At 70.4% G+C, this 57,112-nt stretch carries 53 protein-coding genes (2 of these 53 cut by a window edge); 24 read left to right on the top strand and 29 right to left on the bottom strand.

Features of this window, described 5'->3' with window-relative positions; all coding sequences use genetic code 11:
* A protein-coding gene (locus tag SACCYDRAFT_RS05445; RefSeq protein WP_005454361.1) for an LCP family protein crosses the window boundary here: on the top strand, window positions 1-648 show its 3' portion. Its footprint begins 423 nt before the window's first position; only the last 648 of its 1,071 coding nucleotides appear in the window; the start codon falls outside the window, past its left edge; it ends in the stop codon at window positions 646-648.
* A gap of 98 nt (window positions 649-746) precedes the next feature.
* Here SACCYDRAFT_RS05445 and ftsY read toward each other — a convergent pair whose 3' ends face one another.
* Window positions 747-2,276 (bottom strand): signal recognition particle-docking protein FtsY, encoded by a 1,530-nt coding sequence (gene ftsY / locus SACCYDRAFT_RS05440; protein WP_043536178.1) that lies wholly within the window; start codon window positions 2,274-2,276, stop codon window positions 747-749.
* Between the two features lie 311 nt (window positions 2,277-2,587).
* Between ftsY and SACCYDRAFT_RS05435 the strand changes: the two genes are divergently transcribed.
* The 3 genes from SACCYDRAFT_RS05435 (at window position 2,588) to nhaA (ending at window position 7,242) form a co-directional block, all read left to right on the top strand.
* Window positions 2,588-3,793 (top strand): anhydro-N-acetylmuramic acid kinase, encoded by a 1,206-nt coding sequence (locus SACCYDRAFT_RS05435; RefSeq protein ID WP_043536177.1) that lies wholly within the window; start codon window positions 2,588-2,590, stop codon window positions 3,791-3,793.
* 12 nt (window positions 3,794-3,805) lie between these two features.
* Window positions 3,806-5,314: a sodium:solute symporter gene (locus SACCYDRAFT_RS05430; RefSeq protein ID WP_005454355.1), complete on the top strand. Its 1,509-nt coding sequence runs from the start codon at window positions 3,806-3,808 to the stop codon at window positions 5,312-5,314.
* Between the two features lie 695 nt (window positions 5,315-6,009).
* Window positions 6,010-7,242, top strand: coding sequence for a Na+/H+ antiporter NhaA (nhaA, locus tag SACCYDRAFT_RS05425; protein ID WP_005454353.1), 1,233 nt, complete (start codon window positions 6,010-6,012; stop codon window positions 7,240-7,242).
* Between the two features lie 123 nt (window positions 7,243-7,365).
* Here nhaA and smc read toward each other — a convergent pair whose 3' ends face one another.
* Complete coding sequence (gene smc, locus SACCYDRAFT_RS05420) at window positions 7,366-10,965, bottom strand: chromosome segregation protein SMC (protein WP_005454350.1); 3,600 nt, start codon at window positions 10,963-10,965, stop codon at window positions 7,366-7,368.
* 283 nt (window positions 10,966-11,248) lie between these two features.
* Entirely contained in the window at window positions 11,249-11,554 is a 306-nt protein-coding gene (locus tag SACCYDRAFT_RS05415) for an acylphosphatase (protein ID WP_005454348.1), read from the bottom strand.
* Window positions 11,555-11,681: 127 nt separating this feature from the next.
* Between SACCYDRAFT_RS05415 and SACCYDRAFT_RS05410 the strand changes: the two genes are divergently transcribed.
* From SACCYDRAFT_RS05410 to SACCYDRAFT_RS05400, 3 genes are all read left to right on the top strand, one after another.
* Window positions 11,682-12,440 (top strand): hypothetical protein, encoded by a 759-nt coding sequence (locus tag SACCYDRAFT_RS05410; protein ID WP_005454345.1) that lies wholly within the window; start codon window positions 11,682-11,684, stop codon window positions 12,438-12,440.
* Between the two features lie 188 nt (window positions 12,441-12,628).
* Window positions 12,629-13,921, top strand: coding sequence for an ROK family protein (locus SACCYDRAFT_RS05405; RefSeq protein WP_005454343.1), 1,293 nt, complete (start codon window positions 12,629-12,631; stop codon window positions 13,919-13,921).
* A gap of 119 nt (window positions 13,922-14,040) precedes the next feature.
* Window positions 14,041-14,559, top strand: coding sequence for a general stress protein (locus tag SACCYDRAFT_RS05400; RefSeq protein WP_005454341.1), 519 nt, complete (start codon window positions 14,041-14,043; stop codon window positions 14,557-14,559).
* An 11-nt stretch (window positions 14,560-14,570) separates the two neighbouring features.
* Here SACCYDRAFT_RS05400 and SACCYDRAFT_RS05395 read toward each other — a convergent pair whose 3' ends face one another.
* Both SACCYDRAFT_RS05395 and SACCYDRAFT_RS05390 read right to left on the bottom strand, forming a co-directional pair.
* A complete protein-coding gene (locus tag SACCYDRAFT_RS05395) occupies window positions 14,571-15,707 on the bottom strand; it encodes a DUF1700 domain-containing protein (protein ID WP_005454339.1) in 1,137 nt (378 codons plus the stop codon).
* Entirely contained in the window at window positions 15,704-16,027 is a 324-nt protein-coding gene (locus tag SACCYDRAFT_RS05390) for a PadR family transcriptional regulator (RefSeq protein WP_005454337.1), read from the bottom strand. The genes SACCYDRAFT_RS05395 and SACCYDRAFT_RS05390 overlap by 4 nt, the downstream gene beginning before the upstream one ends.
* Before the next feature lie 77 nt (window positions 16,028-16,104).
* On the opposite strand from SACCYDRAFT_RS05390, the gene SACCYDRAFT_RS05385 reads away from it, so the two are divergent.
* A complete protein-coding gene (locus SACCYDRAFT_RS05385; protein WP_198284973.1) occupies window positions 16,105-16,692 on the top strand; it encodes a GNAT family N-acetyltransferase in 588 nt (195 codons plus the stop codon).
* Here the strand turns inward: SACCYDRAFT_RS05385 and mutM are convergent.
* The 7 genes from mutM to rsmD form a co-directional block, all read right to left on the bottom strand.
* Window positions 16,646-17,512 (bottom strand): bifunctional DNA-formamidopyrimidine glycosylase/DNA-(apurinic or apyrimidinic site) lyase, encoded by an 867-nt coding sequence (gene mutM / locus SACCYDRAFT_RS05380; RefSeq protein ID WP_005454333.1) that lies wholly within the window; start codon window positions 17,510-17,512, stop codon window positions 16,646-16,648. The two genes, SACCYDRAFT_RS05385 and mutM, sit on opposite strands and share 47 nt — an antisense overlap.
* Window positions 17,513-17,518: 6 nt before the next feature.
* Complete coding sequence (gene rnc / locus SACCYDRAFT_RS05375) at window positions 17,519-18,271, bottom strand: ribonuclease III (protein WP_005454332.1); 753 nt, start codon at window positions 18,269-18,271, stop codon at window positions 17,519-17,521.
* Window positions 18,272-18,282: 11 nt separating this feature from the next.
* Window positions 18,283-18,465 carry a 50S ribosomal protein L32 gene (gene rpmF, locus SACCYDRAFT_RS05370; protein WP_005454330.1) on the bottom strand — a complete coding sequence of 61 codons (183 nt, stop codon included), beginning with the start codon at window positions 18,463-18,465 and terminating at the stop codon, window positions 18,283-18,285.
* A 79-nt stretch (window positions 18,466-18,544) separates the two neighbouring features.
* On the bottom strand, window positions 18,545-19,156 hold the full coding sequence (locus SACCYDRAFT_RS05365; protein WP_005454327.1) for a YceD family protein: 612 nt from the start codon (window positions 19,154-19,156) through the stop codon (window positions 18,545-18,547).
* 128 nt (window positions 19,157-19,284) lie between these two features.
* Window positions 19,285-19,974 carry a DivIVA domain-containing protein gene (locus tag SACCYDRAFT_RS05360; protein ID WP_005454325.1) on the bottom strand — a complete coding sequence of 230 codons (690 nt, stop codon included), beginning with the start codon at window positions 19,972-19,974 and terminating at the stop codon, window positions 19,285-19,287.
* A 219-nt stretch (window positions 19,975-20,193) separates the two neighbouring features.
* On the bottom strand, window positions 20,194-20,676 hold the full coding sequence (gene coaD / locus SACCYDRAFT_RS05355; protein WP_005454323.1) for a pantetheine-phosphate adenylyltransferase: 483 nt from the start codon (window positions 20,674-20,676) through the stop codon (window positions 20,194-20,196).
* Between the two features lie 62 nt (window positions 20,677-20,738).
* Window positions 20,739-21,296, bottom strand: coding sequence for a 16S rRNA (guanine(966)-N(2))-methyltransferase RsmD (rsmD, locus tag SACCYDRAFT_RS05350; RefSeq protein WP_005454321.1), 558 nt, complete (start codon window positions 21,294-21,296; stop codon window positions 20,739-20,741).
* A gap of 110 nt (window positions 21,297-21,406) precedes the next feature.
* Between rsmD and SACCYDRAFT_RS05345 the strand changes: the two genes are divergently transcribed.
* The gene (locus SACCYDRAFT_RS05345) at window positions 21,407-23,518 is read left to right on the top strand and encodes a HelD family protein (RefSeq protein ID WP_005454315.1); all 2,112 of its coding nucleotides are present in this window, start codon (window positions 21,407-21,409) and stop codon (window positions 23,516-23,518) included.
* Between the two features lie 163 nt (window positions 23,519-23,681).
* Window positions 23,682-24,392 (top strand): SagB/ThcOx family dehydrogenase, encoded by a 711-nt coding sequence (locus SACCYDRAFT_RS05340; protein ID WP_005454313.1) that lies wholly within the window; start codon window positions 23,682-23,684, stop codon window positions 24,390-24,392.
* 29 nt (window positions 24,393-24,421) lie between these two features.
* Here the strand turns inward: SACCYDRAFT_RS05340 and SACCYDRAFT_RS05335 are convergent, their stop codons facing one another.
* The 3 genes from SACCYDRAFT_RS05335 to SACCYDRAFT_RS05325 form a co-directional block, all read right to left on the bottom strand.
* On the bottom strand, window positions 24,422-25,408 hold the full coding sequence (locus tag SACCYDRAFT_RS05335) for a hypothetical protein (protein WP_005454311.1): 987 nt from the start codon (window positions 25,406-25,408) through the stop codon (window positions 24,422-24,424).
* A gap of 41 nt (window positions 25,409-25,449) precedes the next feature.
* The gene (locus tag SACCYDRAFT_RS05330; protein WP_005454310.1) at window positions 25,450-27,003 is read right to left on the bottom strand and encodes a DUF6801 domain-containing protein; all 1,554 of its coding nucleotides are present in this window, start codon (window positions 27,001-27,003) and stop codon (window positions 25,450-25,452) included.
* A 117-nt stretch (window positions 27,004-27,120) separates the two neighbouring features.
* A complete protein-coding gene (locus tag SACCYDRAFT_RS05325) occupies window positions 27,121-27,741 on the bottom strand; it encodes a hypothetical protein (protein ID WP_005454308.1) in 621 nt (206 codons plus the stop codon).
* A gap of 470 nt (window positions 27,742-28,211) precedes the next feature.
* Here SACCYDRAFT_RS05325 and SACCYDRAFT_RS05320 point away from each other — a divergent pair, with 470 nt between their 5' ends.
* The 10 genes from SACCYDRAFT_RS05320 to SACCYDRAFT_RS05275 are packed head-to-tail and all read left to right on the top strand — an operon-like array spanning window position 28,212 to window position 37,414.
* On the top strand, window positions 28,212-29,015 hold the full coding sequence (locus SACCYDRAFT_RS05320; RefSeq protein WP_005454306.1) for an MlaE family ABC transporter permease: 804 nt from the start codon (window positions 28,212-28,214) through the stop codon (window positions 29,013-29,015).
* A 4-nt stretch (window positions 29,016-29,019) separates the two neighbouring features.
* On the top strand, window positions 29,020-29,865 hold the full coding sequence (locus SACCYDRAFT_RS05315) for an MlaE family ABC transporter permease (RefSeq protein WP_005454304.1): 846 nt from the start codon (window positions 29,020-29,022) through the stop codon (window positions 29,863-29,865).
* Window positions 29,862-31,157 (top strand): MCE family protein, encoded by a 1,296-nt coding sequence (locus tag SACCYDRAFT_RS05310; protein ID WP_005454303.1) that lies wholly within the window; start codon window positions 29,862-29,864, stop codon window positions 31,155-31,157. The genes SACCYDRAFT_RS05315 and SACCYDRAFT_RS05310 overlap by 4 nt, the downstream gene beginning before the upstream one ends.
* Complete coding sequence (locus SACCYDRAFT_RS05305) at window positions 31,154-32,164, top strand: MCE family protein (protein WP_005454302.1); 1,011 nt, start codon at window positions 31,154-31,156, stop codon at window positions 32,162-32,164. The genes SACCYDRAFT_RS05310 and SACCYDRAFT_RS05305 overlap by 4 nt, the downstream gene beginning before the upstream one ends.
* Window positions 32,161-33,141: an MCE family protein gene (locus tag SACCYDRAFT_RS05300; protein WP_005454301.1), complete on the top strand. Its 981-nt coding sequence runs from the start codon at window positions 32,161-32,163 to the stop codon at window positions 33,139-33,141. Before SACCYDRAFT_RS05305 ends, SACCYDRAFT_RS05300 begins: the two co-directional genes overlap by 4 nt.
* A gap of 5 nt (window positions 33,142-33,146) precedes the next feature.
* On the top strand, window positions 33,147-34,136 hold the full coding sequence (locus SACCYDRAFT_RS05295) for an MCE family protein (protein ID WP_005454299.1): 990 nt from the start codon (window positions 33,147-33,149) through the stop codon (window positions 34,134-34,136).
* Window positions 34,133-35,197 carry an MCE family protein gene (locus SACCYDRAFT_RS05290; RefSeq protein ID WP_005454297.1) on the top strand — a complete coding sequence of 355 codons (1,065 nt, stop codon included), beginning with the start codon at window positions 34,133-34,135 and terminating at the stop codon, window positions 35,195-35,197. The genes SACCYDRAFT_RS05295 and SACCYDRAFT_RS05290 overlap by 4 nt, the downstream gene beginning before the upstream one ends.
* The gene (locus tag SACCYDRAFT_RS05285; RefSeq protein WP_005454295.1) at window positions 35,197-36,387 is read left to right on the top strand and encodes an MCE family protein; all 1,191 of its coding nucleotides are present in this window, start codon (window positions 35,197-35,199) and stop codon (window positions 36,385-36,387) included. The genes SACCYDRAFT_RS05290 and SACCYDRAFT_RS05285 overlap by 1 nt, the downstream gene beginning before the upstream one ends.
* Window positions 36,369-36,908, top strand: coding sequence for a hypothetical protein (locus tag SACCYDRAFT_RS05280; RefSeq protein ID WP_005454294.1), 540 nt, complete (start codon window positions 36,369-36,371; stop codon window positions 36,906-36,908). The genes SACCYDRAFT_RS05285 and SACCYDRAFT_RS05280 overlap by 19 nt, the downstream gene beginning before the upstream one ends.
* On the top strand, window positions 36,905-37,414 hold the full coding sequence (locus tag SACCYDRAFT_RS05275) for a hypothetical protein (protein WP_005454285.1): 510 nt from the start codon (window positions 36,905-36,907) through the stop codon (window positions 37,412-37,414). Before SACCYDRAFT_RS05280 ends, SACCYDRAFT_RS05275 begins: the two co-directional genes overlap by 4 nt.
* Here SACCYDRAFT_RS05275 and SACCYDRAFT_RS05270 read toward each other — a convergent pair.
* From SACCYDRAFT_RS05270 to SACCYDRAFT_RS05245, 6 genes are all read right to left on the bottom strand, one after another.
* Window positions 37,359-38,588, bottom strand: coding sequence for a hypothetical protein (locus SACCYDRAFT_RS05270; RefSeq protein WP_005454284.1), 1,230 nt, complete (start codon window positions 38,586-38,588; stop codon window positions 37,359-37,361). The two genes, SACCYDRAFT_RS05275 and SACCYDRAFT_RS05270, sit on opposite strands and share 56 nt — an antisense overlap.
* 52 nt (window positions 38,589-38,640) lie before the next feature.
* Window positions 38,641-39,882 carry a PucR family transcriptional regulator gene (locus SACCYDRAFT_RS05265; protein ID WP_005454282.1) on the bottom strand — a complete coding sequence of 414 codons (1,242 nt, stop codon included), beginning with the start codon at window positions 39,880-39,882 and terminating at the stop codon, window positions 38,641-38,643.
* Window positions 39,883-40,045: 163 nt separating this feature from the next.
* Window positions 40,046-40,867 (bottom strand): arginase family protein, encoded by an 822-nt coding sequence (locus SACCYDRAFT_RS05260; RefSeq protein ID WP_043537084.1) that lies wholly within the window; start codon window positions 40,865-40,867, stop codon window positions 40,046-40,048.
* A gap of 83 nt (window positions 40,868-40,950) precedes the next feature.
* Window positions 40,951-44,334, bottom strand: a complete 3,384-nt coding sequence (locus tag SACCYDRAFT_RS05255) for a pyruvate carboxylase (protein WP_005454277.1) — start codon at window positions 44,332-44,334, stop codon at window positions 40,951-40,953.
* Between the two features lie 240 nt (window positions 44,335-44,574).
* Complete coding sequence (gene recG / locus SACCYDRAFT_RS05250) at window positions 44,575-46,734, bottom strand: ATP-dependent DNA helicase RecG (protein ID WP_005454275.1); 2,160 nt, start codon at window positions 46,732-46,734, stop codon at window positions 44,575-44,577.
* A 1-nt stretch (window position 46,735) separates the two neighbouring features.
* Window positions 46,736-48,361, bottom strand: a complete 1,626-nt coding sequence (locus tag SACCYDRAFT_RS05245; protein ID WP_005454273.1) for a DAK2 domain-containing protein — start codon at window positions 48,359-48,361, stop codon at window positions 46,736-46,738.
* Window positions 48,362-48,522: 161 nt separating this feature from the next.
* Here SACCYDRAFT_RS05245 and rpmB point away from each other — a divergent pair, with 161 nt between their 5' ends.
* Complete coding sequence (gene rpmB, locus SACCYDRAFT_RS05240) at window positions 48,523-48,714, top strand: 50S ribosomal protein L28 (protein ID WP_005454271.1); 192 nt, start codon at window positions 48,523-48,525, stop codon at window positions 48,712-48,714.
* Window positions 48,715-48,782: 68 nt separating this feature from the next.
* On the opposite strand, the gene SACCYDRAFT_RS05235 is transcribed toward rpmB, so the two are convergent.
* From SACCYDRAFT_RS05235 to SACCYDRAFT_RS05225, 3 genes are all read right to left on the bottom strand, one after another.
* Window positions 48,783-49,460, bottom strand: a complete 678-nt coding sequence (locus tag SACCYDRAFT_RS05235; protein WP_005454270.1) for a uracil-DNA glycosylase — start codon at window positions 49,458-49,460, stop codon at window positions 48,783-48,785.
* Window positions 49,461-49,541: 81 nt separating this feature from the next.
* The gene (locus SACCYDRAFT_RS05230; RefSeq protein ID WP_005454269.1) at window positions 49,542-50,012 is read right to left on the bottom strand and encodes a GNAT family N-acetyltransferase; all 471 of its coding nucleotides are present in this window, start codon (window positions 50,010-50,012) and stop codon (window positions 49,542-49,544) included.
* A 95-nt stretch (window positions 50,013-50,107) separates the two neighbouring features.
* Entirely contained in the window at window positions 50,108-51,076 is a 969-nt protein-coding gene (locus SACCYDRAFT_RS05225; RefSeq protein WP_005454268.1) for a thiamine-phosphate kinase, read from the bottom strand.
* Between the two features lie 133 nt (window positions 51,077-51,209).
* Between SACCYDRAFT_RS05225 and SACCYDRAFT_RS05220 the strand changes: the two genes are divergently transcribed.
* Together SACCYDRAFT_RS05220 and SACCYDRAFT_RS05215 are read left to right on the top strand one after the other, a co-directional pair.
* Complete coding sequence (locus SACCYDRAFT_RS05220; RefSeq protein WP_043537083.1) at window positions 51,210-51,443, top strand: Lrp/AsnC ligand binding domain-containing protein; 234 nt, start codon at window positions 51,210-51,212, stop codon at window positions 51,441-51,443.
* A 16-nt stretch (window positions 51,444-51,459) separates the two neighbouring features.
* Window positions 51,460-52,026 carry a DUF3515 domain-containing protein gene (locus SACCYDRAFT_RS05215; protein ID WP_005454266.1) on the top strand — a complete coding sequence of 189 codons (567 nt, stop codon included), beginning with the start codon at window positions 51,460-51,462 and terminating at the stop codon, window positions 52,024-52,026.
* 34 nt (window positions 52,027-52,060) lie between these two features.
* Here SACCYDRAFT_RS05215 and SACCYDRAFT_RS05210 read toward each other — a convergent pair whose 3' ends face one another.
* Together SACCYDRAFT_RS05210 and pdxR are read right to left on the bottom strand one after the other, a co-directional pair.
* On the bottom strand, window positions 52,061-53,158 hold the full coding sequence (locus SACCYDRAFT_RS05210) for a D-alanine--D-alanine ligase family protein (protein ID WP_005454265.1): 1,098 nt from the start codon (window positions 53,156-53,158) through the stop codon (window positions 52,061-52,063).
* 10 nt (window positions 53,159-53,168) lie between these two features.
* On the bottom strand, window positions 53,169-54,554 hold the full coding sequence (pdxR, locus tag SACCYDRAFT_RS05205) for a MocR-like pyridoxine biosynthesis transcription factor PdxR (RefSeq protein ID WP_005454264.1): 1,386 nt from the start codon (window positions 54,552-54,554) through the stop codon (window positions 53,169-53,171).
* Between the two features lie 82 nt (window positions 54,555-54,636).
* Here pdxR and SACCYDRAFT_RS05200 point away from each other — a divergent pair, with 82 nt between their 5' ends.
* Window positions 54,637-55,335, top strand: a complete 699-nt coding sequence (locus tag SACCYDRAFT_RS05200; protein ID WP_005454262.1) for a pyridoxamine 5'-phosphate oxidase family protein — start codon at window positions 54,637-54,639, stop codon at window positions 55,333-55,335.
* Here SACCYDRAFT_RS05200 and SACCYDRAFT_RS05195 read toward each other — a convergent pair.
* From SACCYDRAFT_RS05195 to SACCYDRAFT_RS05185, 3 genes are all read right to left on the bottom strand, one after another.
* The gene (locus SACCYDRAFT_RS05195; protein ID WP_005454260.1) at window positions 55,254-55,748 is read right to left on the bottom strand and encodes a cysteine dioxygenase; all 495 of its coding nucleotides are present in this window, start codon (window positions 55,746-55,748) and stop codon (window positions 55,254-55,256) included. The two genes, SACCYDRAFT_RS05200 and SACCYDRAFT_RS05195, sit on opposite strands and share 82 nt — an antisense overlap.
* Window positions 55,749-56,011: 263 nt before the next feature.
* The gene (locus SACCYDRAFT_RS05190; protein WP_005454258.1) at window positions 56,012-57,022 is read right to left on the bottom strand and encodes an NAD(P)H-dependent glycerol-3-phosphate dehydrogenase; all 1,011 of its coding nucleotides are present in this window, start codon (window positions 57,020-57,022) and stop codon (window positions 56,012-56,014) included.
* A gap of 2 nt (window positions 57,023-57,024) precedes the next feature.
* Window positions 57,025-57,112, bottom strand: the 3' portion of a protein-coding gene (locus SACCYDRAFT_RS05185; protein WP_005454255.1) for a lysophospholipid acyltransferase family protein. It continues 620 nt past the right edge of the window; 88 of the gene's 708 nt are visible here — the last part of the coding sequence; its start codon lies beyond the right edge, outside the window; it ends in the stop codon at window positions 57,025-57,027.

The following is a 57,112-nucleotide window of genomic DNA, read 5'->3' as shown; positions in this document are numbered from 1 at the left end:
CGCCAGGCCGCGCTCGACGCGGGACGCAGCGAGCGAGACGCCGACCACCAGGGCGCCACGCTGCTCGTGGACACCGTCGCGCAGCTCACCGGTGAGGCCGCCGACCACTACGTGCTGGTGGACACCGACGCCGTCGGCGCGGTGGCCACGGCGGTCGGTGGTGTCGAGGTATGCGTGCGCGAGGCCCAGCATGACCCGACGTCGGGCGCAGACCTGGAGGCCGGCAGGCAGACGCTGTCCGGCGAGCAGGCGCTCGCGTTCCTGCGGCAACGACGGAACCTTCCCCGAGGCGACCTCGACCGCATGGTCCGCCTTCAGGTCTTCGCCCAGTCACTGTTCGACTCCGTCGGCAACGCGCGCGGGGACGGCTTCTCGAAGGTGGCCGAAGCACTCGCCGGGCACGTCCGGACGGACCCGGAGCTCGACGTGCTGGGCCTGGCCGAGCAGCTCGCCACGTGGGACCGGCCGAAGCTGGCGACCGCGACCATCCCGGTCGGCGGCGCCAAGTCGTCCCCCGGCGACTCCTTCGTGCTCGAGGTCGACGAGGCGAAGGTCCGCGAGTTCGTCGGCCCCTTCCTCGACGGGCAGGCTCCCGAGGACGGTGCCGGAAAGCAACTCCCCGACGCCGGGCCACGCTGCGTGTACTGAGGCGACACGGCGATACGGCGACACTGCGACACTGCGACACGACGAAGGCCACCACCCGCATCCGGTGCGGGCGGTGGCCTCTCGTCGTGCTCTCCCGACTACGCCAGCAGCGCGTCGACGAACGCCTCCGGTTCGAACGGGGCGAGGTCGTCAGGTCCCTCACCGAGGCCGACCAGCTTCACCGGGACACCGAGTTCGCGCTGCACCTGGAAGACGATGCCGCCCTTGGCGGTGCCGTCCAGCTTGGTGAGCACGATGCCGGTGACGTCCACGACCTCGGAGAACACGCGGGCCTGCGCGAGGCCGTTCTGCCCGGTCGTGGCGTCGAGGACCAGGAGGACCTCGTCCACCTTGGCCTGCTTCTCCACCACGCGCTTGACCTTGCCGAGCTCGTCCATCAGGCCGGTCTTGGTGTGCAGCCGTCCCGCGGTGTCGATGAGCACGGCGTCCACGCCGCTGTCGATGCCGCGCTTGACGGCGTCGAAGGCCACCGACGCGGGGTCGGCGCCCTCCTTGCCGCGCACGACCTCGGCACCGACGCGTTCCGACCACGTCTGGAGCTGTTCGGCGGCGGCGGCGCGGAACGTGTCGGCCGCACCCAGCACCACCTTGTGGTCCTGGGCGACCAGCACACGGGCGAGCTTGCCGGTGGTGGTGGTCTTGCCGGTGCCGTTGACGCCCGCGACCAGGACGACGGCGGGCTGCTTCGCACCGTCGACCGTGTGCGGCAGTGCGCGCACCGCGCGGTCGGAGTCGCGGCCGAGGGCGTTCACGAGGACTTCCTGCAGGAGTGCGCGAGCCTGCTCCGAGGTGCGCACGCCCCTGGCGGACAGCTCGGTGCGCAGGGTCTCCACGATCTCGGTGGTGGTCGCCGCGCCGAGGTCGGCGATCAGCAGGGTGTCCTCGACGTCCTGCCACGAGTCCTCGTCGAGGTCACCTGCGCCGAGCAGGCCCAGCAGGCTCTGGCCGAGCGCGGACCGCGACTTGGACAGCCTGCCGCGCAGCCGCTCGATCCGCCCGGCGGCGGGAGCGACCTCTTCCTTCGGCTCGACCGGAGCCTCGGGAACCGGTTCGGGGGCGGGCTCGGGTTCCGCCTCCGGCGGAGTGGGCACGACCTCGGGTTCGACGGTCTCGGGGGCCCGCGTCGCCTCGTCCACGCCCGGCTCGACGGTCTCGGGGACCTCCGGCGCCCGCGTCGCCCCGGCCACGCCGGGCTCGACCGTGGTGTCCACCTCGGGTTCGACGACGGGTTTCTCGGGTTCACGGCGTGGCTCGGGCACGGCCTCGCGAGTCCGCTCGGGCAGGACCACGTCGACGATGTCACGGCGCGGCGCGTCCCTGGGCACGGCGGCGTCCTCGCCCACGCCGGGCTCGCCGTCGGTCTCGGTGCGTTCGGACACCGGATGCGGGGGCGGCTCGGGCGGGGCGGGTTCCCTCTCCCCGCCCGGTGCCAGCGCGATACCACCACCGGCCTGGTAGCCGCCGCCCTTGGGGCGTTCCACTTCCCTGCGGCGCTCGAGACTGATGCGGCGCTTGCGTGCGATCGTCAGCCCGGCCACCAGTGCGACCAGAAGCACGACGGCCGCGATGACGATGATCCACAGCCAGGTGTTCGACACGCTTGCCATCCTCCCACTCGGCGACGTCGCCAGCAGTGCGCCCCCAGGGCCGAACGGCCCAGCGCATCGGCCGTCACCGAGCGCGGTCGCCGACCGAGCCGACGCGGGCGGGCACGGCCTGCCGCTCTCCGGCGTGGGCGTACCCCGCGGCAGCGATGGCCACGCCGGGTCGTCATCCGATCGCGTAAAGATCGTCTTTCTGCGGAACGTCACGAGAGGCGAACAGCGAGTTAGTCAAAACACAACCTCTGCGACATCTTTTTGGACAATCCTTCACCGAACGTCTTGCGTCCGCGGCCACCCTGGACTAGACCACCACCGTGGTAGAAAGCAAGTCCGAGCTCCGAGTCGTGGGGCTCCTCTCCGGAACGTCGGTGGACGGCATCGACGTGGCGGTCGCCTCGTTCCGTGTCGACGGCGACGAACTCACCCTGACCCCGCTCGGTCACCGGGAACTGCCCTACCCGGAGCGACTGCGGCGTGACCTTCTCGCCGCGCTGCCTCCCGGCGGATGCAGCGCCGAACAACTCACCAAGCTGGACACGCGGGTGGGTCAGGCGTTCGCCGACGCCGCCGGACGCGCCGTCACCGAGATCGCGGGCGGCCGCGCCGACCTCGTCGCGTCACTCGGCCAGACCGTGTTCCACTGGGTCGAGCAGGGCCACGTCGAGGGCACGCTGCAAGTCGGCCAGCCCGCCTGGATCGCCGAACGCACCGGACTCCCCGTCGTGGCGGACCTGCGGGTGCGCGACGTCGCGGCGGGAGGGCACGGCGCGCCGCTCGCGAGCACACTGGACGCGCTGTGGCTGCGCGCGGACGCGGAACGTGAGGGCGGACCCGTGGGCGCGCTCAACATCGGCGGCATCGCGAACCTCACCGTGGTGCACCCGGACGGCTCGGTACTCGCCTACGACACGGGGCCGGGCAACGCGCTGCTGGACATCGCGGCCGCCGAGGTGACCGGCGGCGCCCAGCACAGCGACCTCGACGGAGCGCTCGCCTCCCGGGGAAGGGTGAGGCAGGACCTGCTGTCGCGGCTGCTGGCCGATCCGTACTATTCCAGCGAACCCCCGAAGTCGACCGGCAAGGAGTACTTCCACGCCGCCTACCTCCGGCAGGCCACCGAGGGACTGGCTCCGATCGACGGCCCCGACCTGCTCGCCACGCTGACCGAACTGACGGCGGCGACGGTGGCCGCGGAGTGCGAACGTCACGGCGTCCGCACCGTCGTGGCCTCCGGCGGCGGCCTGCGCAATCCCGCCCTCGTGACCGCGCTGCGGAGCCGCGTCACCGTGGTGCCGAGCGACGAGAACGGTCTGCCGTCCGACGCCAAGGAGGCGTACCTCACCGCGCTGCTCGGCTGGCTGACCTGGAACGGAATCCCCGCCAACGTGCCGAGCGCGACGGGCTCGGCAGGACCTCGCCTGCTCGGCACGATCACGCCGGGGGCAGGTCCGTTGACGCTCCCCGAACCGCACCCGCAAGCCCTGACCCGCCTGCGGGTCACCACCCCCGACACACCGTAGGAGACAACAGCCATGCGCGCACTGGACCTCGCGATCATCGCGATATTCCTGGTCGGGTCGCCACTGCTGGGCGTTCTGCTCGGCGGCAAGCAGAAGTCCTCGACCGACTACTTCGTGGGCAGCCGGCAGGTGCCGTGGTGGGCGGTGACGTTCTCCGTCGTCGCCACGGAGACGTCGACGCTGACGGTGATCAGCGTGCCGACCGTGGCCTACCTGGGCAACGTCACGTACCTGCAGCTCGCGATCGGTTACCTCATCGGTCGCATCCTGGTGGCCTTCGTGCTGCTGCCGCGCTACTACGCGGGTGACCTCGTGAGCGCCTACGGTTTCCTCGGCAAGCGGTTCGGCAAGGGTATGCAGGGCACCGCGTCGGTGACGTTCCTGGTCACGCGGCTGCTCGCCGACGGTGTGCGGCTGTTCGCGACCGCGATCCCGGTCAAGATGGTGCTCGCCGCGCTGGGCCTCGACGTCTCCTACTGGGTGATCATCGCGGCGATCGCCGTGGTCGCCGTCGTCTACACCTACCTGGGCGGCATCAAGGCGGTCATCTGGGTCGACGTGGTCCAGATGGGCATCTACTGCATCGGCGCGGTCGCCGCGGTGTTCATCCTCGCCGGTCGACTCCCCGACGGCTGGTTCGGCTCGCTCTCCGACGAGGGCAAGCTCCAGTTCTTCGATTTCTCGTCCAACGTCATCACCAACCAGTACGCGTTCGTCACCGCCGTCGTGGGTGGCGCGCTGTTCGCGATGGCGTCGCACGGCTCCGACCAGCTGATGGTGCAGCGCCTGCTGGCCTGCAAGAACGTGCGCGACAGCCAGAAGGCCGTGATCGCCAGCGGTGTGGTGGTGTTCTTCCAGTTCGCGCTGTTCCTGCTGGTGGGCGCGATGCTGTGGTCGTTCTACGACGGCGCCGACCCGGCCTCGATGGGCCTGCAGACCAACGACGAGCTGTTCCCGAAGTTCATCGTCGAGCAACTGCCCGCGGGGCTGTCGGGCCTGCTGATCGCGGGCATCCTGGCCGCCGCGATGAGCACCATCTCGTCGTCGCTGAACTCGCTGTCGACCTCCACGGTGAGCGACATCTACCAGCGGGTGACGAAGAAGGAACTGCCGGACTCGGTGGTGCTCAAGCAGGCGAAGCTGTGGACACTGATCTGGGCGGGCGTTTTCGTGATCTTCGCGTCGATGTTCACGAGCACCGACCAGCCGGTGGTCGAGGTCGGTCTGAGCATCGCCAGCTACACCTACGGCGCTCTGCTGGGTGCCTTCGCGCTCGGCATCCTCGTCAAGAGGGCACGTCAGGCCGACGCGATCATCGCGTTCGTGGCCACGATCGTGGTGGCTGCCGTGTTCATCCTCGGCGTGACGTTCACCGTCGACGGCGAGGAGGCCGGCCTGGCCTTCCCGTGGTACGTGCCGCTCGGCGTCGTCGTGACCCTCGTGGTCGGTGGCCTGCTGTCGCTGCGCCACCCCGCGGCCGCCGGACCCGACGAGCTCGACCGGGTCAAGGAAACGGCCTGATGTGATCGGGTGAGCAACGGCCGGGCATCTGAACGGGATGCCCGGCCGTTCTCGTTCTCAGCCGCTCGGTCGGACGAGGCGTCGACGCTCGACCACAGCCTGCTCCACGGACGACGGCGGGTTCAGCCTCACTGAAAGCTGGGGAACGGGATCCGGCTCCGCGATCCGGCGGGGACAGCGCTGGGACTTGCCCGGGACGGAGCGGTGCGAAGGAGTCTTGTGCGCGGTTTCGCTGATGGTAGTTTGGGCGCGTGTTCGCCTCAGCCGTCAGCTCGATGTCCGCGCGGAGCGCGGACGCCCGGGTGCGATTGGGCGGCACACGGAGCCACTCGATGAGTGGTGTCGCGCGGCCCGCGCACCGCGCTGGCCGAAAACCTTCGTCACACAGGCAGAACTGTTGGCTCCTCCTTGGATGGAGGGTGACGCCGGAAGGCGTGATGCGCCATCCCGGAACCAACGGGTGGCTGAGCTCCTGGGGCACGAACGCTCATGGGGAACTGGCAGGCTGCCCTCCGTTACCACGGGAGTGATTCGGCGGTAGGCGCTGCCTCGTCCGTCGTGCGGTGGCGACTCGTCCTGTCGCCGCCGCGTTTCGTCCGTCCCGTTCTTGGCTGCTCTCCCGGCTCTGCTTCCCGTTCCGCTTCCGGCTGCCCGGAAGCCGAGCCGGGGATTCGTGACGCGAAGGTTGATCTGTCATGTTGTTGTCTCGGTTCGGTGCCGCTCTGCGGCGTGACACGGTGGGTGGCTTCCTCCTCATCGGTGCGGCCGTGGTGGCTTTGACCTGGGCGAACTCGCCGTGGGGAGAGCTCTACGAGCGTGTTCGGGAATTCCGTTTCGGCCCGGAGTCGCTCCACCTGAACCTGCCGGTCGAAGCGTGGGCTGCCGACGGCTTGCTGGCGCTGTTCTTCTTCATCGTCGGCAACGAGCTCAAGCAGGAGTTCGTGCACGGTGAGCTGCGTCGCCCGAGGCGGGCGCTGTTGCCGATCGTCGCGGCCGTCTGCGGTGCCCTCCTCCCAGCGGGCATCTTCGCGGCGATCAACCTGGGACAGGGTCCGGCCGCGCAGGGGTGGGGCATTCCCATGGCCACCGACATCGCGTTCGCCATCGCGGTACTGGCCGTGGTGGGGCGGTTCCTGCCACCGGCGCTGCGGACGTTCCTGCTGACCTTGGCCATCGTCGACGACCTGGTGGCGATCAGCGTGATCGCGGTGTTCTACACCGACAGCTTGTCGTTCGGGCCGATGCTGGCCGCAGCCGCGTTGCTGGGTGTGTTCGGCTATCTCCAGCGTGGCCGCGGGCCGGCGGCGGTGTTGCGCCGCTGGCGGGTGGCGAGCTGGACCGTCTACGCGACACTGGCCGTCGTGATCTGGGCGTTGGTGCACGCCAGCGGGATCCACGCCACCATCGCCGGGGTGGCGATGGGACTGCTCATGCGGACCCGTCCTCACAACGGAGAGGAGAGCTCGCCCAGCCACCGCGCCGAACATGTGTTGCGGCCGTGGGCGATGGGGCTGGCCTTGCCGGTGTTCGCACTGTTCTCCGCTGGCGTCGTCTTCGGTGACTGGTCCAGCATGCTCACCGACACCGTGGCCCTCGGAGTGACCGCGGGCCTGGTGGTGGGCAAGCTCGTCGGTATCGCCGGTGGTGCGTGGTTGACCACGAAGCTCACCCGGGCGGAGCTGGACCCGAGCCTGAGTTGGACCGACATCGTGGGTATCTCCCAGCTCGCCGGGATCGGTTTCACCGTTTCACTGCTGATCAGCGAGCTGTCGTACACCGGCCATCCGGGAATGCTCGAACACGCCAAGAGCGCGGTGTTGCTCGCCTCCCTGTTCGCGACCGTGCTCGGTGCCGTCGTGCTCGGTGTCCGCAGTGCGCACTACCGCACCCACGGCATCGGGGAACACGCTCGGCAGGTGGCCAACTGATCGGTGGCGGTGTCGGCCTCGCCGACCGGACTTCCCGGCACGCGTCCCGCGGCATCGCGCTCCTGCCGGTTCCCTGCCGCGCCGGATCGCTCGGAGCGTCGAGGAATCGGCGTAGACCGCCCGCTACGCCGGCTGCTCCACAGCGTCGGGTGAGCGCAGTCGCTGCGAGATCACCTTGGTGATGCCGTCGCCCTGCATGCTCACGCCGTAGAGCGCGTCCGCGATCTCCATCGTGGGCTTCTGGTGCGTGATGATGATCAGCTGCGAACTCTCCCGCAGCTGCTCCAGCAGACCGATGAGCCTGCGCATGTTGGTGTCGTCGAGCGCGGCCTCGACCTCGTCCATGACGTAGAACGGCGAGGGCCGCGCGCGGAAGATCGCCACGAGCATCGCCACCGCCACCAGCGACTTCTCCCCGCCGGACAGCAGGGACAGCCGCTTGACCTTCTTGCCCGGCGGGCGTGCCTCCACGTCGACGCCCGTGGTGAGCATGTCACCCGGCTCGGTGAGCACCATGCGCCCCTCACCCCCGGGGAACAGCACGGAGAACACGGTCTCGAACTCGCGCGCCACGTCGTGGTACGCCTCGGTGAAGACCTCCAGGATCTTGTCGTCGACCTCCTTGACGACGGTGAGCAGGTCCTTGCGGGTCTCCTTGAGGTCTTCGAGCTGGGTGGACAGGAACTTGTAGCGCTCCTCCAGCGCGGCGAACTCCTCCAGCGCCAGCGGGTTGACCTTGCCGAGCTGGGCGAGGTCGCGCTCGGCGCGCTTGGCGCGACGTGCCTGCGTGGCGCGGTCGTAGGGGATCGGCTGGGGCTCCATCACCGTCTCGCCGCGTTCCTTCGCGGCCTCGTACTCGGCCACCTCGCCGGGGCCGGGGGGCACGGGCACGTCCGGCCCGTACTCGGCCACGAGGTCGTCGAGCGCGATCCCGAACTCCTCCGTGATCCTGGTTTCGAGCTGTTCGAGGCGCAGCCGCTGTTCGGCCCGCAGCACCTCGTCCCGGTGCACCGCGTCCGTGAGCTTCTCCAGCTCCACCGTCAGCTCCCGCACCCGGTTGCGCACCTGGTTCAACGCCTGCTCGGTGTGCTCGCGGCGGGCCTGGACGGCGTCGCGTTCGGCGGCGGCTCGCTGCAACGACGTCTCGATGCGGTCGAGCGCGGTCTCGCCGCCGGCCACGACGGCCGCCGCGATCGCCGCGCCCCGCTCCCGCGCGATGCGCGCCTTCTCGGCTCGCTCCCGCGCCTGACGCTCGGCTTCGGCCGCGCGCCTCAGCGAGTCGGCCTTCCCCGCGATGCTCCGGGCGCGTTCCTCGGCGGTACGCAGAGCGAGGCGGGAGTCCATCTCCTCCTGCCGCACCTCGGACAGCGCTTCGGCGGCCTCGTCGCGTTCGCTCGTGTCGATGTCGGTATCCACCGGCTGCTCGGCGACCGCCGCGAGCCGTTCCTCCAGCTCCGCCAACTGCGCGAGGACGTCCTCGCGAGTGCGCTCCACCTTCTCGCGCTGGGCACTGAGGCGTTCGACCTCCGCCTGCGCGGAGCGGGCGGCCTTCTCCAGACTCGACAGGCGTTCCGTGGAGCGGGCCCTGCGCACCTTGGCCTCGTTCAGCCCCTCCTTGGCCTGTTCGAGTTCGGCGCGGCGGTCCTGCTGCTCGGCTCGGGCCCCTTCGAGTTCCGCGGCCGTGCGTTCCAGCGCGCGCTCGGCCGCGGCGAGGCGGTCCTGCGCCTCGTCGACCGCGGCCTGCACCTCGATGACGCTCTCGTCGCGGGCGGAGCCACCCGTCGCCCAGTGCGCGCCGAGCACGTCGCCGTCCCCGGTGACGGCCGTGACGTCCGGGTGTGCCGCCACGAGCGTGCGGGCGTCCTCCAGCGACGGCACCACCGCGACCCGGCGCAGCGCGTGTTCGACGGCGGGGCGCAGTGCCTCGGGCGCGGCGACCACCTCGCGAGCCCACCGTGCGCCCTCGGGCAGTCCGGGCCAGCCCTCGGGGTCGTCGTCTGTCGCCGAACCACCCACCAGCAGCCCCGCCCGCCCGGCGTCGTTGTCCTTGAGGTAACGCAGCGCGGCGATCGCGTTGTCACCCTGCGCCACGGCCACGGCGTCGGCCACGGGACCGAGCGCGGCGGCGAGCGCCACCTCGTACCCGGCGTCGACCGTGAGCAGCGCGGCCACGGAGCCCAGCAGCCCCGGAAGGTCGTCGGCGGCCCCGAGCAGCGCTCCCGCACCGTCCTTGCGGGTCAGCCCCATCGACAGCGCGTCGACCCGTGCCTTCTCCGACGCGATGTCGCGCTCGGCGGCGCGTTCCGCCTTGACGAGTTCCTCGACTCGGGCCTTCGCGGCCTTGTGAGCCTCGATCGCGTGCTCGTGGCGGGTCCGCAGGGCCTCGTCGTCGGAGTCCTCGACACCGCCCTCGGCGCGGGCCTCCTCCGCGCTCTCCGCGGCGGCCTCGGCGCGGGCCACGGCGTCGGAGATGCCGCTGCTGAGGCGGTCGATCTCCTCGGCGGTGGCGTTGCTCTTGCTGCGCAGCGCCTCCACCTGACCCGACAGTTTGGCGATTCCCTCACGGCGGTCGGCGATGGCCCTCACGGCGGCCAGGTGGGCGCGTTCGGCCGCCTGCACGACCTGTTCGAGGTGCTCGCGGCGTTCCACCACCTCGGCGAGCACGGAGCGGGCCTGCGACACCGCCTCGGTGAGTTCGGCCTCCCGCTCGGCCACGCGCTCGGCCTCGGCGAGCAGTTCCTCCGGGTCCCGGCCCGTGCCACCGGTGTCCACGTCGGCGGACAGGTGCCGCCTGCGCTCGGCCGCCAGGCGCACGGTGCCGCGCAGCCGCTCGGCCAGCGCCGACAGCCGGTACCAGGTGTCCTGCGCGGCGTTCAGCTTCGGCGCGTCCTCGGCGAGTGTCTCCTCCAGCTCGGCCTGCTCCGACATGACGAACTCCAGCGTCCGCTCCACCTCGGCACGGCGGGCGCGGGCGGCCTTCTCGTCTGCCTCGTCCTTCTCGATCTCGCGGCGCTGTGTCACCAGGTCGTCGGCGTAGAGCCGCAGCTTCGCGTCGCGCAGTTCCGCCTGCACCGCCTGTGCCCGGCGGGCGATCTCGGCCTGCTTGCCGAGTGGCTTGAGCTGGCGGCGCAGCTCCGCGGTGAGGTCGTTCAGGCGGTCGAGATTCGCCTGCATCGCGGTGAGCTTGCGCAGCGCCTTCTCCTTGCGCTTGCGGTGCTTGAGCACACCGGCGGCCTCCTCGATGAAGGCCCGGCGCTCCTCCGGCTTGGCCTGGAGGATCTCCGAGAGCTGCCCCTGCCCCACGATGACGTGCATCTCCCGGCCGATACCGGAGTCGGACAGCAGTTCCTGGATGTCGAGCAGGCGGCACGTGCTGCCGTTGATCTCGTACTCGCTCGCGCCGTCGCGGAACATGCGGCGCGTGATCGACACCTCGGTGTACTCGATGGGCAGCGCACCGTCGGCGTTGTCGATGGTCAGCGTCACCTCGGCACGGCCGAGCGGGGCACGTCCCGCGGTGCCGGCGAAGATGACGTCCTCCATCTTTCCGCCGCGCAGGTCCTTGGCCCCCTGTGTGCCCATCACCCACCGCAGCGCGTCCAGCACGTTCGACTTACCGGAACCGTTGGGGCCGACGACGCACGTGATTCCGGGTTCGAACCGCAGGGTGGTCGCCGACGCGAAGGACTTGAAGCCCTTGAGCGTCAAGCTTTTCAGGTGCACGCGGCGTAGACCTTTCCCGTACCGACTGCTCTCGTCCGGCGTCCGCGGGCAGTGTTCGCACTGTCCGATCGGACGATGCTACCGGCGAGCCGGTCACGCCCGTGGTAGGCGGGCGTCGGCGTGGCAGGAGAGAGAAGACGTAGGGGTTCCGCGCGGACCGGCGACGGACCGGCGACGGACCGGCGACGGACCACGGTGCCTGACACCGTTCGGTCACCGCGGACCACTCGGCTTGGTCGCGACCCGACCGTCCTGCCCGCCTGGACGACAGAACCGAGCCGGGTCAGCGCTCGACGAAGCCCGTCAGTCCCCCGCGCGGCTCCGACCACAGCTCCGCCACGTGCTCCACACGACCGGGTGATTCTCCGGAGCGGAGAACCGCCAGCAGTCGTTCGCACGCGTCGCGGGGTCCCTCGGCGACGACCTCCACCCGGCCGTCCGAGAGGTTCGTCGCGCGGCCCACGAGCCCGAGCTCCAGCGCCCGGCTCCTGGTCCACCAGCGGAATCCGACTCCCTGGACCATGCCGTGCACCCACGCCGTCAGGCGGGCGGTCCCGGTCTCGTCAGCCACGTCAGCCACGTTCCCCATCGTGCCGCAACGTGTCCCCGCGTGACCGTCCGACTCGCACGGGTGAGTGCGTTCGCGACCGGATTCGCCCCGGTGATACTGTGCCGCGCGAACACTCGGGGGCTCGAAGCATCTCCGAAGGAGTCGCATGACCACCTCGCCAGGGCAGCCACCACGCGACCAGGTCGCGCCGCCCCGCGAGTTCGCGGGACGGCTGCACCGCACCGGTTACCTCGCCCTCGCCGCCAGCGGCCTCGCGCTGTGCACGGCGTTCGCGGCGGTCGCGCAGGTCATCCAGCCCGAGACCTCCGAGCTCACGCCGACCACGCAGACCGGCCGCTCCACCGGCGGCGGCGGGCCGACGGAACTCGTGCCGGGCCAGGCCGTGCCCGCCGAGGCCACGGTCGTGATCGACGGCGTGGCGGTCACCGGTGAGATGCCCACCTCGTCCGGCTCACCGACGACGATCATCACCACCGACGAGAACGGCAACCGGCGCACAACCGTCCACACGCCCTCGCAACACGAGCCGACACGCAACTCGCCCGGCAACGGCGGTGACAACGACGACGGCACCGGCGGTGGTGGCGACGACGGCGAGCAGCCGAATCCGGAGCCGACAGACAACAAGCCCGGCCCTCAACCAGGCGATCCTCCCGACGACGGCGACGACACCCCACCCCCTGACGACGGTAGTGGCCCCACAGACCCCGGTGACGATGACGGCAGCACGAACCCGGGAGACGGCGACACTGGGGACAGCAGCAGTCCTCCTACTAGTTCGGAGAACGGGGCTGGCGGTGGCTCGTCCACGTCGGCCGCCCCGACGACGTTCACCACCACGACGAGCCGAGCAGACCTCACGTCGTCCCCGGCGCTGTCCGGGACGACCACGACCGCTCACTGATCACTCACTGAAATCGAGCGCGTAATCCGGACGGCCTAGTCCGGCTCACTGTTCTGGCCCCCATCGCTGCTATGGCGAACACGAGTGCCATCCTTAGGCTTTCGATCTACCCTCTAATGTCTGAAACAAACAGAAGTCTTGCAGTTTCAGATATATGATGGAGGGACTTAGACATAAGGGGGTCCGTGGTGGATGAGCCCAGTCCCGAGCTGCTGGAGAGCTACACACGCCTGCTCGACCTCGTGCGAAGCGGCGCCGCCGACACGCGACCCGCGCTGAGTCAGCGGACCGGGCTCGGCCGGACGGCCATCACCCAGCGCACCACCACGCTCCTCGACGCGGGACTGCTGGAGGAGGGCGACCTCAACCCCTCCACGGGCGGCCGCCAGGCGCGAACGCTGCGTTTCCGCAAGGACGCCGGTCGTATCCTCACCGCCGAACTCGGCGCCACCGGCTTCACCGCGGGTGTCACCGACCTCATGGGCACGGTGCTCACCATGAGGCACCGGGACTGCGACATCGCGCAGGGCCCCGACCCCGTGCTGACGGAGGTCGAGAACACCCTCGACGCCCTGCTGGCCGACGTGGGCGGAACTCCCTCGGACGTGTGGGGAGTCGGTCTCGGCCTGCCGGGGCCGGTGGAGTTCGCCACCGCCCGCCCGTCGGAGCCGCCCATCATGCCCGGCTGGAACAACTACCCGGTGCGGGAACGCCTCGCCTCCCACTACCACGCCCCCGTGTGGGTGGACAACGAGGTCAACCTGTTGTGTCTCGGCGAGCTGCGCGCCCCCGGACTGCTCGACGATCTCGGCGACCTGCTCTACGTCAAGATCGGCACGGGAATCGGCGCGGGAATCAGTCACGGAGGCCACCTCCACCGCGGCGCGCAGGGTTGCGCGGGCGACATCGGCCACGCCGCCGTGTCCGACGACAGCTCCGTGGTGTGCCGGTGCGGCAAGACCGGGTGCCTCGAAGCCGTCGCCGGTGGCGCGGCGCTGGCCAGGGACGGCGAGCGGCTGGCCCGCTCCGGCGACAGTCCGGCCCTCGCCGCCATCCTCGACGTCAAGGGCACGATCACGGCGGCCGACGTCACCGCGGCGGCCGGCGCGGGTGACCATCACGCCGTGCAGCTTCTGGTCAGCGCGGGCAGGCGTATCGGAGCCATGCTCGCCACGATGGTCAACTTCTACAACCCGTCCACGATCCTGCTCGGCGGCAAGATCGCGGGGGCGGGCGACCTGTTCCTCGCCACGATCCGCGAGACGATCTACCGCCGCTCGCTGCCGCTGTCCACACGGGAACTCCGCATCGAGAAGGCCCGGCTCGGCGAGGAAGGCGGCCTCGTCGGCGCCGCCTACATGGTGCTCGACGAGCTGTTCTCCGTGCGCCACTTCGGCAAGTGGTTGCACGCGGGATCGCCCAGCGGCATCACCGGCATACACGGCACCAACGGCGTCCGGTCCGGGTTGGCCCCCGCGTGACAGCTCTCACCCTGAGAGCGGGCTGTGAATTGGGACTGTTCGGGCACTTGTTCGGCATCCCGTAGCGTTGAGTCTGGTGTAGAGCACAACAGGTGTCTCCCCCAGAGGTGAAGCGAGCAATGACCCACGCGTTCTCCCAGACGGCGTTCTCTCCGGCGCCTCAGGCGTCGCAGCTGCCGACCATGCCCACGGGCTGGCCGATCGGTTCCTACGCCACCTACGCGGAAGCGCAGCGCGCCGTTGACCACCTCGCCGGCAAGAACTTCCCCGTGCAGGACGTCACCATCGTGGGCGTCGACCCGCTGCTGGTCGAACGCGTCGCCGCGCGGCTGACCTGGGGCAAGGTCCTGGGCAGCGGTGCGCTGTCCGGCGCCTGGTTCGGTCTGTTCGTCGGGCTGCTGCTCAGCCTCTTCACCCCCGGCGCCGGACTCCCGGCCATCCTGATCGGCCTGATCTCCGGTGTCGGTTTCGGCATGGCGTTCGCCGCGGCGAGCTACGCCGCCACACGCGGCCGTCGCGGGTTCGTCTCGCACAGCCAACTGGTGGCAGGCCGCTACGACGTGCTGTGCCAGCCCCGCAACGCCGAGAGCGGGCGCAACCTGCTGGCCCAGCTCGCGATGTCACGCCAGAGCTGGTAGCTCGGCCCGAGTCATTTGCCGTTCGGTACGGCCACTGTGAACGGCACCTCGTCGACCTCCTCGCAGAACGGCCGGTAGGCGTTGTAGCCGTTCACCGTGCCGTAGTCGTCCATACCACCCTGCTCGACATGCGGACGCGGGAAACGGTTGTCCGTACCCGTTGGGATCCTCTCCCCCGTGTGTTCTTCGCAGCCGTAGCGCGGAATCCGGATCGGGCTGCCCTGCTCGGTGTAGAAGTAGAGGTCGGTGAGCGGTTTGCCCTCCGCGTCGAAGACGTAGATGTTGTCGACCTGCTCCGATCCGTAGAACAGCAGCGGCTCCCCATCGGCAGCGGGGTAGGGGTAGGGAGCGGGGTAGGCCGTGTCCGACGACCGCGCCGACCCGATCACGTAGTCGGCAAGGCCGGCACCCGCTCCCACCACGAACGCCGACAGAGTCAGCGCCACCGACACCAGCCGGTGGTCCCGAACGGACTTGGGCCCCACCCACACGCCGAGCCCCGCCAGCAGGAGCAACGTCACCAGGCCCACCACGCCGCCGCTGTCCGGGGCGACCGCCAGAGCGACCCCCAACACCACCAGGAGCGCGGCTGACACGCCCCACCACACGGGGTTCAGTGCCCTCAACCAGCCCACCGCCCGCCTGGACATCTCCCCACTGCGGTCCACCGACGCCAGCCTGCGCACCTCGGGCAGCCCCCGCAGCACGGAGGTGCCGTACGTCGCGAAGTACCCACCCGACAGACCCACCAACGGCAGTGTCAGGAGCAGCAGGAACAAGGCATCCTCGTTCAACCCGGACGCCAGTACAGCACCCGCGATCCCGGCACCGAGACAGCCGAGCAGCATACTCCAGAACGCCAGCCGCGCTACCGCCGTGCGGGGCTGCGTCACCCGGCCGCCCTCCCGCTCCGGAGGCGGCGGATACTCCCCTGCCGAACGCACCTCGGCCGCGTAGCTCTCCGGCGTACCCAGTTCCCGGGTCATCGCCTCCACTGTGGCGTCCTCGCCCAACCCATTCACGATCTCGGCCAGGTGGGGACGCACGTCGTCGACGATCTCGTCGATCTCCGCCTCGGGCAGGTCCGACAGCGCCGTCCGCACCCGAGCCAGGTAGGCCCGTACGACGGGGTGAGTGTGTGTACTCATAGATCCTCTCCCAACAGGCGCTCCATCGTGGCCGCGAAACCGCGCCAGGTCTTCGCCGAGTCCGCGAGCCGCGCGCGACCCAGCTCGTTGAGTCCGTAGTACTTGCGGTGAGGGCCTTCCTCGCTGGCCACCACGTACGTGGTGAGCAGCCCGGCCTTGTACAGGCGCCGCAACGTGCCGTACACCGAGGCGTCACCGACCTCGTCCAGCCCCGCCTGGCGCAGACGTCTCAGCACGTCGTAGCCGTAACCGTCGTCGTGCCGCAGCACTGCCAGAACCGCGAGGTCGAGCACGCCCTTCAGCAGTTGACTCGTTTCCACCGGCCCTCCTTTATTGCGCCGTGGACACTACCACGCATTGCACAGTAGTGTGCGCAGGATTGCTCTAGTGTTCGCCGGTGGAACCAATCGAGTTGCGGCGGTTCGAACGCGCGCAGGCCGAGGACCTCGCGGACTTCCTGTCCGGCGAGACATGGCCCTACCACAGCGTGCCCCGCATCGCGGCCGCCGACGTGCTGCGGCAGGCCGCCGACGGCTACTACGACAACTCCTCGGCCCGCACCTTCTGGATCACCGTCGGCGGACACCGGGTCGGGATCGCCCGGCTGTTCGACCTCGACGACGGCACGCCGCTGTTCGACCTGCGGATCACCGGAACGGCCCGGCACCGGGGCATCGGCACGCGAGCACTGCACGCCCTCACGGCGTACCTGTTCACGGAGCTACCCACGATCACCCGCGTCGAGGCGACGACCAGACGGGACAACGTGACCATGCGACGCGTTCTCGCCGCTGTGGATACGTCAAGGAAGCCCACTACCGGAAGGCCTGGCCCGACGGCGAGGGCACACCGCACGACGCCGTCGGCTACGCGATCCTCCGCGACGACTGGGCGACGGGCACGGTCACCCCGGTCGACTTCGACGACGAAGGCGGTCCCTAACGGCGTCGCGTTCGCGGCTTCGGCTGGCAGCTCGGACAACTGAACGACGAGCGGTTCGCGAACGCCTCACGCACGATCGGCGAGCCGCATCGACGACAGGGTTCGCCCTCACGTCCGTAGGCGTCGAGAGATCGGGAGAAGTAACCCGACTCACCGTTGACGTTGACGTAGAGCGCGTCGAAGGACGTGCCGCCCACCAGCAGCGCCTCGGCCATCACGTCGGCCGCGGCGGTGAGCACGTCACGCGCCTGCGTCGCGGTGAGGCGGTCCGTCGGACGTGACCAGTGCAGCCCCACCCGCCACAACGCCTCGTCGGCGTAGATGTTGCCGACCCCTGACACCAGGGTCTGGTCGAGCAGCGCGCGTTTGACCTCGGTGCGCCGAGCCCGCAGAGCACGGGAGGCGGCGACGACGTCGAACAGCGGGTCCATCGGGTCGCGCGCGATGTGAGCCACGGCCGACGGCACCACCGTGCCGTCGACCTCCACCAGCTCCGACAGCGACAGGCCACCGAACGTACGTTGGTCGACGAACCGCAGCTCCGGTCCGTCGTCGGCGAACCGGACCCGCACCCGCAGGTGCTTCTCGTCCACCACACCACGCGGCTGCACCAGCATCTGCCCGCTCATACCCAGGTGGGCCAGCACGGCAGCACCGTCGGCGAGGTCGAACCACAGGTACTTGCCCCGCCGCCGCGCGGCCGTGATCTTGGCGCCGGTGAGCCGGCCGACGAAGTCGGCCTCACCGAGCACGTGACGCCGGATCGCCCTCGGGTGCAGGACCTCCACCGAGGTCACCGTGCGCCCGACCACGTGGGTCTCCAGGCCTGATCTGACGACCTCGACCTCGGGCAACTCGGGCACCTGTCGCTACTCCGCCCGCTCCTCGGCCTGCTTCTCGGCCGTCAGCTCCGCGTCGAGGGCACGCCAGGCCGCCTCGGCGGCCTTCTGCTCGGCTTCCTTCTTCGTGGTGCCGTCACCGTGTCCCAGGTCACGGCCCGCCACGAGAACCACCGCGCTGAACTCCTTGCGGTGGTCGGGGCCGGTGTCCGCGACCTTGTACTCGGGCACCCCGAGACCGGCCGACGCGGTGAGCTCCTGAAGGCTGGTCTTCCAGTCCAGGCCCGCTCCCCGGCGCGGCGCCTCGTCGAGCAACCTGCCGAACAGTCGGTGCACCAGCGACCGCGCGGTCTCGATGCCGTGCGCGAGATACACGGCACCGATGACGGCCTCGAGCCCGTCGGCGAGAATGCTGGCCTTGTCCCTGCCGCCGGTGAGTTCCTCCCCCTTACCGAGCAGCAGGTGGGCGCCGAGCCCGCCCTCACCGAGACTCCTCGCCACCCCGGCCAGCGCGTGCATGTTCACGACACTGGCCCGCAACTTCGCCAACTGCCCCTCGGGCAGGTCCGGGTGCTGCCGGTACAGATGGTCGGTGACCACCAGGCCGAGCACCGCGTCGCCGAGGAACTCCAGCCGTTCGTTCGGCGGGAGTCCCCCGTTCTCGTAGGCGTACGAGCGGTGGGTCAGGGCAAGGGTCAGCAACTCACTGTCGAATTCGACACCGAGCGCGTCGAGAAGGGATGCGGGATCGGCTGCCGGTCCGCTTGGCGACTTACCCCCCATTCCGAACGACCTTAAGCCGGCTCGACGACCTGACGCCCGGCGTACTGGCCACAGTGCGGGCAGGCGACGTGCTGCGGCTTCAGCTGCCGGCAGGCGCGGTTCTGGCAGGCCACCAGCTGCACCGGGCTCGCCTTCCACTGCGAGCGGCGCGAGCGAGTGTTGGAACGCGACATCTTCCGCTTGGGGACGGCCACGGCTGGGTCTCCTCACACAGGTCTGCTCGCGGTGTGCGAGCGGTCTTCGCAAACTACGCCGGACAGGTGTCCGGCAGGCTTACCGGTCGGAGCCGTCAGCCGTGTCGCCACCCGGAGTGTCCTCCAGGCGCTGCACCAGCGCGGCCCACCGAGGGTCTATGGTCTCATGCCCGTGACCGGGCTCGAGATCGGCCCACTTCACACCGCAGACCGAGCACAGTCCCTCGCAGTCCTCGCTGCACAGCGGCGCGAGCGGCAGGGCGAGGACGACGGCGTCCCGGACCATCGGCTCCAGGTCGATCCAGTCGTCGACGATGCGGCTGACCTCGTCTTCCTCGGTGGTCTCTTCGGTGGTCGACTCCGGGTAGGCGAACAGCTCGGTGACACTCACCTCGACGTCGCCGGACACCGGGTCGAGACAGCGCGAGCACTGGCCCTCGGTTCGCGCGGACGCGGTGCCGCTCACGAGCACGCCCTCGACCACGGACTCCAGGAGCAGGTCCACGGTCACCGTCGAACCCGAAGGCACCTCGACGACGTCGGGGACGCCCAGCGCCGTCTCGACCGGCAGCTCACGCCGCAGCGGCAGGCTCGAACCGGGTCGGCGACTCAGCTCATGGGTGTCGAACAGCCACGGGTTGCGCGCGTCGGCACGCTGGAGGCTGGGACTTTGCTGGCTTTCTTCAGGCATCGAAGCTTTCTCGCGCGATCGCGGTGGATGGTCTGGGAGGCCGAGCCGGGACGCGCGTCGGGGCTCACCCGGACCTCGCGCGCACTCGGTCGACCGACCTCACCCACCAGCGTACGCGAGTGAGGACCTCACTGTGCCTGGTAGTCGTAGACGGGAGTACGCGACGCGGGCGACAGCGGTCCACGCAGGTGGTTGCGGCCCGAGTCCACCGTCCGCAGCGTGGTGGCGAGCAGGTCGGAGAACTCGGCGAGCTTGTTGTCCACGTACGCGTCGCAGTCGGCGCGCTGGCGATCGGCTTCCTCGTGCGCCTCGTCCACGATGCGGGCGGCCTCGTTGTGCGCGGCCTGCACGACCTCGGTCTGCGACACGAGTCTGGCCTGCTCACGCTTGCCGTCGTCGACCGCGCGTTCGTAGGCGTCGCGGCCTGCCTGCACCATACGGTCGGCCTCGGTACGGGCGCGCTCGGTGACGTCGGCGTACTCCGCCTCACCGGCGGCGATGGTGCGGTCGGCTTCGGCGCGCGCCTCGGCGATGATGCGTTCGGCCTCGGCACGGGCCTCGGCCAGCAGGCGTTCGGCCTCGTCGTTGGCCGAGCCGATCGTCTCCTCGGCCTGGGCGCGCGCTGTGTGAACGATCTCGTCACGACGGTCGAGCACGTCCTGCGCGTCGTCGACCTCGGCGGGCAGCGCGTCGCGGATGTCGTCGAGCAGTTCGAGCACGTCGCCGCGCGGGACGACGCAACTCACCGTCATCGGGACCCCTCGAGCCTCCTCCACGATCGTGACGAGCTCGTCGAGCGCCTCGAAAACCCGGTACACGGCAACTCCCTCGCGGCATCGGTTCCACGCGACTCCCATCAGTCTGCCGCGTCCGGTGCCCGATCGGCGGTAACCGCCGCGCCAGGCGTGTCCCGCCGACTACCGAAGGTGCCGCCCCACCCGCAACCGTGTCCGCAGTTTCCGTACGCGTGGGCGTACCGGAAGTGCGAGCACACGTGCACAGGCCGCGGACACGAGACGCACCGGCTCGGGCCAGGGTTACGGCTGTTGGGCGAGCTTCGCCATGAGTCGCTCGTGGACGGCCGGGGGCACCATCTCGCTGACGTCGCCGCCGTAGGTGGCGACCTCCTTGACCAGCGAGCTCGACAGGAAGCTGTACGCCGGGTTGTTCGACATCAACAGCGTCTCCACCCCCGACAACTCGCGGTTCATCTGCGCCATCTGCAGCTCGTAGTCGAAGTCACTCACCGAGCGCAGACCCTTGGCGACGGCGACGATGCCGTGGTCGCGGCAGTAGTCGACCAGCAGACCGTGCCACGAGTCCACCCGCACGTTGGGCAGGTCGCGCGTGACCTCGCGCAACATGTCGAGCCGCTCGTCGATGGTGAACAGACCCTGCTTCTTCTTGTTGATGAGCACGGCCACGACCACCTCGTCGAACAGCGCGGCGGCGCGTTCGATGATGTCGAGGTGCCCGTTGGTCGCTGGGTCGTAGGAACCGGGACAGACCGCTCGCCGCATGGCGCGGACGCTACCAACTGCGACGGCGCACCGCGCAAGATGTGACGAACAGCTCGCCCCGCTCACTCCGGCACGTATTCGGCGCGGAAGAGCCCGTTGTCGCCGTAGGTACGGGTGCGCAGCACGCGCAACGCCTCCGGCCACCGCGGTGGCCCGTCGTGCACCCGGCGTTCGACCACCACGAGCGCGTTCGCGGCGAGCCAGCCGTTGTCGACCAGGCGGGTCAACACCACTCCGAGCGTCTCCGCGTCCACCGCGTACGGCGGGTCGGCGAGCACCAGGTCGAACGGCTCACCCGTGGGCTCGGACACCACGGCCTCGACCCTGCCCTGCCTCACCACACCACCGAGGCCGACGTTGGCGATGTTGCCGCGCAGGATGTCGGCAGCGGTGCGGTCGGCCTCCACGAACACGGCCTCCCGGGCGCCGCGTGACAGCGCCTCCAACCCCAACGCCCCCGACCCCGAGTACAGGTCCAGCACCCGCACACCGTCGAGCTCGTCGGCGGCCTCCAGCGCGCTGAACAACGCCTCCCGCACCAGCTCCGTCGTCGGTCTCGTTCCCTTCGGCGGAACCCGCAGCGTGCGCCCGCCTGCTCGCCCGGCCACGATCCTTGTCACCGCACCATGCTCGCACCCCGTCCGCGAGGCGGGACGCGGTCATGCCGCGAAAGCGATCGCGTAAAGTCGTTCTTCCCCCTTTCCGAGGCGACCAGCTGCGAGGAGCGCGAGTGTCGGAGTCCCGGGTCAGACGGGCCGAGATCGCCATCGAACAGACTCACGTGGACCGGGTGTACGCCCGGCTCGCGGAGTTGCGCGCGCAGGCCGAGGCCATGCGCGCCCGTGGCTACGAACTCGGTCGCGGAGCCCAACGCGAAGCCGTGTTCGAGCAGGCGTCGATGCTGTACGAGCGCGACATGATGGTGTTCCACGCCAACCAGACGCTCCAGACGCTGGACGCCGAGTACGAGGGCCTGGTCTTCGGACGACTGGACCACACCGACTCGGAGACCGTCCACGTGGGCAGGCTCGGGATCCGCGACGCGGAGTTCAACAACCTCGTCACCGACTGGCGCGCTCCGGCGGCCGCCGCGTTCTACCAGGCGACGGCCGAGGAACCGATGAACGTGGTGCGCCGCAGGGTGATCCGGTGTTCGGGGCAGTCGGTGCTCGACGTCGACGACGACGTCCTGATGCCGGAGGCGGTGCCCGACGGCATGAACGTGGTCGGCCAGGGCGCGCTGATGGCGGCGCTCGGCCGGTCGCGGGGCGAGGTGATGCGCGACATCGTCGCCACCATCCAGAAGGAGCAGGACGAAGTCATCCGCGCGCCGTGGCGCGGGGTGACCGAGATCACCGGTGGTCCCGGCACCGGCAAGACCGCGGTGGCGCTGCACCGGGCGGCGTACCTGCTGTACCGGTACCGGCGTCAGCTCGGGGGCTCGGGAGTGCTCGTGGTGGGACCGTCCGGGGTCTTCACCAACTACATCTCCCGGGTACTGCCGTCGATGGGTGAGACCAACGTCGAACTGCGGTCGCTCGGGCAGGTGCTGGACGGCCTCGACGCCACCCGTCACGACCCGGCGCCGCTGGCGGCCGTCAAGGGCTCGTTGCGGATGCGCAAGGTGCTCGGCAAGGCGCTGCGCGAGACCCCGCCCGACGCGCCCACCGAGATGAGGATCGTCTACCGGGGCGAGGTCATCAGGCTGGACGCGAAGGAACTCGACAAGGTCAGGCGGAAGGTGCACGGCAGCGGAGCGCCGCCGAACCGGTCGCGGGTCCGGGCAGCCGAGGCACTGCTGGAGGCGTTGGCGGACAAGGCCGAGTCCTACGCCCGCGCCGACGGTCGCGAGTTCGACCGCGCGCAACTGATCACCGACCTCGGTGAGCGGATCGACTTCCACCGCTTCCTCGTGGTGTGGTGGCCGGTGCTGTACCCGGCCCAGGTGCTGCGCTGGCTCGGTGACGAACGCCGTCTCTCGCGCGCCGCCCGCAACGTGCTCAACTCGGAGGAGGTCTCGCTGCTGGCCGCCTCGTTGCGCGATCGCGATCGCGAGTGGACGGTGGCGGACATCGCGTTGCTCGACGAACTGCGGGTACTGCTCGGACCGCCTCCCAAGCGGCGGCGCAGGCGGGACGCCGAGCCGGAACAGCCTCGCGAGGGGCAGCGCAGGCCGGACCACTACGACGAGTACTCCCACATCGTCGTGGACGAGGCGCAGGACCTCTCCCCCATGCAGTGGCGGATGGTCGGTCGTCGCGGTAAGTACGCGAGCTGGACCGTGGTGGGCGACCCCGTGCAGAGCTCCTGGCCCGACCCCGAGGAGGCGGCGAAGGCTCGTGACCAGGCGTTCGGCGCGCGCACGGCCCGGAGGCGGTACACGTTGCGCACGAACTACCGGAACTCGTCCGAGATCTTCGACCTCGCCGCCCGTGTGGTGTCGGGTCACGCGGAGCCGGACGAGTTGCCGCGCGCGGTGCGTGCCACGGGCATCACGCCGGAGGTTCGCCACATCGACCCCGGCACTCTGGAGACGGCCACGCAGGTGGCGGCCAAGGAACTCCTCGACGCCGTCGAGGGCACGGTCGGCGTGATCTGCGCGATGGACCGCGTGGCCGAGGTTCGCCGCTGGGTCGCGGGCCACGGCGACGACCGGCTCAAGGTGGTGGGCAGCCTCGACTCGAAGGGGCTCGAGTACGACGCCGTCGTGCTGGTGGAGCCCACCGAACTGGTCGACGAGTCGTTGACGGGCAGACGCGTGTTGTACGTGGCGTTGACGCGAGCCACCCAGCAGCTCACGGTGCTGGCTTCCGACGACGGCTGGCTCAGTCCCTCGAGGTGACGCCCGCCACGCCCCGAAGTGCGGACACGCGTGCACAGACCGCGGACCCGGTGTCGGGTCGGCACGGATCACAGTTCGGTGTGGCCGAGAAAACGCACCAATACGCTCGAACGGGTTACGATGCCGCCGTGGTCGGTGACGAGGGGAAGCGACGGGAGCCGTCGTGAGTGGTCGGGAAACCACCGAACGCGCGCTGGCGGTGCACCGCCTGCTGAACGCACAGTTGCCTGTGCCGGCGGAGCCGTTGCCGCTGGCGAGCCACATCCCGTTGCCGGACGTGCACCCGCCCAAGGCCGGGCTGGTGGCGACGCTCGCGAGACGGCACTCGTCGTACGAGTTCTCCAGCGCTCACCTCGAACTGCCGGCGCTGAGCGCGCTGCTGCGGTTCTCGATGGGCGTGCAACGCTTCGTGCCCGCCTACGGCGTGGACCAGTACCCCCTGAGCATGGCGCCGAGCGCGGGCGGGCTGGACATCCTGCGCGCGTACGCGGTGGTACGCCGCGTCGAGGGCCTTGACCAGGGCGTGTACCGCTACGAGCCCGTGTCGCACGCGCTCGTGCAGCTCACCGACACCGATCCGGGCCCGGATCTCGAACACGCGTACCTCCAGGAGGAGTTCGCGTGGCAGCCCGCCGTCAGCGTGGCGATCACCGCGCGGCTCGACGTCGCGTTCGACAAGTACCCACTGCGGCACTACCGGACCCTGCACGTCGACTCGGGCGTGGCCGTGCAGAACCTGTACCTGGTGGCCACGGCACTGGGACTCGCCGGGTGCGCCGTGGCCGGTTTCGACGACGCCGCCGTCGGCACCCTGCTGGGACTTCCGGAGAACGAGATCCCGACGATGCTGTTCGCCACGGGCCGCCCCGCCTGAGCCTCCCGGCTCGGCGGGGCGGGCGAGGCTCACCGGCTGGCGGCGTGCCAGTACTCGGACAGCAGGCGGCCCTGGTCGGGAGCGAACGCCGCCGGGGTGTAGAAACCGCCGGTCGTGGTCACGGCGTCGTCGAGCGACAGGCTGTTGGCTCCTTCGGGTGAGGGAAGACCGAGCTGGGCGTTGACGGCCCAGTCGAGCGTGCCGAGGAACCCGCACCCGTTGGCTTCGGGCACCGCGAAGGAGTCGTCGACCTGGTCGGCTCCGGACAGTTCGATGTTGCTCATCGGCCCACCGGCCTGGGTGGTGCCGTCCGGGGCGTAACGCGTGAGCGTGAGCGCCGGCTGTGAGGCGTTGCGGGGACGCAACAGGATCGGGTCCGTCTCCGAACCGATGTAGCAGCGGCTGCCGAGCAGGGGGTTGTCGAGGCGGATCTTCACGGGCAGTGTCACGATCGGCTGCCCGACGCCGAGTCCTGCCGTCAGGTTGAAGTCCGTGGGCACCCCGGCCGGTTCGACCGTGGCGACCACCCGGTTGAGCCTGCTGTCGGCCGCCTTCTCGCACAGGGAGGTGAGCACGGGAATGTCGCTGGGGCACACGAGGTTCAACAGTCCGCCCGGGACCGTCACGGGCTCGGCCCGGATACCCGCTCCCTCCGGCGACACGGACGCATAACTCACGCCGTCGCCGAGGAGCCCGAACTGCAGGTTCGTCCCGGCCGTGGGCACGGTCTTCTCACCGATGGTCATCGTCCCGGACTCCGACGACGACGCCAGGCACAGCGCGGCCAGCTCGGCGCCGTCGGCGGCGAGCATCGACGGGTCGTCCACCGGGCAACGGTCGAACGCCGCCCAGTGTCCGGCCGGAGTGGACTCACCACCGGCCTCGTCCGCCACCGCCGGGGTGGTCACGGCGAAGCTCGCGGTGACGACCGCGGCGACGGTGGCGGTGGCACTGGCGAGCCACCCGCCCCGTCTGCCGCCGCGCGGTCTTCCTCCGAACGTCCTCACACGACTCATCGCGTGTTCCTCCTTCACTTTCGGGTTGGGCGGACGCCGGGTCAGCGCTGCAGTTCGGGAGGAACTGGCGGGCAGTACCGTTCGGTCCTGATGTCACAGATCTGCCCCTGCGTCATCTTCACGTAGTTGTCCTTGCCGGAGATCAGTCCGGTGAGCAGTGGATCGAGGTCGCCGTCGACCCCGCAGCCCGAGAAGGGCGGGATGTCGGTGTAGCCGTCCAGGAAGCCCCCTGTGGCGGGGGTGTAGTCGCCGGGGTAGTCGGCCGTCAGGGCGACCGTGATCGGCTCTTGTGTCCGGCAGTTCTCCCCGACGTCCAGCGCGACGCCGTTCACTGTGACGTCGTAGACCCGCACGGACAGCGTCGCGCGCGCGATCACCGACCCGTCGTAGGGCGCGACGACCTGAGCCCGTACCTCGATCTCCATGTCACCGATCTGGGTCAGCTCGACCGTGGCCTCGTTGGGCATGAAGTCGAAGGCGTGGAAGGAGTTCCGGGTCGGCGGGAGCTTCTTCTCACCGTTGTGCCGCAGCTCGGCGCGCGCGGTCTGGCAGAACCAGAACCATTCGGAACCGTCGTTGCACGGGCCGATGATCGGCAGCGCGAGGTTGACGATGCCCGGGTCGATCCGCAAGGCGGCGCCCATGCGGTCGACGTTCGTGTACCCGCCCAGGTAGGCACACCACGCGTTGTTCAACTCCGCGAAGTCGACGCAGTCCTCCGGGATGTCCGCGGCCTGCGCGCTCGTACCGACTCGCCCGCCGTCGAGGGGAGCGTCGGGGTGATACTCGGGCTCCTCCGCGTCGGTGCCCGGCTCGGTGGTGCCGTCACCCGACACGGTGAGCGTGGTGATCGTCGTGTTCTGGCCGGGGGCGGGGGCGCAGTCGAACGCGCGGGCGGGCGGTGCCTGTTGCCTTCCCGCGGCGGCCGCTCCTCCGCCTGCGTCCGGTGTGGGCGCCGGACCGCTGTCCGGTGTCGGTTCCTCGCCACCGCCGGGTTCCTCGCCGCCGGGGTCGGGTTCCGTGCCGCCGGGGTCGGGTTCCGAGCCGTCCGAGCCGTCACCGGGGTCGGAAGCGGGTGGTCGCCAACCGAGCAGGAGATTGAACCGGTCGGCCGACACCCTGTACTCGCCGGGGCCGTCGGTGGTGAGCTGCCGTACCCGCCCGCTCCCGGTGAGCGTCAGTGAGCCTTCGGCAGGCAGCGGGGTCGCCGGGACGGCCAGGTCGGGCAACAGGACGGACTCGTCCACCTCGTCCCCGGCTTCCCGCACGAGCACCGTCGCCGACACGACACCGCTCACCTCGGCGGCACCGTCGGCGACGAGTTCGGCGACCACCTGTTCCCCCAACGTCGCCCGGACGGTCACGCCGATCCGATCCCCCGACGCGGCGTCGGGTATCGAGAGTTCGACACGGGCACGCAGGTCGCGCTGTCCCGACTCGGTGTCGCAGTGGTACAGCAACTCCGCCGACCGCCGCTGCGACGGTGTGTCCCCGGTGGACTGCCCTCCCGAGGCTGCCGGCGCCCCGAGTGCTCCCGCCAGCACCACCATGCCGAGCGCGGCGAGGCGTCCTCCCCTGCTCCCTTTCCGTCCCATGTCCTCTCTTCTCACTCTGGGCCTACCCGCACGAGGCGGGTGACGTGGTGGGCCGGTCCGGACGGCAAAACCCCGTGTCCGGACCGGCCGTTCATCCCCGAACGCCGGATGCGGGCGTCACTGGAGCGTGACGTCCTGGCCCGGGGTGACCACGTACGCGCCCTCGAACGTGACCTCGTTGCCCTGGTTGATCAGGCCGAAGCAGTTCGCGAGCGGGTCGACGGACGTCACCGTCAGTATGTGCGCGGAACCCGTGATCGGTTGCGGGGCCAGCGTGTCGGTGGCGTTGTCGTACGTTCCCGGTGCGGCGCCCTCGACCGTCGCGTCACAGCCGGGGCCGGTCAGGTTCGCCACGATGCCGCCGATGTAGCCGGTCGTGACACCGTCCGCGTAGGACTCACCGTTGATCGACCACGGCAGGTTCCGAGGAACGACCTCGAACGTGAGCCCGAGCGGGCCGGAGCAGCTCTGCCACGAGATGTCGGCGATCGTCCCGAGCTGTGCGGGCGATCCGCTCGCGCTTCCGGCGAGGGTGCCGGAGGCGTCGGAGCCCGCGCAGTCGAGTGTCACACCGTTGGCCGTGTTGGTCAGCACCGTCGTCCCGGACGAAGCGGTGTAGTCACCACCCGGGTCGATGATCCACTCCTGCGGCTGGGCCGAGGCTGACATGGCGGTGAGACCGAGGGCGAGCGTCGCCGCGGCGCTGGTAGCGACGATGCTCATAACGCGCCTACGCATAGCGATTCCTTTCCCAGGTGGACAGGTGGACTTGCGGAGCAAGCGACGCGGAGACGATCGATCCTGACCCGCGAAAACATCGGCCGACGATGCTTGCCGGTAGGGGCCGGAAGGCGAACCTACCAGCCAGTACGTTAGCCGCTGACCGGGAAGCGAACAAGAAACATCAACGTTTCCCGCCCACTCCTCGCCCTTTCGGCGCAACGGTTGTCACGGCCGACAGAAAATCCCTTCTTCGCTTTGTTCTCACAAGTCAATCAACGGAATCACCGACGGCCGGATGCGCGAACACTCACCACCGGACGAAAACCTTCGGGAAAACTGTCACCGACGCTCGAAAACTGGCGCGTAACCAGCCGAACCACCCGGCGTTATTGTCAGCGAACGCCCAGCGAGGAGGCGTATCGACAACTGAAACAGCAGTTTTCCGAATAAGTGGAACTCGGTTTTCACTGACCGAAGGAGCGCGAGTGGCCCTCGACGTCGACAGCGAAGTCGGTCGTTCGTTTCCCGGTGCGGCCGCACTACGCCAGACCGGCAGGCTGTACGCGTTGGCACTCGAGGTTCTGCGCTGCATTCCACGCAGGCCCTTTCAGTTCCGGGAGTTCGTGCAGCAGTTCTGGTTCATCGCCAGTGTTTCGATCCTGCCGACGGCTCTCGTGGCGATTCCGTTCGGCGGGGTGATCGCGCTGCACGTCGGGTCGCTGACCACCCAGATCGGCGCGCAGTCGTTCACCGGTGCGGCCAGTGTGCTCGCCATCATCCAGCAGGCCAGCCCCATCGTCACGGCACTGCTCATCGCGGGCGCGGGTGGCTCCGCGATGTGCGCGGACCTGGGCTCGCGCACCATTCGCGAGGAGATCGACGCCATGGAGGTGCTGGGCGTCTCCCCCGTGCAGCGGCTCGTGGTCCCGCGCGTACTCGCCGCGATGGGCGTGGCCGTCTTCCTCAACGGCATGGTGAGCGTCGTCGGGGTGTGCGGCGGTTACTTCTTCAACGTCGTCATGCAGGACGGCACCCCCGGCGCCTACCTCGCGAGCTTCTCCGCGCTCGCCCAGCTCCCCGACCTCTGGATCAGCGAGGTCAAGGCACTCGTCTTCGGCTTCGTCGCCGGTGTCGTGGCCGCGTACCGGGGCCTCAACCCGGCCCCCGGCCCGAAGGGAGTCGGGGACGCGGTGAACCAGTCCGTGGTCATCACGTTCCTGCTGTTGTTCTGCGCGAACTTCGTACTGACCACCGTGTACCTCCAGCTCGTACCCCCGAAGGGGATGTGAGGCCGTGACCACCGCACCTGTCAGACAACGCGCCGCGGCGAGCCTCGACCGGCGACTGTCGTTTCTGGACACACTCGGCGAGTCGGTGCTGTTCAGCCTGCGCGCGCTGGCGTGGATTCCGCGCGCGCTGCGGCGCTACCCGCGCGAGATCGTACGGCTGCTCGCTGAGGTGAGCTTCGGCAGCGGCGCTCTCGCGGTGATCGGCGGCACGGTCGGCGTGATGGTCGGGATGACGATGTTCACCGGCGTGGTCGTCGGGCTGCAGGGCTACACGGCCCTGAACCAGGTGGGCACGGCGGCGTTCGCGGGCTTCGTCTCCGCGTACTTCAACACGCGCGAGATCGCCCCGCTCGTGGCGGGCCTGGCGCTGTCGGCCACGGTGGGGTGCGGGTTCACCGCCCAGCTCGGCGCCATGCGGATCTCCGAGGAGGTCGACGCGCTGGAGGTCATGGGCGTACCGAGCGTGCCCTACCTCGTGACGACGCGCATCATCGCCGGGTTCTGCGCCATCATCCCGCTCTACGCGGTGGGACTGCTGACGTCGTACGTCGCGTCGCGCCAGATCACCGTGTGGTTCTACGGCCAGTCCGAGGGCACCTACGACCACTACTTCACGCTGTTCCTGCCGCCGGAGGACGTTCTCTGGTCGTTCGGGAAGGTGCTGTTGTTCAGCGTGGTGGTGGTGCTCACTCACTGCTACTACGGTTTCCACGCGCGAGGCGGACCCGCGGGTGTGGGTGTCGCCGTCGGGCGCGCGGTGCGCACCGCGATCGTCGCGGTGGCCTTGATCGACTTCTTCGCCAGCCTCGCCATCTGGGGCGCGACGACGACCGTACGGGTGGCGGGATGAAGAACACTCGACTGCGCAAGCTCGGCGTACGCCTGACCGGACTGGCTTTCTGTCTCGTTCTCGTGCTGCTGGTGGACCTGTCGGTGCGTATCTACGACAAGGAGTTCACCGAGTCGGTGTCGGTCACGTTGCGCACCGACCGCGTGGGCAACCAGTTGCGGGAGAACTCCGACGTCAAGGCGAGGGGCGTCCTCGTCGGTGAGGTGCGCTCGATCGAGGCCGCCCCCGACGGGGCCGAGATCGAGCTCGCGCTCGACCCCGAGACCGTCTCCCGGCTGCCGAAGGACGTGACAGCGCTGCTCGTCCCGAAGACCCTGTTCGGCGAACGGTACGTGCAGCTCTCCATTCCGGACGGATCGACGGCGGCCCCGCTGGCCGACGGCGACGTGATCGACCAGGACAGGTCGGAGAACGCGATCGAGCTGGAGCGGGCGTTCGACGAGCTGTTGCCCGTGTTGAAGTCCGTGCAACCGCAGAAGCTCGCCAGCACGCTCAGCGCGGTGGCCACGGCACTGGACGGCCGCGGTGAGCTGGTGGGGGACACGTTGGTGCAGGCGGCGAACTACCTGGAGGAGTTCAACCCGAACCTTCCGGGACTCCACGACAACATCCGCGACCTCGGCGAGGTGGCCCAGCTCTACGGCGACATCTCGCCCGACCTGCTCGACGCGCTCACCGACACCGCCGTGACGCTCGGCACCGTGGACGAGCAGGGCCGGCAGCTGCGGGAGCTCTACGGCCAGGTGACCACGACGTCGGCCGACGTCACCGCGTTCCTGCGCGCCAACGCCGACAACCTCATCCGGCTCTCGGCGGAGAGCCGGGCGCCGCTGGAGGCGGCGGCGCGCTACTCCCCGAGCTTCGCGTGCACACTGCGCGCGCTCGACGAGTTGAAGCCCGCGATGGACGCCGTTCTCGGCGAGGGCACGGACCAGCCGGGCCTTCGCCTGCACGGCAGCGTGGTCAGCGAGCCGCGAGGCGCCTACCGACCGGGCGCCGACGACCCGGCCTACACCGTCGACTCGGGCCCGCGCTGCTATCCCAGTGGAGTCGCACCGCGTGAGGGCATGTCACCGGCGCCTCCGGGGGACGGCGCGGCCGCGCTGGTGCCGGACAGCGGAAGTGAGAAGGCCGACGGGACCGGGCTCGGACTGCCGAACTCCCCGCAGGAGCGCCAGCTGCTGTCCACCCTGCTCGCCGGAGAACTCGGCGTCGACCTCGACGAGGTGCCCGACTGGAGCAGTGTCCTCGTCGGACCCGTCTACCGGGGCACGGAGGTGACCCTGAAGTGAGAAAGCTCGTCGGTCCACTGCTCAAGGGCCTCACGTTCGTTCTCGTCACCACGGTGGCGACGGCGCTGCTCGCTCTGTCCATCTCGAACGTGGGCGTGGACGAACGCACCACCTACAGCGCGAGGTTCACCGACGTCACCTCGCTCAACCCCGGCGACGACGTCCGGATCGCGGGCGTGCGCGTCGGGCAGGTGGACGAGTTGGAGATCATCGACCGGCACCTCGCCCGCGTGCGCTTCTCGGTCGACGCCGGTCGCAGGCTTCCCGCCGACACCACGGCGATCATCCGCTACCGCAACATGCTCGGACAGCGCTACGTCGCACTGGAACGGGGCGAGCAGGCGAGCACCGACTACCTGGAGCCGGGAGCGGAGATCCCGCTGGAGCGCACCCGGCCCGCACTGGACCTCACCGAGCTGTTCCACGGTTTCCAGCCGCTGTTCTCCGCGCTGGACCCCGAGGAGGTCAACCAGCTCTCCGGCGAGATCGTCCAGGTGTTGCAGGGCGAGAGCGGCACGGTGGAGAGCCTGCTCGCCCACACGGGGTCGCTCACCGCCACGCTCGCCGACCGCGACCGGGTGATCGGCGAGGTGATCACGAACCTGAACTCGGTGCTCGACACGATCAACAATGAGGGCGACGCGCTGACCACGCTGGTGTCGACACTGCAGGAGCTGGTGACCGGCCTGGCCTCCGACCGCGAGTCCATCGGCGAGTCCATCGAGGGCATGGCGGCGCTCACCACGGCCACGGCGGGGTTGTTCGAGACGTCACGGCAGCCGCTCAAGGAGAGCATCGCCGGGCTGCGCGAGGTGTCGGACACGCTCGTGTCCGGCTCGGACGAGCTGGAACGGTTCCTCGTCACCACGCCGGAGAAGTTCACCGAGATCGGCCGCACCGCGTCCTACGGCTCGTTCCTCAACTTCTATCTCTGCGACGCGGTGTTGCTGACCGACCCGCCGACCGGGATCAACGACGGAGTCCTCCCCGCGAGGTGCGACCGATGAAGTCCTTCCGCGAACGCAACCCGCTGACGCTCGGCATCGTGGGCACGGTGGTGCTGGCCGGCGTCACCGTGGCGACGTTCAACTACGAGCACCTGCCGCTGGTCGGAGGCGGCACCACCTACCAGGCCGAGTTCGCCGAGGCCGCCGGGCTCGTGCCCTCCAACGAGGTCCGCGTGGCCGGGATCAAGGTCGGCGAGGTCACCGGTGTGGAACTCGCCGAGGACCGCGTTCTCGTCTCGTTCCGCGTGTCCGACGCCTGGGTCGGCAACCGCACGACGGCGGAAATCAAGATCAAGACGTTGCTGGGGCAGAAGTACCTCGCCCTGCACCCGACGGGCGACGCCGTGCTGGACCCCGACGAGCCCATCCCGCTGGGACGCACCACAACGCCGTACGACGTCACGACCGCGTTCGAGCAACTCGCGACGACGGCGGGCGCCATCGACACCGAACAGCTCGCCGAGAGCTTCCGCACGCTGTCCGACACCTTCGACGGCGCCGAGGAGCACGTGCGCAGCGCACTCGACGGGCTCACCGCGTTGTCCAAGACGATCGCGTCACGCGATGCCGAGCTCGCCGAACTCCTGGAGAACGCTCACGCCGTGGCCGACACGCTCGCCGACTCCAGCGACGAGTTCGACCGGCTCGTCTCCGACGGCAACCTGCTGCTCACCGAGCTCGACCAGCGGCGCGACGCCATCCACCAGCTCCTCACCGGTGCGCGCGACCTCGCCGAGCAGATCTCCGGGCTCGTCGCCGACAACACCGAGCAGCTCGCTCCCACCCTGGACGCGTTGAACGAGGTGACCGACATCCTCCAACGGCACCGCGACGACCTCGACCGGACCCTCGAACTCGCCGGGCCGTACTTCCGTGTCGTCAACAACGCCGTCGGCAGCGGCCGCTGGCTCGACGTCTACCTGTGCGGCCTCGTGCCGGAGAACCGCGCTTCCTGCCAACCCCCGGATCGGAGGTGACCGGCGTGTCGAGGTGGAACCGCCTTCGCGCCACCCGGATCGCCACGGTGCTCGCCGTGGCCGCCGTCGTGACGGTCGGAGCACTGTGGTGGGTGTTCGGCGACCACGGCGACAAGACCGTGACGGCCTACTTCGACCGCGCGGTCGGCGTTTACCCCGGATCGGACGTGAAGGTGCTCGGCGTGCGTGTCGGCGAGGTCGTGTCGGTGACCCCCGAACCGACACGCGTGCGGCTGACGATGACCGTGGCCCCCGACGCCCCCGTCGCTCCGGACACGCGCGCGCTCATCGTCTCGCCGAGCGTCGTCGCCGACCGGTACGTGCAACTCCCCGACCTCGCCCACGGCGGCCCCCGACTCGCCGACGACACCGTGATCCCCCGCTCCCGCACCGCCGCCCCCGTGGAACTCGACGAGCTGTACGCCAGCCTCAACGACCTCGCCACCGCACTCGGGCCCGACGGGGCCAACGCCGACGGAGCCCTGTCCGACCTCCTCGACACGGGCGCGGGAGTGCTCGACGGCAACGGGGAGTCGTTCTCCCAGACCGTGCGCAACTTCGGTGACCTGGCCCGCACACTCGCCGACTCCGACGACGACCTCTTCGCCACCATCGACTCGCTGTCGGTGTTCACCGCGATGCTCGCGGGCAACGACACCCGGGTCCGCGAGGCCACCGAACAGCTCGCGAGTGTGACCGAGACCCTCGCCGCCGACAAGGAGGAACTCTCGGCGGCGCTGGCGTCACTCGGCGACGCGCTCGCGGACCTGCAGGAGTTCGTCGCCGACAACCGCGAGGCGCTCAAGTCGAGTGTGGACGACCTCGCCGACCTCACCCAGCTCATGGTCGACCGCCGCGCCTCGCTGGCCGAGGCACTCGACGTCGCCCCGGCCGCCGCCGAGAACGCCTACAACGCCTTCGATCCGCGAAGCGACACGCTGCAGGGCCGGATCAACCCGCTGGAGTACCTGGGGCAGCCGGGAGGTTCCCGGTGACGAGACGAACCGCGTTCACCGCCGTGGTTGTCACCTCCTGCCTGCTGGCGGCCGGTTGCGGGGCCCCGGACTTCGACGGTGTCCACGATCTCCCTCTGCCCGGTGGCGCCGACGTCGGCGAGGACCCCTACCGCGTCACGGCACGCTTCGACGACGTGCTCGACCTCGTGCCGCACGCCGCCGTGAAGGTCAACGACGTGGCCGTCGGCAGGGTCGAGTCCATCGAACTGGCCGACACCGACGACTGGCAGGCGGAAGTCGTCCTGCTCGTCAACGGCGACGTGGACCTGCCCGCCGACACGCTGGCCAACATCCGCCAGTCGAGCCTGCTCGGCGAGAAGTTCGTGGAGCTCGAAGCCCCGCGACACAGCAGTGCCGAGCCCCGCGCACCACTCGCCGACGGCGCACTCATCCCCGTGTCCCGCACCAACCGGCACGTGGAGGTCGAGGAGGTCTTCGGAGCGCTGTCGCTGCTGCTCAACGGCGGTGGCATCGCACAGCTCCGCACGATCAACCACGAACTCAACGAGGTGATGACCGGCAACGAGACCGAGATCAAGGAGTTCCTCTCCCACATCGACCACCTGGTGTCCGACCTGGACGCCCACCGCGGCGAGATCACGGACGCGCTCGACGGCCTCAACCGGCTCTCGGCCACGCTCTCCGATCGCCAGGACGCCATCCGGGGTGCGCTCAACGACCTCACGCCCGGCCTGGCGGAACTGCGCGACCAGCGGGAGCTGCTCGTGACGATGCTCGACTCGCTGGACGAGCTGTCCGACGTCGCGGTCGACGTCGTCCACAAGACCAAAGACGACCTCGTGGCCGACCTCGAAGCGCTCGCCCCCACGCTCGAAGGGCTCGCCGACGCGGGCCGGTCGCTGCCCCGATCACTCGAGATCCTCGCGACGTTCCCCTTCACCGACGCCGTGCTCGACGGCGTCGAGGGCGACTACCTGAACTCCTTCGTGCACGTCGTACCAGCGGACGGCTACACCGCACCGATACCCCTGCTGCCGTTGCCGACCACCGACACCCCCACCGACGGAGGTGACCGCTGATGCTCACCCGACGGGTCAGGACCCAGCTCGTCGCGTTCGTGGCGGTGGCGCTCACCGCCGTCGCGTTCGTCGGCGCGAACTACGCGGGCCTCGGCAGGCTCTTCGGCGCGGGCGGGGTCGTCGTGCGCCTGCAACTCGCCGACGGAGGCGGGCTGTTCAACGGCAGCGAGGTCACCTACCGGGGTGTCGCCGTCGGCGAGGTCGGCGCCCTGCGACTCACCGACGACGGCATGGAGGCCGACCTGGTGCTCGACGACGGCGCACCACCGATTCCCGCGAACTCCCGTGCCGTCGTCGCCAACCGGTCGGCCGTCGGCGAACAGTACGTGGACCTCCAACCCCGTACGGACCAGGGGCCGTACCTCACCGACGGGTCGGTACTCCCCCGCGCCTCCACCACGCTGCCGCTCAGCGTGGACACCCTGCTCGGCAACCTCACCACGCTCACCGAGTCGGTGCCCACCGACTCCCTGCGCACGGTGGTGGACGAGCTCTACACCGCCTTCCACGGCACGGGCGACGATCTGCAGTTGCTGCTCGACTCCTCGCGCGAGTTCACCCACACCGCCACCGAGCACCTGCCGCAGACCTCCGCGCTCATCCAGGACGGAGCGACGGTGCTACGCACCCAGGCCGAGTCGGCCGACGCCTGGCGGTCGTTCGCCGACAACGCCGAGAAGTTCGCGGCCGAACTCGCCGGTGCCGACGGTGACCTGCGCGAACTCATCGCCCAGACGCCCACCGCCGCCACGGAACTCAGCGCCCTGCTGCGCGACACCGACCCCGGACTCTCGGTGCTCGTGGCCAACCTGCTGACCACCTCACGCCTGTTCTCCGCCAGGGTGGACGGGCTGGAACACCTGTTCGTGATGCTGCCGAAGGCCACCGCCGCCACCTCCGCCGCTCTCGACGGCGACGAGTTCTCGGTGGCGCTGACGTTCTTCGATCCGCTGCCGTGCCTCCAGGGCTACGAGGGCACCGAGTACCGCCCCGGCGACGACACCGGCGACGCGCCGTTCAACACCGACGCCGCGTGCACCCTGCCCCCCGGCACCGAACCCGCGCGTACCTCGCAGCACGTGCCCGAGGGCGGGGTGCCGTCGGTGGCGCTTCCCGGCGTCCTCGGCGAAGCCCTCGACGACGACACCCGCGAATCCCTGGAGGACCTGCTGTGGCTCGACGAGGAGTGAGCCGGGACGCGAAGCTCACCGCGCTCGCGGCGACAGCGGTGGTCGCCGCGGCCGTGTTCGCCGTCTGGGCGGCGCTGTCCTGGGTCTCGGCGCTCACCGACGACGGGCTGAGCGCGGCCGAGGTCCGCGACGAAGCACTGCGGCAGGGGCGCGAGCGTGTCGCGGAACTGACCACGATGGACCATGCCGACGCCGAAGCGGGCGTGCGCCGGTGGTTGTCGGCCACGACTGGTGCGTTGCGGGCCGAGCTGGAGCGGACCGACCCCGCGACGCTCACGGCCGCCGAGCAGGCGGGCACCGTCACCACGGGAACGGTGCTGCACGCGGCGTTGAGCGAGTTCGACACCGGCCCCGGTGAGCAGGGCCGCGCCACCCTGCTCGCCTCGGTGGAGATCACCAGTGTCCGGGACGGGGCCGAACCGAGGTACACGCGCAACCGCTACCGCGCGCAGCTCCGGCACACCGGCGAGGGGTGGAAGGTCGAGGCGTTCGAGACGATTCCCGTCGGGGGTGCGGAGTGAACCGTCGAATCGCGACACTGCTGGTGGTCGCGGCTCTGCTCGCCGGGATCGGCGCCGCCTGCACCGTGCTGGCGGACTCGCTGCGGACGTCGGAGACGGCGCGCAACCTCGCCCACGTCGACACCGACGCCACACTCGAAGTCCGGTCGGCGGTCGTACGGGCGGTGAACAAGGTGCTCACCTACCGGTTCGACGACGTGGAGAGCACCCGGCGGGCCGCCGAGGACCTGTTGCGGGGGCCCGCACGGGAGCAGTACCGGCAGTTGTTCACCCAGGTCAGCGACAGGGCGCCGGAGCAGCGGCTCACCGTGACGACGCGGGTGGTGGACTCCGCCGTGCTGTTCCTGACGCCCGACCGCGCGGAGGTACTGGTGTTCGCCGACCAGGTCTCCGTCCGCGGCGGTGACGAACCGACCGCCGAACCGACGTCCGCGGCGGCCCAACTGCTCGTCACCGCCACCAGGCACGGCGACCGCTGGCTCCTGACGAACCTGTCCCAGGCCTGACCGCCGCCAACACCGTGTCCGCAGCCTGCGTACGCGTGTCCGCACTTCCCCTACGGGTGTTCGCGTGGAGAGCACCTCGTTCCTTGGCGGGCAGGTTCCACAGGTGGATCGCGGTCCGGTCCTCCGAGAGCGTGTACCAGGCGCCCGCCCCTGCCGGTCGGGGAGATCCCGAGACGGGGAAGGGATAGCCGATCCGACCGCGCACAGCCATCGTGCGCGTGTCGACAAGCCAGTGACGAGGGTCCTCCGCGGAGTACTCGGTGCCGACCACAGCGGTGTCGTCGTAGGGGAACGCCGCCTCGTAGTCCCAGCACACGCGGTCGCCGACATCGCCCGCCGAACGCGGCACGGCGTCCTCGGCGTCCTCGGCGTCCAGCCGCCGTAGTTCCGTACCGTCCTCCGCCCGATGTAGGTAAAGAGACCACTGACCCGGGTCCGTGGTCACGAAGTACTCCCCGGACGGGCTCACGTCGAGAAGGACCTCCTCGTCGAGTCGCCGGACCGTCAGCTTCTCCCCGTCCCAGCATCCCCACAACACGGGAGAGTTCTCCTCACCCGCGAGGACGGTCAGCCCCATGTACGCGGGGTCGGGGGAGGAGAAGTGGAGGGAGCCCGATCCCACGGTCATCGTCCCGGTCCGGGCCAGCACCGTGCCGTCGACGGGGTCGACGACCAACCACTCCTCCTCGGTCTGCTCCCCCGCGATGGTGCGGACGTGGGCCCACAGGAGCTCGCCGTTCGAGGAGAAGGCCGCCGAGCCGCTGTCCGCGTGGCCGTGGCTGTAGTCGTCGACGTACTCGGAGAACGAGAGGTGGGCCTCGGTGCACACAGCGGCGGACCAACAACCGTGCCGGATCTCCCACCGCACGGATCCGGTCGGCTCCACGGCACGCAACGCGTGCACACCGGCGAACACGGCGACATCACCCGCGGGAGAGACCGTCACCGAGCCGTACCCGCGAGGCCAGGGTGCGGGAAAGCAGACATCCCTTCCCTCCCCATCGAGGTCGCGGACGACCAGCTCGGTGTCCCCACGCTGCGTCAACAACCTGCTGCCCGGCCGGTGCAGCACCTGCGGAGCGTCCGCCGAGGCGGAGTCGAGCGGAGCGACGACGGTGGCTACGAGGCGGGCGGTGAACCGGGCCGAAGCCACATGGACAGCGTCGTTGGGCACAGTGCGGCATCCTCGCACTCGTGTCCGCAGCCTGTGCACGCGTGTCCGCAGCCTACGTACGCGTGTTCGCACCTCCCGCACGCTGGCCACCGTTCTGCCAGGGCGCCGACGGCAGTGTGCGCAGCGCCAGCTCCAGCTCGAACCGCGCGTCCGGGTCGCGCAACCGGTCGCCGAACACCGCCTCCAGCTGTCGCATCCGGTACCGCACGGTCTGCGGGTGCACCGACAACCGCTCTGCCATGTCCAGCACGTGCCCCTGTGCGTCCAGCCAGGCCCGCAACGTCTCCAGCATCCGCTCCCGCTGCCGCGCCGTGAGACCGTCGAGCGACGCGAGCAGTCTCCCGCGCAGTTGCTGCGCCAACGCCTCGTCCGAGTGCAGCAGAACCACCGGAAGGGACTCCTGCGCCCACACGACCCTGCGCGGCGGCAGCACTCCCTCGTCGACCAGGACGAGCGCCTTGCGCGCCCATCTCAGGGAATCGGCCACCGCGTCCAGCGGCACGCACGGTCCGACCGCGAACCGGCAGCGCGGCAACGCCTGTTCCAACGCGGCGAGCCGTTCCCGCGTGACGGCACCGGGCACGAGCAGCCGTGGCTCGACTCCCGTGAGTTCGGCGAGCACGTCCGCGTCGAGGGGCGGGCGCTGAGCTCCCCTGAGCGGGAACAGCGGCCGCACGGCCACCGGCGTGGCCGTCTTCGGCGTCGTCCACCCGACGAGCTGGGCGAGCTCCTCGACGGCTTCGGGCGGCACGGCGGGGCGTTCCAGGATCAACTGGAGCAGGCGCCGGCGCCACGTGTCGAGTGCGTCGGCCGAGCACGCCTTCGCCTCCAGGAACCCGTCGAGCGCCACCGAGGCCAACTCGTCCATGAACCCGAGCATCGCGTCGGCCAACTGCGACATCACCGTCGACGAGAACCCGCTGTCACGCCCGACCTTCATGATCCGCCGCCACGCCACGCGCGCCCCCACGCGGTAGGCGGCCTGGAGGGTGTCGAGACTCCGCCCCTCGCGCATCTCGTTCTGGCCCAGCCTGCGGTGCACCTCGTGGGCGTGCTGCTTGGACACACTGGGGTCGGCGATCTGCGCCACGAACAGCGACACCGCGTGCCGGACCCCCGCCTTGATGCTCTTGCCGTAGGGGCCGTCGAGCGGGCGGCGGTATTCGGGGATCAACGCACGGATCTCGGCGACGATCTCGTCGGCGACGCTCTCCAACTCGGGCCGCATGATCTGCGCGAGCTGCCCCGAGAACACCGTCGAGTCGACGGCCTCGTCCGCTGGTCGTCCCGTCACACCGACAAGCTCCTTCCCACAGCGTTGAGGGATGCCACTCGCCACGCCCCGGTCCGGCAATGATCGGAAAAAGGTATCACCGGAACCGGGAGGCGGGGCGGGCCTTCGCGCCGATCTGACGAAATCTCGCGGCACCGTTGTGCGGGAGTGACAACTCTCGTTCTCAGCTCGTCAGCCGGCGGTACAGCGCCTCCACCACCGGGACCAGCACCGAGGCCTCCGTCCGGTCGGCGGCCGTGCATTCGGCGAGCGCCGCCCCGACGACGTCGAACTCGGCGAGCGCGTCGAGGCACGCGACGAGACGGTCGACGGTGAGGCCGCCGGGCTCCCCGTAGTGCGCACCCGGGAACTCGCGGGGATCGAGCACGTCGACGTCGACGTGCACGTACAGCGCCTCCACGTCGGCCTCGCGCACCGCGGCCACGACGTCGGCCGGGTCGGCGGGTGGCGGCACGTGACGGAGCAGTCCGGCCCGCACGGCCTGGAGCTCGGCCGGGTCGAACGACCGTGTCCCCACCAGTACCGCCCGCCCCGGCTCCACGGCCGGATTCGCCACGAACTCGTCGTCGCCCTCGCCCAGCAGGGCTCGCAACACCATGCCGTTGAACGCGCCGGACGGCGAGGTTCCGGGGGTGTTGGCGTCGGCGTGCGCGTCGAACCACACCACACCGAGCTTCGGTCCGTACCGGTAGCGGGCCACGCCGATCGGCACGAGGTCGCTCGCGCAGTCACCGCCGACCGTCAGCACCGGCCCCTCGGGATTCTCCAGCGCCGCGAGCTGCGCACCACGGTTGTCGAGCAGCGCGGCACGGTTGCGGACACCGCGCTCGGTCGACGATCCCGCCTTCCCGGCCGGGATCCTCAACACCGGCGTACCCAGGGCCTCCTCGGTGAGTGAGGCGAGGGCCTCGCATCCGGCGGGGAGCCGGGACTGCGCGCCGTCCCAACCCGACCCCTGCCACTGTGCCACAGCATGAACACGCATGGCGGTCACGCTAGTGCGCGAACCACGGGAGAGGCCACCGGCACTCGCGCGCTCCACGACGCCGGTGGCCTCCTCCACGTCCGCTACTCCAGCACCACCAACAGGTCGCCACCCTCCACCTGCTGCACCGAGTTGATGGCCAGGCGCGCCACCCGGCCACCTTCGGAGGCGGTGATGGCGGCCTCCATCTTCATCGCCTCGATCGTCGCCACCGTGTCGCCCGCCTGGACGGTGTCGCCCTCGGACACCGTCGCCGTCACCACTCCGGCGAACGGCGCCGCGACGTGCTTCGGGTTGTCCTTGTCGGCCTTCTCCTTCGCGGGCAGGTCACTGGCCACCGACCGGTCGCGTACCTGGATGGGCCGCAACTGCCCGTTCAACGACGCCATGACGACACGGATACCGCGCTCGTCGGCCTCACCGATGGCCTCCAGTTCGATGAGCAGCCGCACCCCGGGTTCGAGGTCCACGGCGTACTCCTCCCCGGGACGCAGCCCGTAGAAGAAGTCCTTGCTCGGCAGCACGCTCGTGTCGCCGTACGCGTGCCGATGGGTCTCGAACTCCTTCGTCGGCCCCGGGAACAGCAGGCGGTTCAACGTGGCCCTGCGGTCGTCCTCCAGTGCCCGCCGGTCGTCGGCGGACAGCTCCACGGTGGGCCTGGCCTCCGCCCTGCCCCGCAACGCCTTGCTGCGGAACGGCTCCGGCCAACCGCCGGGCGGGTCACCCAACTCGCCACGCAGGAAGCCGATGACGGAGTCGGGGATGTCGTACCTGCCTGGTTCGGCCTCGAAGTCCTCCGGCGACACTCCCGCGCCCACGAGGTGCAGGGCGAGGTCACCCACCACCTTGGACGACGGCGTGACCTTCACGAGGTGACCGAGGATGCGGTCGGCCGCCGCGTACATCGACTCGATCTCCTCGAACCGGTCGCCCAGGCCGAGCGCGACGGCCTGCGTGCGCAGGTTCGAAAGCTGCCCACCGGGGATCTCGTGGTGGTACACACGGCCGGTCGGGGAGGCCAGCCCGGCCTCGAACGGGGCGTAGATCTTGCGCACGGTCTCCCAGTACGGCTCCAGGTCGCCCACCGCACCCAGGTCGAGCCCCGTCGGCCGGTCGGAGTGGTCGGTGGCGGCCACGATGGCCGACAGCGACGGCTGCGACGTGGTGCCCGCCATCGACGCCACGGCGCCGTCCACGGCGTCCGCGCCCGCGTTGACGGCGGCGAGGTAGGTCGCGAGCTGCCCACCCGCCGTGTCGTGCGTGTGGATGTGCACCGGCAGGTCGAACTCCTTGCGCAGCGCGCTCACGAGCCTCGCCGCGGCGGGTGCCCGCAGCAACCCGGCCATGTCCTTGATGGCGAGGACGTGCGCGCCCGCGCCCACGATCTGCTCGGCGAGTTTGAGGTAGTAGTCGAGCGTGTAGATCTTCTCGTCGGGGTTCGACAGGTCGGAGGTGTAGCAGAGCGCCACCTCCGCCACCGCCGTTCCCGTGGCGCGCACCGCCTCGATCGCGGGCCGCATCTGCTCGACGTCGTTGAGCGCGTCGAAGATGCGGAAGATGTCGATGCCGGTGGCGGTGGCCTCCTCCACGAACGCCTCGGTGACCTCCGTGGGGTATGGCGTGTACCCCACGGTGTTGCGGCCCCGCAGCAACATCTGGAGGCAGAGGTTCGGCATGGCCTCCCGCAGCGCGGCCAGCCGCTCCCACGGGTCCTCGGCGAGGAACCGCAGCGCCACGTCGTAGGTCGCGCCGCCCCAGCACTCCACCGACAGCAGTTGCGGCATGGTCCTCGCCACCACCGGGGCTACCGCGAGCAGGTCCTTGGTGCGCACGCGCGTGGCGAGCAGCGACTGGTGGGCGTCGCGGAAGGTCGTGTCGGTGACGCCGAGGTGCGGCGACGAGCGCAACCACCTGGCGAAGCCCTCGGGACCGAGTTCGGTGAGCTTCTGCTTCGACCCGGCGGGCGGCTCCCCGTCCGGAAGGGACGGCAGCTTCTTCATCGGGTCGATCAGGCGGGGCCGCTCGCCGTGGGGCTTGTTGACGGTCACGTCGGCGAGGTAGGTGAGCAGCCTCGTGCCGCGGTCGGCCGAGTGCCGTGCCGTCAGCAGATGCGGGCGCTGTTCGATGAACGCCGTGGTGACCCGGCCCTCCCGGAAGTCGGGATCGTCGAGGACGGCCTGGAGGAACGGGATGTTCGTCGCCACGCCCCGGATGCGGAACTCCGCCACCGCGCGCCGCGCCTTGTCGACGGCCGTGGTGAACGTGCGGCCACGGCAGGTGAGCTTCACGAGCATGGAGTCGAAGTGCGCGCTGATCTCCGTGCCCGCGAACGTGGTGCCGCCGTCGAGACGGATGCCCGACCCGCCCGGCGACCGGTAGGCGCTGATCATGCCCGTGTCCGGGCGGAACCCGTTGGCGGGGTCCTCGGTGGTGATCCGGCACTGCAGCGCCGCGCCCCGCAGGTACACCGTGTCCTGCGACAGTCCGAGGTCGGCCAGCGTCTCCCCCGCGGCGATGCGCATCTGCGCCTGCACCAGGTCCACGTCGGTGACCTCCTCGGTCACCGTGTGCTCCACCTGGATCCGCGGGTTCATCTCGATGAAGACGTGGTTGCCGTCGCGGTCCACGAGGAACTCCACCGTGCCCGCGTTGCGGTAGCCGATCTGGCGGGCGAAGCGCACGGCGTCGGAGCAGATGCGTTCCCGGAGTTCGGGAGCGAGGTTCGGAGCCGGGGCCAGCTCGATCACCTTCTGGTGCCTGCGCTGCACCGAGCAGTCCCGCTCGTACAGGTGGATGACGCCGTTCTCGTCGCCGGTGCCGTCGCTGAGGATCTGCACCTCGATGTGGCGAGGCTGCACCACCGCCTTCTCCACGAACACGGTGGGATCGCCGAAGGCCGACTCGGCCTCACGGGCCGCGGCCTCGATCGACTCCCGCAGCGAGGCGCGGTCCCGCACCAGTCGCATGCCGCGACCACCACCGCCCGCCACGGCCTTGACGAACACGGGGAAGCCCAGCTCCTCGGCCGCCTCCACCAGGGTGTCCACATCGGAAGAAGGCTCCGACGAGCCGAGCACGGGCACGCCGGCCTCACGGGCGGCGGCCACCGCGCGCGCCTTGTTGCCGGTCAGTTCCAGCACCTCGGCGCTCGGGCCGATGAACGTGATTCCCGCGTCGGCGCACGCGCGGGCGAGGTCGGGGTTCTCCGAGAGGAAACCGTATCCGGGGTAGATCGCGTCGGCCCCCGCCCGCTGCGCGGCCGCCACGATCTCGTCGACCGACAGGTAGGCCCTCACCGGATGACCGGGTTCCCCGATCTCGTACGCCTCGTCGGCCTTCAGCCGATGGACTGAGTTTCGATCCTCGTGGGGGAACACCGCGACCGTTCCCGCACCCAGTTCATACGCTGCGCGGAACGCTCGGATCGCGATCTCACCACGGTTGGCGACGAGTACCTTGCGGAACATGCCCGTTCCTTCCTCGTTTGGAGCGGTCGCGAGCACGTTACCTCGATTGCCGTGCTCAAAGGGAGATCAGCGGCCCGTGACGGGCCTCATGCGCCCGGTATCGGACACGGGAGGTGGGTACCCCCGAACATCGTGTCCGCACCTCACGCACGCGTGTCCGTACTTCATGCGGCAACCGGCGCACGTTCCACGTCATGGGATGCGAACACGCGTGCACAACCTGCGGACACGGCGTTCGGGTCAGGTCTTCTCCAGGTACTCCGCGCGTTCGTCGTCGATCGTGTCGGCCGCGAGCGTGGCGAGACCCGGATGGTCGGCGAGTTCCGGGTCGGCCGACACCACCCGCTGAGCCACGCTGCGGGACTGCGCGATGACGTCCTCGTCACGCAGCAGGGACAGCAGCTTGAGCCCCGAGCGCTTGCCCGACTGCGCGGCGCCGAGGATGTCACCCTCCCTGCGCAGCTCCAGGTCCAGCTTCGACAGCTCGAACCCGTCCGTGGTCGACTCGACGGCGGCGAGCCGCGCGCGGGCGGACGTCCCGTCGAGCGCCTCGGTGACCAGCAGGCACAGCCCCGGCACGGACCCCCGGCCGACCCGGCCCCGGAGTTGGTGGAGCTGGCTGACCCCGAACCGGTCGGCGTCCATGATGACCATCAACGTGGCGTTGGGAACGTTGACACCGACCTCGATCACGGTGGTGGCGACGAGTACGTCGAGCTCACCGGCGGCGAAGGCCCGCATCACCGCGTCCTTCTCGTCACCCGGCAGCCGCCCGTGAAGGACGCCGACACGCAGACCCGCCAGCGGGCCGTTCTCCAGCTCCGGCGCGAGGTCGAGCACGGCGATGGGTGGACGTTCGGTCTTGTCCGACGGCGGTTCGTCGCCGATGCGGGGACACACGACGTAGGCCTGGTGTCCCTTGCCGACCTCCTCGCGCAGCCGCTGCCACGCCCTGTCGAGCCACGCGGGTTTCTCGGCGGCGGGCACCACGGTGGTCGAGATCGGCGAGCGGCCGGACGGAAGCTGCCGCAGCGACGACGTCTCCAGGTCGCCGTACACGGTCATGGCGACCGTCCTCGGGATGGGAGTCGCGGTCATCACCAGCACGTGCGGGCTGATGTCCTCGCCCGCCCGCGATCGCAACGCGTCGCGCTGTTCGACGCCGAACCGGTGTTGCTCGTCGATCACCACGAAGGCCAGGTCGGCGAACGACACGTGCTCGCCGAGCAACGCGTGCGTGCCCACCACGATGCCCGCCGCGCCGCTCGCCGCGTCGAGCAGGGCCTGTTTGCGCTGCCGCGCGGGCAGCGATCCCGTGAGCAACGTGACGCGCGTGGCGCACTCGGAGCCGCCGAGTTCACCCGCCTGCGCGAGGTCGCCCAGCAACTCCCGCAACGACCGCGCGTGCTGGGCGGCGAGCACCTCGGTGGGGGCGAGCAGGGCCGCCTGCCTTCCCGCGTCGACGACCTGCAACATCGCCCGCAGCGCGACGATGGTCTTGCCGCTGCCGACCTCGCCCTGCAACAGGCGGTTCATGGGGTGCTCGCCCGCGAGGTCGGCGCTGACGGCCTCCCCGACCTCGCGCTGTCCCTCGGTGAGCCGGAACGGCAACCGCTCGTCGAACGCCTCGGCGATGCCGCCCGGCTTCGGTGGGCACGCGGGCGCGGCCCTGCCCCCGGTGGACTGCCGCCGCCGTGCCAACACGAGCTGCACCGCCAACGCCTCGTCCCACTTGAGTCGTGTGCGAGCGCCGTGCAGGTCGGCGTCGCTGTGAGGCCGGTGGATGGCGTGCAGTGCCTCGAACAGCGTGACGAGGCCGTGTTCGCGGCGAAGCCACTCCGGCAGCGGGTCGGGTTCGCGGTCGAGCATCTCCAACGTCTGGTGCACGGCCTTGGAGATCCGCCACGACGGCAGCCCCTGCGCCGCGGGGTACACCGGGATGATCCGCGAGAGGAAGTCGTCCACCGTCGACAGCCCGTCGTCCGAGTCGGACTCGATCAGCTCGTACTCGGGGTTGGCGAGCTGCAGCGAGCGGCGGAACGCGGTGACCTTGCCCGCGAACAACCCCGTCCTGCCGGGTCGCAGCTCACGTTCCCGCCACGTCTGGTTGCCGAAGAACGCGCACGACAGCCTGCGCAGGCCGTCGGTGATGGTCACCTCCAGGATGGAACCCTTGCGAGTGCGCATGGGTTTCTTCGTGGTGCTCTCGACACGCGCGAGCACGGTGACGTGTTCGCCGATCTCCAGGCCCGCGATGTCGGTGAGCTCGCCACGCTGGGCGTAGCGACGCGGATAGTGCCGCAGCAGGTCTCCGACGGTGTGCAGGTCGAGCGCGGATGCCAGTGCATCCGCCGTCCGTGCGCCCACGACGTCCGTGAGCCGGTCCGCCAACACCGCCATGTCACTCCACACCCATCAGCAGCACCGCATCGGTCTGCCCACCGGGATAGCACACCAGTTCGACGTCGGGCCGCTCGGCGCGCAGGTGTTCGGCCAACACGTCCGCGACGCCGTCGGGCGCGCCGTCACCCACCAGGACGGTGACCAGCTCCCCGCCCACCGCGAGCATGCGGTCGAGCACGCCGGTCGCGGCGCGTTCGACCCGCCGTCCGGCGTCGCCGGACTCGATGAGCACCACCTCGCCGTCGATGAACCCCACGACGTCGCCCGCGGCGACCCTGCCGACCCACGTGATGGCGTCCTCGGCGGCCACCACCACCTCGCCCCGGCGGGTGGCCGCCGCGGCCTCGGCCATGGCGACGACGTCGGCGCCCGCCCTGCGTCCGGGGTCGTGGACGGCGAGTGCCGCCAGCACCTGCACCGGCGAGGCACACGGCACCACCACCACGTCCCGGTCCTCCAGCATGGGGTGCCCGGTGATGCGCTCGGCGGCCGCGGTCAGCCGCACACCGCCCGCCAGCACGGTGACGTGGGTGGCCGCCGTACCGGTCACGAGCGTGAGGAGGTCCTCGGTGGTCGGCTCGCCGTCCGCGTCGACCACGAGCACCGGGGTGCCCTCACCCCCGACGAGGTCGGCCAACGCCTCGCCCCGCACCACGGCCACCACCGCCCGGTCGGCCGCCGCGACCGCGGGTTCGGCAGGCCCGGGCGTCAGCAGCGGTTCCACGCGCACGCGGTGGGGCCTGCCGTGGTCGAGTCCGGCCTCCAGCGCCGCTCCGATGTCGGCGCAGTGCACGTGGATCGCGTACTCACGCTCGCCCGCCTCCGCCACCGTGACGCTGTCGCCGAGCGCCGACAGGGCCCTGCGCAGCGCGGGCAGCCCGCCGGCCGTGTCCGTACCGTTCCCGCCGCCGTCGGGAACGGTGAGCAGGTACATCACCTCCCACGCGCGCGGTGACGGCTCCTCGCCGGCGCGTGCGTGGGGTGTGGTGCGGGCGGGCACCGGCGTCCGCACGCCCGTGAGCGTCTCCACGAGAGCGTCGAGCACGGCCACCAGCCCGCGCCCACCCGCGTCCACCACTCCGGCCACCGCGAGCGCGGCCAACTGGTTCGGAGTGTTCGCAAGAGCCTCGGCCGCAGTCTTGGCGGCCAGCACGGCCACCCCGGAGGCGGTGTCCCCGTCGCGGTCGTCGAGTGCCGTGGAAACGGCGTGCAGCACGCTCAGCATCGTGCCCGCCACGGGGCGCGCCACGGCGCTCGTCGCGGCGGAGTCGGCCGAACGCAGCGCGGCGGCGAGGGCGGCGCCGTCGAGCGCATCGGACCCGGCCGCCGAGGACGCCATACCGCGCAGTACCTGCGACAGGATGATGCCGGAGTTCCCCTTCGCCGCCCGCACCGCCGCGTCGGCCGCGGTGGTCAGTGCCGCTCCCGCGTCCGGAACGTCCCTCCCCGACAGAGCGTCCCTCGCGGCGGTGATCGTGTGCAGCAGGTTCGAGCCCGTGTCGGAGTCGGCCACCGGGTAGACGTTGATGCCGTCGATCTCGGCCCGCAACGCGCGCAGGTCACGCACGCAGACGTCGACCCACTGCCGTACCGCGTCCGCGTCCAGAACGTCCGAGGGCCGCATCCGCGTCATCCTCCGTAGCCGGTGTCGAGGCTGGTGCCGAGGCATGCCAGAAGCGAGGGTAACGACCCCGATGAGCCGGGGACGGACGCACCGGTTACCCTGTTCGAGTTGCCCGGTACCGCCGGGTGGTTCGTTTACCGATCTTTCGAGGAGTGTTCGACGTGGCTGCCGTGTGCGACGTCTGTGGCAAGGGGCCGGGCTTCGGCAAGTCGGTCTCACACTCTCACCGGCGCACCAACCGCCGGTGGAACCCGAACATCCAGACCGTGCACGCCAGGGTCGGGCTTTCCCAGAAGAAGCGCCTGAACGTGTGCACCTCCTGCATCAAGGCGGGCAAGGTCGTTCGGGCCTGAAGCCAGCTTTCCCGGACGAACGGCTCGGTGACCGGAAGGTCGCCGAGCCGTTCGTCGTCTCGGCGGGCTTACGGCAACTTCCAGTCGATGGGCTTCGCACCCTGCTGTTCGAGCAGCGCGTTGGCGCGGCTGAACGGCCGCGAACCGAAGAACCCGTTGCGGGCGGACAGCGGGCTGGGGTGCACCGACTCCACACACGGCACCGGTCCGAGCAACGGCTTGAGCTTGCGTGCGTTGCTGCCCCAGAGGATCGCCACGAGCGGCACGTCGCGCTCGGCCAGCGCCACGATCGCCCGCTCGGTGATCTCCTCCCAACCCTTGCCCTGGTGGGAGTTCGGCTTGCCGGGGCGCACGGTGAGCGCCCTGTTGAGCAGGAGGACCCCCTGCTCCGTCCACGGTGTCAGGTCGCCGTTGGACGGTTGCGGGTGACCGAGGTCGTCGCAGTACTCGCGATAGATGTTGACGAGGCTCTTCGGCAGCGGTCGGACGTCCGGCGCCACGGCGAAGGACAACCCGATCGCGTGTCCCGGCGTGGGATACGGGTCCTGACCGACGATCAGCACTCGCACCTCGTCGAACGGCTGGCGGAACGCGCGAAGGATGTTGTCGCCGGAGGGCAGGTACGTCCGTCCCGCCGCGACTTCGGCGCGCAGGAACTCCCCCATCTCGGCGATCCGGTCGGCGACCGGCTCCAGCGCCTTCGCCCAACCGGGGTCCATGATCTCGTGCAGTGGTCGTGCGGTCACGACACGGCAGCTTAGTCCAGTGGGGTGACCACGAAGCGTACGGGAAGTGCGAACACGCGTGCGTAGGCCGCGCACACGACGTCAGAGGGGTTTCGCCAGGCAGAGGCTCAGCTCGTCGCCCGCGTAGACACCGAATCCGGGCATGTCCTCGTAGCCGGAGGAACGGTACAGCGAGATGGCCTCGGGCTGCTTGGTTCCCGTCTCCAGCACCATCCGCGTCCGGCCCGCCTCGGCGGCCGAGCGCTCCAGCTCGGCGAGCATCGTCCGGGCCAGACCCCGGCCACGCAGGGTGGGCACCACGTACAACCGCTTCAGCTCCGCGTCACCCGAGGAAAGCGGCGGCTCCGCGACGTCGTGCGCGCGCCACCCGCCACACACGGCGGGCACGCCGTCGACGTAGCCGACGAGAAACAGGCCCACGGGCGGGGCGAACTCCGCGGGATCCACGGGAGTGACGTCCGGATCGCCGTAGCGGGTGACGTACTCCTGCTGGATGGCGTCGATGAGCTTGACCGCGTCGGGGTGGTCGAACGGCACCGTACGGATGTCCACTGGGTTCTCCTCACACACTCGTCCGGCGCCGTTGCCGCTGGGATGGCTCGGGCTCCAGTATGGCGGCCACCTGGCCGGCGACCACTCACGCGACCTCAGGTCCAGTGCTGCCAGCCGGCCTCGCGTTCGTACGGGAGACCGTCCACGGTGACACCGACCTCGGACGTGACGACCGACCCGATCGGGCACCAGCCCTCGGGCAGGTCGGACAGCGACCGGAACGTGGCGGCGAGCGCGTGGTCCTCTCCCCCGGTGAGCACCCAGTGCATCGGGTCCGCTCCGAGCGCGGCGCCCACGTCCACCAGCCGCTCGGCCACGGTGAGCCGGTCGGTCTGCACGTCGATCCCCACCCCGGAGGACTCGGCGAGGTGCCCGAGGTCCGCCAGCAGCCCGTCCGAAACGTCGATCATCGACGTCGCCCCCGCGAGTGCCGCCGCGGGGCCCGCCGCGTACGGCGGGTCGGGGCAGCGCTGGGCGTTCACCACGCTCACGGGCGAGCGGAACCCCCGGCCCAGCACGGCGAGCCCGGCCGCGGCCCAACCGAGCCGCCCGCACACGGCCACGATGTCACCGGGGCTCGCCCCCGAGCGTGTGACCGGTGGACGGCCTCCGAGGTCGCCGAGCGCGGTGACGCTGACCACCATGTTGTCCGCGCGCACCATGTCCCCGCCCACCACGCCGACGTGGACGCGCCGGGCCTCGGCGGCCATGCCCTCCAGCAGCTCGGTCACCACGGCCGCGGGTGTGTCGCCGGGGCAGGCCAGGGCGACGACGACCGACGTGGGTACGGCGCCCATCGCGGCGATGTCGGCGAGGTTCACGGCCACGGCCTTGCGTCCCACCTGGGTGGGCGTGGACCAGTCCAACCGGAAGTGCACGCCCTCCACGAGGGCGTCGGTGGTGACGACCACCCGCCCGTCGGGCGCGGCCACGACGGCGGCGTCGTCACCTGGCCCGAGCAGGGTCGTCGACGGCTGCGGCGTGCCCTCCGTCACCCGGCGGATCAGCCCGAACTCACCGATCGCCGCGACGGTGTCCGCCCCGGACGCGGGACTGTCTCCCACACGTACCTCCGGTTGTTGCGTTTCCCGCGGAAACCTCGACTGACGGACGCCCGATCGTCGCAGGTCTGCGGTACGTTGCTGCCTACATTCCTACCTTGACGCGTCACCGCCGGACATGAAGGGGAACAGCGCCGTGGTTCACGCATACATCCTCATCCAGACCGAGGTCGGCAAGGCCGCCGCCGTGGCGGCCGAGATCGCCGGTATCCCCGGTGTCACCACGTCGGAGGACGTCACGGGACCGTACGACGTCATCGTGCGTGCACAAGCCGACAACGTCGACGAGCTCGGTCAGCTCGTGGTCGCCCGCGTGCAGAACGTGGAAGGCATCACGCGCACCCTCACCTGCCCCGTGGTGCACCTGTGAGCTGTGCTGTAGTGGAGTGGTGAGCGAAACCGGTGCTCCGCCCCGGAGCCTCGTCGTCCTCGCCGCGGTGCTGGCCTCGGCGCTGGCCGTGACCGTCGCCGTGCTGGGGTTCGTCCTGTCGTCCGGCGACTCCACCCGCGACGCCTCCGGCGGGGACACGCCGGACACCCCCGGCCCACTTCCGCTCGTCTCCATTCCCGCGCCCGAGGCAGGCTCGTCCGAATGCGCGAGTCTCGTCGAGGCCGCGCCACGCGAGCTGGAGTCCTCCGGTGAGCGGCTCGCCCGCCGGGAACTCGCCGAACCCGCACCACCCGCCACGCTCGCGTGGGGGAACGACGATCCCGTCGTGCTGCGGTGCGGCCTGGACCGGCCACCGGAGCTGACGCGGTCGTCGACGCTGCGGTCGATCGACGAGGTGCGGTGGCTTCCCGTTCCCGGCGAGGGCAGCACGACGTGGTACGTGGTCGACCGCGACGTCTACGTCGCGCTGACGGTGCCCGCCACCGCGGGCACGGGGCCGCTGCAACAGCTCTCCGAGACGATCTCCGGCGCGCTGCCCGCCGTACCGCTCGACTTCGACTGAGCGAACCCGGCGGGACGGCAGGCGCCGCCTGCGGTCAGCGCAGTCCCGTTCCGCGGGCGAGCGCGGTCTCGATGAGGGTGGTCAGCAACGTCGGGTAGTCGATGCCGGTGACCTCCCACATCTTCGGGTAGGCCGAGGTGGCGGTGAAGCCGGGCATCGTGTTGACCTCGTTGACGGTCAGCGTGCCGTCCGCGCCGACGAAGAAGTCCACCCTGGCGAGACCCTGGCAGTCGAGTGCGCCGAACGCGCGCACGGCGGCCTCCCGCAGCCGCTCGGTGACCGTGTCGTCGAGTTTCGCGGGGATGTCGAGTTCGGCGTCCTCGCCGAGGTACTTGGTCTCGAAGTCGTACCAGGCGTCGGTGTCGTCCGACAGCACCCGGACCTCGGCGGGCAGCGACGCCTCGACACGGCCGTCGGGGAACTCCAGCACCCCGCACTCGATCTCCCGCCCGACGGTCTCGGCCTCGACGAGCACCTTGGGGTCGGTCTCGCGGGCGAGCGCGATGGCGGCGTCCAGTCGTGCCCAGTCGGTGACGCGCGAGATGCCGATGGACGACCCGGCGCGAGCGGGTTTGACGAACACCGGCAGGCCGAGGCGCTCACGCTCCTCGGCGGGCAGGGTCTGCTGCCCCCGTCGGACGACGGCGTAGCGGCCGACCTCCAGTCCCTCGGCCGCGAGCAGCTTCTTGGCGTACTCCTTGTCCATCGCCGCCGCGCTGGCGAACACGCCCGCACCGACGTACGGCAGGTCGGCCAGTTCGAGCAGCCCCTGGATGGTGCCGTCCTCGCCGAAAGCCCCGTGCAGCACGGGGAACACCACATCCACCGCGGACAGGACCTCGGCGCGCTCGCCGGGGGCGAGGCTCACGACACCGCCCGTCGTGGGGTCTGGCGCCAGCACCAGAGCTTTTCCGTCCTCGACGGCGGGCAGTTCCCTGCCCCTGATGCGCAGCGTCTCGGGGTCGCTCGTACCGAGCACCCAACCACCGGCCCGGGTGACGCCGATGGGAACGATCTCGAACCGGTCGGGATCGAGGTTCGCCAGGATGCTGCCCGCCGACACACAGGAAATGGTGTGCTCGGTGCTTCGACCGCCGAAGACGACGGCCACTCGGGTCTTGCGGCTACTCATGGGCGGCACCCTACCTTCGGGTCGGTCGGAGCACGTCGACGAGCACCCCGAGAACGTCTCGCAGCGTCTCACGCGAGCAACCCGCGTATCCGACGGCGAGGCCCGCAGTGGTGGGAGTGCCCGCGAAGTGCCGCGCCAATCCGTCGAGCAGCAGTCCGCGTTCGCGACCGAGCGCCAGCCGCCGCCGTTCCTCGTCCGCGGAATCGAGCGGCACCACGAGGTGCGCACCGGCGTCGTCACCGAGCACGGGCACACCGGCGTCCCGCAACGCGGTGACGAGCATGGAGCGTCGTTCGGACAGCTCTCTACGTAGCCTGCGCAGGTGCCGTCCGAGGTCACCGTGCCGGGCGAGTTCCACGAACACCTGCTGCCCCGCGGGAGAGGCCCGGGTGCCCGCGTCGTCACGGTAGGCGAGCACTGCGGCGGTGACGCCGGGTGGGGCCACCATCCAGCCCGCCCCGAGGGTGGGGGTGAGGATCTTGCTGGTGGTACCGAGGTGGACGACGACGTCGGGGGCGAGTGCGGCGAGCACCGGCAGCGGTGCGACGTCGTAGCGCAGTTCGCCGTCGTAGTCGTCCTCGATGACGAGGAAACCGTCGGCGCGGGCGCGTTCGACGAGTTCGACCCGGCGGGACGCGCTCATGCGGCTGCCGAGCGGGTACTGGTGGGCGGGTGAGCAGTAGACGGCGCGCACCCCCTCGGGGATCGCGTCCGGCCGCAGCCCCTCCGGGTCGACCGCCACGGGCGCGACGCGGACACCCGCGCGGCGAAACGCCTCCACGGCCCGCTGATAGCCGGGTTCCTCCACTCCCACGAGGTCACCAGGACGAAGCAACGCCGCGGCGAGCTCGACGACGGCCGCGGTGGTGCCCGCGGTGGCGAGCAGGGAGTTCGGTGCCACGTCGAGTCCCCGATGCCGCAGCAGGTGCTCGGCGATGGCGGCCCGGTACCCGACGAGTCCGGCGCGTTCGGACACCAGAAGCGGCGGGGTGTCCGCCGCCGCGCGCCAGGCCCGCCGCCACGCGGCCCTGTCGATCCCGTCGGCCCACGGGATTCCCGGCAGCAGGGCCACGAGGCCCGGCGACGGCGCGTGGTCGGGACCCACCACGGTGCGGTGGCGGGACACCGGCGCGGGCGGGGACGTGGTCACGTAGGTGCCGGAGCCGTGCCTGCCCACGATCCAGCCCTCGGCGTGCAGCTGCTCGTACGCGGCCGAGGTGACGGTCCTGCTGACCCCGAGACTGGCCGCCAGAGCCCGCGTGGACGGCAACCGGTCACCACCCCGGAGGTGCCCGCCGGAGGCGGCCTCCCGCAACGCGTCGGCGAGCTGGACCGCCAGCGGCACCCCCGAGTCGCGGTCGAGCGTCACCGGCAGGGCGGTGTCACCGTGGACCACGGGACCTCCCCGAAGTGGCATCTTGAAGCACCGGAACATTGGCTATTCCATCATGCCACTGTCACGTCGAACGATGAGGTGCATGACCGCTTCACCCACCCGGCCGCCGTTGTCCCCCACCCCGCGCAGCACGCCGACCCGCAAGCCCCAGCGCTACGCGAGCGACCGCGACGCCCTGTACGACGTCCTGGACTCGGCGCTGCTCTGCCACGTGGGGCTCGTCCTGAACGGCTCACCCGTCGTGCTGCCCACCGCCCACGGCCGCGACGGCGACACACTGTACCTGCACGGTTCCACCGGATCGGGAAACGTGCGCGCCGCCGTGGACGGCGCCGACCTCTGCGTGGCCGTCTCGGTCCTCGACGGCATCGTCTACGCGCGATCGCTGAGCGACCATTCGATGAACTACCGCAGCGCGGTGATCCACGGCCGCGCCGCCCCCGTGACCGGTGAGGAACGGAAGACCCACGCCCTGCGCGTGCTCAGCGAACACCTCAGCCCCGGGTCGTGGGACTACGCCCGCACTCCCGACCGCAAGGAGCTGGCCGCCACACACGTGCTCGCGCTCGACCTCGGCGAGGCGTCGGTGAAGATCCGCACCGGTGATCCCTCACTCGACGACGCCGACCGCGACGCCCACACCACGTGGGCGGGTGTCCTTCCCGTGCACACCACCTTCGGCACCCCCGTCACGGCGGACTACGTGCCGGAAGGGGTCGCCGTTCCCGAGCACGTCTCCGCCCGCACCACGGGCCGCACGGTCCGGCCCCCGTCCTGGTAGACGTGCACGCTGATCGCCGGGTCGGGCCCCGGATTGGACACGTGGTGGGAGTAGCCGGGCCCGAAGACCCGCGACTGCCCCGCCTCCACCACGTGCCTCTCGGGGCCGTCCGGCGACACACCGGGGTCTCGGTGCACCTCCTCCACGAGCCGCCCGCTCACCACGGTCAACGCTCCCGTGGTGGCACCGTGGTCGTGCAGTCCGGTGTTCTGGCCGGGAAGCCAGCTCAGCAGCCACACCTCGTGGTCACCGACGGTGTCGAGCAGTACGGCGAACCGCTCGTCGGGGTCGTAGCGCAACAGGTTGCGCCACCGGCCCCGTTCGGCGGCGAACTCGCGGGCCGTCCGCACCGGATGGCGGGACAGCAGGTCCGCGGGAGGAAGTGCGATCGTGTTCTCGGGCACGGCGAACATGCGAAGAAGACCTCGAAACGGTGTGGGGAAAACAGGAGGACGGTCGGGTTGGAACGGCTCGCGCCTCGAGCGCCCGTCTCAGGCGCGGCGCGTGGTCACCGGCAACAGCGACAACAGCCCGGCAGGGTGCGCGACACACGACCACACCGCGGAGCGGGGTCCGACGCACCGAGAACCGACATGCCCCAAGGCAAGCAGACCCGCGCGCGGACGTCAAACCCGATACCGGCTCACGGACCGGCTTGACAACGCGCGCGAGAACGTCACGACCACTCGTGCTTCTGCCTGCGGCCCAGCAGCTCCGCGCCCACCGTGGCCGGATCGACACCCTCGTGACAGACGCGGTACATGGCGTCGGTGATGGGCATGTCGACGGCGAGCCGGTCGGCCAGTTCGCGGATCGAACGGCAGGAACTCACGCCCTCGGCCACCTGGCCGCCCTGCGCCGCCCTGGCCGCCTCCATCGTCTCGCCGCGCCCGATGCGCTCACCGAACGTCCGGTTGCGCGACAGCGGTGACGAGCACGTCGCCACGAGGTCTCCGACACCGGCGAGGCCGGCGAAGGTGAGCGGGTCCGCGCCGAGCGCCGAGCCGAGACGGGCGGTCTCGGCGAGCCCCCGGGTGATCAGGGTCGCCATCGTGTTGGCACCGAACCCCAGCCCCGCGGCCATACCACAGCTCAGCGCGATCACGTTCTTGCACGCGCCACCGAGCTCGCAGCCCACGACGTCGGTGTTGGTGTAGGGGCGGAAGTACGAGTTGAAGCTGGCCTCCTGGATCGCCACGGCCCGCGCGTGGTCGGCACACGCCAGCACCGCCGCGGCAGGCTGCTGCCGCGCGATCTCCTTGGCGAGGTTGGGACCGGACACCACCACCACGTCGCCCGGCTCCACTCCGGTGACGTCGGAGACGACCTCGCTCATGCGTTTCAACGTGCCGAGTTCCACGCCCTTGGCGAGGCTGACGAGGATCGCGTCCTCGGGCAGCAGCTCCCGCCACGCCGTCAGGTTCTCGCGCAGGCTCTGACTCGGCACCGCCAGCACCACCGCGTGCGCACCGTCCAGCGCGGCCGCGGGATCGGCGGTCGCGGTGACGCGGTCGGGCAGCCTGACGCCGGGCAGGTACGACGAGTTGGTGTGCCGGACGCGGATCTCCTCGGCGACCTCCGCCCTGCGGGCCCACATCGTCACGTCGCGCCCCGCGTCCGCGAGGATCTTCGCGAACGTCGTTCCCCACGAGCCCGCACCCAACACGGCCACACGCTGCACCGCCATCGTCAGCCGCGTCCCTCCGTACCGACCGACGACGAGGGGGGCTGTTCACCCCGGATCTCGACGAGCTGTTCCAGCACCCGGCCCATGATC

The organism is Saccharomonospora cyanea NA-134 (assembly GCF_000244975.1).
Taxonomy (GTDB): Bacteria; Actinomycetota; Actinomycetes; order Mycobacteriales; family Pseudonocardiaceae; genus Saccharomonospora; species Saccharomonospora cyanea.
This window is presented reverse-complemented; position numbering and strand designations above follow the sequence as displayed.

What these genes read in the sequence shown, in the direction of transcription:
- SACCYDRAFT_RS05195 (WP_005454260.1), bottom strand. Translation starts at nt 55,748, where the DNA reads ATGTTCGCCGTGCCCGAGAACACGATCGCACTTCCTCCCGCGGACCTG.
- SACCYDRAFT_RS05260 (WP_043537084.1), bottom strand. Translation starts at nt 40,867, where the DNA reads ATGCGTGTTCATGCTGTGGCACAGTGGCAGGGGTCGGGTTGGGACGGC.
- SACCYDRAFT_RS05285 (WP_005454295.1), top strand. Translation starts at nt 35,197, where the DNA reads ATGCTCACCCGACGGGTCAGGACCCAGCTCGTCGCGTTCGTGGCGGTG.
- SACCYDRAFT_RS05400 (WP_005454341.1), top strand. Translation starts at nt 14,041, where the DNA reads ATGACCCACGCGTTCTCCCAGACGGCGTTCTCTCCGGCGCCTCAGGCG.
- SACCYDRAFT_RS05395 (WP_005454339.1), bottom strand. Translation starts at nt 15,707, where the DNA reads ATGAGTACACACACTCACCCCGTCGTACGGGCCTACCTGGCTCGGGTG.
- SACCYDRAFT_RS05300 (WP_005454301.1), top strand. Translation starts at nt 32,161, where the DNA reads ATGAAGTCCTTCCGCGAACGCAACCCGCTGACGCTCGGCATCGTGGGC.
- SACCYDRAFT_RS05330 (WP_005454310.1), bottom strand. Translation starts at nt 27,003, where the DNA reads ATGGGACGGAAAGGGAGCAGGGGAGGACGCCTCGCCGCGCTCGGCATG.
- SACCYDRAFT_RS05335 (WP_005454311.1), bottom strand. Translation starts at nt 25,408, where the DNA reads ATGAGTCGTGTGAGGACGTTCGGAGGAAGACCGCGCGGCGGCAGACGG.
- SACCYDRAFT_RS05310 (WP_005454303.1), top strand. Translation starts at nt 29,862, where the DNA reads ATGAAGAACACTCGACTGCGCAAGCTCGGCGTACGCCTGACCGGACTG.
- SACCYDRAFT_RS05410 (WP_005454345.1), top strand. Translation starts at nt 11,682, where the DNA reads ATGACCACCTCGCCAGGGCAGCCACCACGCGACCAGGTCGCGCCGCCC.
- SACCYDRAFT_RS05200 (WP_005454262.1), top strand. Translation starts at nt 54,637, where the DNA reads ATGACCGCTTCACCCACCCGGCCGCCGTTGTCCCCCACCCCGCGCAGC.
- SACCYDRAFT_RS05365 (WP_005454327.1), bottom strand. Translation starts at nt 19,156, where the DNA reads ATGCCTGAAGAAAGCCAGCAAAGTCCCAGCCTCCAGCGTGCCGACGCG.
- SACCYDRAFT_RS05245 (WP_005454273.1), bottom strand. Translation starts at nt 48,361, where the DNA reads ATGCGGCCCTCGGACGTTCTGGACGCGGACGCGGTACGGCAGTGGGTC.
- recG (WP_005454275.1), bottom strand. Translation starts at nt 46,734, where the DNA reads ATGGCGGTGTTGGCGGACCGGCTCACGGACGTCGTGGGCGCACGGACG.
- SACCYDRAFT_RS05190 (WP_005454258.1), bottom strand. Translation starts at nt 57,022, where the DNA reads ATGGCGGTGCAGCGTGTGGCCGTGTTGGGTGCGGGCTCGTGGGGAACG.
- rnc (WP_005454332.1), bottom strand. Translation starts at nt 18,271, where the DNA reads ATGGGGGGTAAGTCGCCAAGCGGACCGGCAGCCGATCCCGCATCCCTT.
- nhaA (WP_005454353.1), top strand. Translation starts at nt 6,010, where the DNA reads ATGTTGTTGTCTCGGTTCGGTGCCGCTCTGCGGCGTGACACGGTGGGT.
- SACCYDRAFT_RS05255 (WP_005454277.1), bottom strand. Translation starts at nt 44,334, where the DNA reads ATGTTCCGCAAGGTACTCGTCGCCAACCGTGGTGAGATCGCGATCCGA.
- SACCYDRAFT_RS05210 (WP_005454265.1), bottom strand. Translation starts at nt 53,158, where the DNA reads ATGAGTAGCCGCAAGACCCGAGTGGCCGTCGTCTTCGGCGGTCGAAGC.
- coaD (WP_005454323.1), bottom strand. Translation starts at nt 20,676, where the DNA reads ATGCGGCGAGCGGTCTGTCCCGGTTCCTACGACCCAGCGACCAACGGG.
- ftsY (WP_043536178.1), bottom strand. Translation starts at nt 2,276, where the DNA reads ATGGCAAGCGTGTCGAACACCTGGCTGTGGATCATCGTCATCGCGGCC.
- SACCYDRAFT_RS05415 (WP_005454348.1), bottom strand. Translation starts at nt 11,554, where the DNA reads ATGGGGAACGTGGCTGACGTGGCTGACGAGACCGGGACCGCCCGCCTG.
- SACCYDRAFT_RS05430 (WP_005454355.1), top strand. Translation starts at nt 3,806, where the DNA reads ATGCGCGCACTGGACCTCGCGATCATCGCGATATTCCTGGTCGGGTCG.
- SACCYDRAFT_RS05325 (WP_005454308.1), bottom strand. Translation starts at nt 27,741, where the DNA reads ATGCGTAGGCGCGTTATGAGCATCGTCGCTACCAGCGCCGCGGCGACG.